Raw genomic sequence first — 57,186 nt, 5'->3', positions numbered from 1 at the left:
GATCGGGGGGTACGGATGCTCGCGGCGCGTGCGTACTTCGCCTCCGCGCAGCTCAACCGTGCGCGGGCGGCGCTCGGGCCGCTGGTGGAGGAGCGGCCGGACGACACCTACGCCCGGCTGCTGTACGGCAGGACCCTGGACCGGCTCGGCCTCACCGCCGAGGCGGGACCGCATTTGCGCCTCGCCGCCCTCGGTGACTGAGACGCGGATGTCCGGCTTCCGGTATTCAGGATCCGTCACCCGGACGGTCCGGGAGGCCAGGGAGCCGGAGACGAGGACAGGCAGAATGATCAAACAGGACCGGGTGGCACGCACACGTGCCGCCCTCATCCGGGCCGCCGCCGAGGAGTTCGGCCGCGGTGGCTACGCGGGTACGTCGGTACGCCGCATCACCCAGACGGCGGAGGTCTCCACCGGGGCCCTCACCTTCCACTTCGAGTCCAAGAGCGATCTGGCCGACGCGGTGGTGAGCGAGGCGCTGACGGTGGTGGAGGCGGCGGTCGCCGACGCGCTCGCCGGGGTCGGCACCCCGCTGGAGCGGCTCTCCGCCGTGGTGGCGGGTGTGCTGCGGGCCGCCCACCGCTCCACGGCGGTGCGCAGCGCGGCCCTGTTGGAGCAGGAGCATCCGCAGGGGGAGGTCCGCTGGTCCCGGGTCTGGCACCCGGTGGTGCTGCGGCTGGCGGAGGAGTCCCGGGCGGTGGGCGAACTGCCGCCCGGGGTCTCCCCGGAGGAGGTCTCGGCGCTGGCCGCGCTCTTCCTCCGGAGCGCGGGCGTCCGCCCGCCGCACCGGGACGGCGGCCCGGAGCCGCTGCCCCCCGGCCCGGAGGCCCCGGCCGCCGACCTCGACCGGACCCTGCGGCTGTGGGACATCGCCCGCCGGGGCCTGCTGCCCGCCCCCTGCGACGACCCCCCGCCCCGGGAACCCGCGACCGTCCCGGCCCCCCGCTGACACACCGGCCCGGCGGGCCCTTTCGGGGTACGGGTCCGGCGGCCGTCCCCGGGCCGCTGGGCTCGGCGGCACCCAGTGCCACCGGAAGGTGGTTCAGCCCCGTGGGGGTCCCCCCGGACGGAGTCCGGGGGAGTTTGAGGAGCAGGGGCCTCAAAATCAAGCCCCTCCGGCGTTTGAGGAGCAGGGGTTCGGGGGCTGGCCCCCGACCAGGGCCCGGGGCGCTCGGAAAACCTAGCCTCGTGGGGGTCCCCCCGGACGGAGTCCGGGGGAGTTTGAGGAGCGGGGTTTCGGGGCCGGCCCCGACCCGGGCCCGAGGCGCGGGGTCGTGAGCGGTGGGGCCGGATCACCCGGGGATACAGGGGCGGGGGATACGGGTGTGCTCCGGGACGGACCCGCTCACACCGGGCCGCAAGGCCCGAACCGCAGGAAATCCCGGTACCACGAGGCCGCGCCCGCCAGCCCCGCGAGGGGGTCCGGGGACGGGGCGACCCCGGTCAGCCGCCAGGTCCGCTCGCTGCGGTACCAGTGATCCTGTGCCAGCAGCGTGAACTGACGCGGGCTCACCCACCCCGGGGTCGCCTCCAGCCGCGCCAGACACCGGCCCAGCGGCCACTCCTCCTCGGGCTCCCGGACGATCCCGTACCGGGCCAGCGCCGAGATCAGCCGGCCGATGCTCACCGGCAGGGGATGCCCGGCGTGGTGGATCCCGCCCGGCAGCCCCTGCCACGCCCCCTGCGGCGCTTCCTCCCGGCCCCCCTCGTCCCCCTCGCGCGGCCCGCCCATCGCCACCGTCGCGATCAGCCGCGCCAGATCCGCCACATCCACCAGGGAGAGCACCGCCCGCCCCCCGTCCCACCGCGCCGGGACCCGCCGCAGCGCGTCCGCTATCGCCGGGACCACCCAGCGGTCCCCCGCGCCGAGGACCAGCCCCGGCCGCAGCACCGTGCCGCCCGCCTCCAGGACCGGACGCTCACCCCGCAGCCGGGAGGCGCTCGCCGCCGAGACCGGATCCGGCTCGACCTCGCCCACCTCGATGTCCCGGTGCGGTCCCGTCCCGTACACCGCGGTGGTCGACAACTGCACCAACCGCCCCACCCCGGCCCGCCGGGCCTCACTCACCACCGCCTCGGTGCCTCGTACATTGACCGCCTCGCAGACGGCCGTGTCGGGACCGATGTACGAGGCGAGCTGGAGCAGTACGTCACTGCCCGCGCACACCCCCCGCAGCGACGCCGGATCGGTGAGATCACCCCGTACCCACTCCACCGAACCGGGCTCCCCGGGGGCTGCGTGGCCCGGCCCGGCGGGGCCAAGCGGAACCGTCCGCACGATCGCCCGGACCCGCGCCCCGCGCCCGAGCAGCTCCCGCAGGACCATCCCCCCGACAAAGCCGGTCGCGCCGACCAGCGTGATGGTCACCGGGGTCTCCCGGACCCCTCATGGGGCTCCCGGGAGTCCAGGTCCCGGTCCGCGTCCGGGGCTGGGACCGGGTCCGGATCCCGGCCCTGGTCCATGTCCAGGTCCAGCCGGAGCGACTCCCGCGCCTTCCCGGAGGCCACCCCCGGCAGCAGATAGCGCCACAGCGTGGAGATCCGGTACGGGAGGTCCTCCCGGCCGGTGGTGATCTGCGAGAACAGCTGCATCCCGGAGAACGCGCTGACCAGGACCCAGGACACCTCCTGGACATCGACGGCGTCGGCGAGTTCACCACGCTCCCGGGCGGCGTTCAGCTGCTCCTGGAAGACATCCGCCCACTGCTGGTACGGGCGCTCCTCCCGCATACCGAAAGCACCCTGCTCGACGGCGAGCCGGACCCCGCCCCGCAGCACCGGATTGGTCCGCAGCTCCCGTGCCAGATAGAAGGTGATGTCGATCAGCCGCTGGAGACCGTCCGGCCCCCCGGGCAGCACCAGATCGTCCGCCTGGCTGAACATCACCTCGCGCGCCAGGTCCTCCTTCGAGGCGAAGTGGAAGTACATCGCGCCCTGTGTGACCCGCGCCCGCTTGATGATCCGGCGGACCGCGGCGGCACTGAATCCGACCTCGTCGAAGACCTCCGCCGCCGCACGCAGGATCGTCTGGCGCGTCTTCACCGCGCGCTCCTGAGGGGGCCGTTCGGTTCCACGCGCCAGTTTGTTTACCACTCGTTGACTCCTCGACAAAGAAAACGACCGTCCTTTATCTTAATGCTCGCCGGGCCTGGCGCGACAGTTCTCCCTGTTCACGACCGTGTCTGTTGGCGACGGGCTCCCGTAGGGCGCTCGCGCCGGCCGACGTCTTCCGGAGAGAAGCAGATGACACTCCTTGCCACGCAGTTCGCCGACCTCACCACAGTGATCCCTCGTCACTATGTGCACAAAGCGGCCCAGAGTGAGGTGTTGCTGACCAGCTTCGAAGCGATCACCGACGACGAGTTCGTCCTCACCGCGCAGTGGCCCAGGACCCATAGCTTCTACGACGTGGTACGGGGATCGCACGACCCCCTCCTGGTCGCGGAGACCGTCCGCCAGGTGGTGCCCTTACTCAGCCACCTCGGCTACGGCGCGCCCTTCGGCCACCGGCAGATCTGGGAACACCTCGCCTGGAACGTCGAACCGGACGCCCTGTCCGGGGCGGCCACCCCGGCCGAACTCGGGCTCTATGTCAGATGCTTCGACATCGTCCGCCGCGCCTCCCGGCTCGCCGCCCTCACCATGGACGTCGGCATCACCCGCAACGGTGTCGTCCTCGGCAGCGCCGTGACCCGCTTCGCCAACCAGGCGCCCGCCGTCTACTCCCGGCTGCGCGGCGCCTACGCCGACCTCGACCACGCCCTCTCCCGCTGCCCCGAGCCGACCGCCCCGCTCGACGCCCGGCTGGTGGGGCGCGACCGCGAGCGCGATGTGGTCCTCTCCGACGGCGGCGCCCCGGGGCGCTATCTCCTCCGGGTCGACCTCGACCATCCGGTCCTCTTCGACCACCCCGTCGACCACGCCCCCGGGATGCTGCTCCTCGAAGCCGCCCGGCAGGCCGCCCATGCCGCAGCCCAGCCGGAGTTCGCGGTCATCACCGGCATGGACACCCGCTTCCTCCGCTATGTGGAGTTCGACGCCCCCTGCCGTATCGAGGCCGAGCCCCTCGGCGATGTGCCCGGTGACCGGTCGGCCACCCGGGTCACCGCCGTCCAGCACGACCACGAGGTCTTCACGGCGACCGTGACGGCCCGGCGCGGTCCGCACGGCGGCTGACGGCGCCCGTCATACGAAGGGGCCCGGCCGGACGCGAGGTCACGCGTCCGGCCGGGCCCGCCCGGTGAGCACCCCGCCGGGTGCCGGAATCAGCCGGGGTCAGCGCCATGATCACGACATATCCGACGTCCCGTCGGAGCGTCCGGTTCAGTCGAACCAGTCCGGCTCCCCGGACTCGATCAGCTCCCGCAGGGCCTCCCGGTCCGTCAGCGCCCGCCGCAGATGGACGCCGAGCAGCCGCAGCGCCTCCGGATCATCCCCGTACGCGACGAACATCCCCGCCTCCGGGTCGAAACCCATCCGGCCCGCCAGCTCGGGCGCCCGGTGGTGGAGGACGGACCGGGCGACGCCGGCCCAGCCGTAGCCGCAGCCGTCGTACCCCAGGGCGGTGAAGATCTCCTGGGTCGCCACCATCGCGTCGTCGGTGAGCATCAGACAGTAGGAACCCGGCTGGTGGTCGTATTCGAAGAGGTGCAGCGGGGCGAGGTCCTCACGATCGCTCGTGGCGTTGTTCCTTGCGTCGTTCATGGCGCAGACAGTAGATCCCGCCACTGACAGCGGCGCCCCGCGCACGGCGGACGGCGGCGCGAAACAGTGCCTCGGCGCCCGCCGGAACGCTCCGGGGACGGGGTGACGCCGACCCGGGGCGCTCCGTCCGCCCGGCCCGGCATCCCTCGGCGCAGGAGGCGGAATCACGGCTTCATCACCTGCCGGCCCGCGTTGACGACGGCGAAGTCGCGCCGTTCGCGCCCCCACCCGCGCAGGTCGCGCCGGTGAGGGCGGTCGCGACCGCCGCAGTGCCCTTCACCGTTGGTCCCGTCCAGTGCGCCGGTTCACCCGCCCCGGAACGCGGACCGGGAACGAGCACCGAGCCGAGTGTGTACCGATGCGAATAGCGAGCCCACCCGTCGACTGTCAAGGCGAAATCCCATATGATGAGCGTCGCCTGGCAAATGACTGAATCCGTGTCTGAAACTTGATCTTTGATGGTACGGGGACAATGTTTTAGAGTCTTGGCGGAAGTGCGTGTGGCACATATTTCACATGGGAAGGGTCCTGGTGTCCGATCCACCGGTCCACTCACCCGACGTTCTGCCTCCGGGCCGTTAAGGCGCGGCAAGCACCGTGGCATCCGAAGGATGCCGGGATGCTGAAAGATTGCAGTTCACACTGTCCGCCGTACATCACAACTCATTTTTCCGACACCGGTATACCGGGCTTTTTCGCCTTCGCCGTCCATCGTTGTGGCGAGGGTTCCGGTGGGCCGGGCGTGCGCAGGATCCAAGCGTTAGTGGCATAGCAATTGGAGAGGCGAAAGATGAGTAGCACCAACCGTACGTCCGAGAGACGGACGGCCCCCATCCGCCACCGGGCGGACGCCGTGCCCGCGATCGTCGCGGCCGGTGGCACCGGCCCGGCCGAGTGGTCGCGCGATGGTCTGCGGACCGCCGGCGCACAGAGGTGTCCAGCCTCCCACTCGGAGGCGAGCGTCACCGTCCCGTCCTCGGGCTGGGGATGACTTTCTCCGCTGATGTCCTGGTATGCCGGGGGATTTCTCCCTGCTGATGCCGGATGCGGATACCCGGGCCACCCACCCGGTGCTCCGCGCCACCCGGTCCCCCCGGGCTCCCGGGCGGAAACCCGCGGCAAGGACGCCGCGCGAAACCCCCACCGCTGAGGACGACCGCCACCACCCCGCCGGGCGTGGCCCTCGCCTCCTCCCGTACCGCACCTGTCCTGCGGATGTGCCCGTACCCGGCCGACCACCCGGGAAACGGGCCGGTGACAGCCGCGCGGGAACATCCGTGACACCGTCTCCGGGCGATCCAATGATCCATTGAGGTCTGCCCGCCCGACCCTGTGACCGGCCGGTGCGCCCCCTTCCACAGGTGGTCGGCCATGCCCGCCACCGGACGGGACAAAAAATCATCGGGAAACCCGGAGCCGTCCTCGGCATGTCCGGGTGCGGGAATTCCCTGTGGACGTAAGGAGTCCCCTACCACTGAGCGTGCGCAGCCCCTGAATTGCTTTACATCGGTGGAGATCGCGGAGGAAGCTCATGGAGACGTGCAGGCGTCAACGCCCCGGGGCGATCACGGAAGTCCGGCAGCCGGTCGGCCGTGAATCGTACGGGCGCCGCCCGGCCGGCCGCAGGGGGAAGTGAATTACATGGGCCCGAAAAGCGGCGTCGATCTCACAGAACTCCTGGACCCCCAGCTCGCGAGGTTCTGGCACGAGACCCGGCTGCGGGCGACACCCGGGCCGGCCCCGGGCCCCGGCCCGGAAGCATCCCCTCCACCGCAGCCCGTCGTCCTGGAACCATGGCTGGCGGTGGCCGAAGTCCTCGCTCTCGGGTACGGCGAGCGCTCCGGTGCCGTCATCACCAAGGGCAGGACCCTGATGCGGGCGCGCACCACCCCCTCCGCCGGGGCGCTCTACCCGTTCGAATTAGCGGTCGCATTACGCGGTGCCGACCGCTATGAGCTGTACGAGTACGACGCGGAGGGCTGCTGTCTGCGTCATGCCGGACCGGTCGCGACGGAGGAGATCACCGCGCTCCTCGCCCCCGGCCCAGGGAATGAATCCGGCCCCGGCAGTGCCCCCGGCTCCGGCCCAGGCAATGCCCCTGGCCCTGCCCCTGACCTTGACCCCGGCTCGGGCCCGGTGAACGGGAACGACCCCGGCCCGGCGCAGGGCCCCGATCCGTCGGACGGCCCCGATCCGGCGGACCGCGTGGCCCCGCCGCTCGCCGTGGTCGCCGTCATCGGCCGCCCCTGGACCTCCATGCGCAAGTACGGCCGCCGAGGCTATCTCTACACCCATCTGGACGGCGCCCACGCCGCCACCGGCGTCGCCCTCGCCGCCGAGTACGCGGGGCTCGACCCCGTCACCCATCTGCGGTTCGACCGCCATGAGGCCGCCCGGCTGCTCGGTGTCGCCGACCGCTGCCGCGAGCCCCAGGTGCTCATAGCCCTCGCCGACCCGGTGCCCGGGGCCGCCCCGTCCCGGACGGCCGTTCCGCCCGGCACCGGCCCCCGGCGCTGTGACGGAGCCGCCGCCAACCCCTTCGCGGTCCCCCTGTGGCGCCACGGCGACCTCCCCCCGGACCGCGAACCCGGCGACGAGGAGACCACCGCCTGGCACTCGGTCCGTTCGATCAGCGCCTTCCGCGACCGGCGCAGCACCCCCCGGGCCTTCGGCCGCTCCCGCTCCGTCGGCGCCACCGCACCCGGTACCACCGGTATCGGCACCGGCACCCCGGCCCCGCCGCTGGAGCTGGACCGGGGCCCCGACCGGCTGCCGCCCGCCGCCTACCCGGAGCTGGTCCTCTCCCGTAACTCCGCCAAGGGCTTCCTCCCCGCCCCCGTCGGCGCCGCCGCCCTCGGCCGGGTCCTCGCCGGACTCCGCCATGAGCTGGTCCTCGACAGCGCGGACGGCCCCGTCGCCGGACTGCGGGTCCTCGCCCGTACCGTCGACGGCATCGACCCCGGCGCCTACCGCTACGACCCCGGCGGCCACACCCTCCTCCCGCTCGGCGGCCGTACTCCCACCCGAGCCGCCGATGAGGCCGTCGTCGCCGCCTGCATGGGCCAGGGCGTGGTCCGCGACGCGGCGGCCCTCTTCGTCCTGCACTCCCCGGTCGAATCGCTCCTCGGCACCCATGGCCACCAGGGCCTCGCCGAACTCCACTTCCACGCCGGCGCCGCCGCCCAGCGGCTCTGCCTGGCCGCCGCCGCGCACACCGTCGGCATCACCTGCCTCGGCGGCTTCGACGCGGGCCTCGTCGCCGAACTGGTGCTCCTGGCGGACCACGAGGAAGTGATCTACGTGCTGGCCTGCGGGGTGCCCGACGCGAACGCCGTCAAGTGGGACCGGGCGCCCATCGCCTACAGCCATGGCCGAGGCCCCGCGTCCGGCGTCTGACCACCCACCGAGCCGACCAGAGAGAGCGTGCCGACACCCCATGTTGAGCAACAGCATTCTGTCCCGGAACATGACCGACGCCCACCGTGCGCTCGCCCGCCGGGCCGCCGACTGTCTCACCCCCGACTGGCTGGAGAAGCAGCGCACCGGGCCCGGCGGCCATATCCGCAAGGAGACCTGGCGCGAACTCGCCGACCGGGGGCTGATGGGCGTCTCCCACCCCACCGAACACGGCGGCCAGGGCCTCGGCCTGCTGGGCGCCCTCGTCCTCGGCGAGGCCATCGCCCGGGTCCAGGACGGCGGACTCTCCCTCGGGATGCATGTCCAGAACGAGATCGCCGGCGACTGGCTGATCTCCGCCGGGAACGCCGAACTCCGCGACCGCTTCCTCCCCGGACTCATCGCCGGGGAACTCGTCGCCTGCCAGTGCGACACCGACCCCTCCGCCGGCGAACCCACCGTCGCCGTCACCGACGACGACAGTGTGGTGATCACCGGGCGGAAGAAGTTCGTCGTCAACGGCGCCACCGCCGACCTCTGCTTCGTCAGCGTCCAGCTCGACGGCCAGCCCGCCATCGTCCTGGTCGAGAAGTCCGCACCCGGCGTGAGCGTGACCGAGGTGTACGACAAGTTCGGCACCCGCTCCATCGACTCCGCCCAGATCGCCTTCGACGGTGTACGGGTCACCCCCGACCGGGTCATCTCCCGGCGCGGCATCAGCCAGCTCATGCGCTGGAACCGCGTCATGTCCCGGATGCGCTTCCTCATCGCCGCCGACGCCTCCTTCGTCCACCGCGCCCTCCTCGACCACATCCGCGCCCACACCACCCGGCGCGAACTCGGCGGCCGACCGCTGGCCGGCTGGCCCGTCAACTCCCATGCGCTCGCCCGCGCCCGCGCCGACCAGGAACTCATGGAGGCCGGGCTCGCCGAGGCCTATCTGCGGCTCACCGAGGGCGGCAGCACCGTCCCCGAGATCGCCGAACTCAAATGGTTCTGCGTCGAACGCGCCACCGAACTCGCCGGACTCTGCACCGACCTGGAGGGCGGCGCCGGCTATATGTGGGACAGCACATCCCTGCGCGCCCACGCCCAGGCCCGGGGCTTCCGGATGTCCGGCGGCAGCCAGACCACCATGCTCACCGTCGCCAACCACTCCATGGCCTGCCGCGCCGAACTCGACGCCCCCGCCATCGCCGCCACCCCCGGGAGGCGTCGTGGCTGACGACACCCGGCCGCTGGCCGACGTCCTGCTCGACGCCTGCGCCCGCCACGGTGAGCGCACCGCCGTCGTCGACGACGGCACCGCCCTGACCTACACCGCCCTCGCCGACCGGATCCGGGAGCGCGCCGCCGGACTCGACCGCCTCCTCGGCCCCGGCGAGGACCGGATCGCCGTCCACGCCGCCAACAGCGCCGAGTATCTGGTCACGTACTACGCGCTGCTGCGCACCGGACGGCTGCCGTTCCTGGTCGACGCCCAGTTCGGCGCCGCCGAACTCGACGGCATCCGTACCGGCTGCGGTGTCGGGACCTTCCTCACCGACCGGCCCGCCGCCTTCCCGCTGCCCGGCACCCCGCAGGAGCTGCCCGGCTCCTCCCTCACCCTCGTCCGCGCCGACGGGGGCGCCCCCGAGGACGCGCCCGCCCCCCGGCCCACCACCGCCACCTGCCGTTTCACCTCCGGTACGACCGGTGCCCCCAAGGCCCTGGAGTTCTCCCACACCGCCGTCCACAGCGCCGCCCGCAACTGGGTCACCGGCACCGGACTCACCGCCGACGACCGGGTGCTGTGCATGGCCGCCTTCACCAACGGCCTCGCCTTCAACACCTCCCTCCTCCCCGTCTTCCTCGTCGGCGCCGAACTCCACCTCTACCGGGGACTGCCGACCTCCGGCGGCATCACCCGCGCGGCCCGCCGCTCGAACGCCACCCGGCTGGTCGCCTTCCCCCTCGCCTACCGGCTGCTCGCCGAGGCACCCGAGGCCGACACCGGCGCCTTCGCCGGGCTCACCCGGGCCGTCTCCGCCGCCGCCGTCCTCGCCCCCGAGGTCCGCACCGGCTTCGAGAGCCGCTACGGCGTCCGGATCGCCGACTACTACGGCATCGCCGAGACCGGTCCTGTCACCTATGAACGCGACCCCGGGCACCCCACCGGACTCGGCACCCCGCTGCCCGGCGCCGAGCTGCGGATCGTCCCCGACGAGCACGGCGAACCCGAGGTCAGGGTCCGTACCGCCTCCATGGCCGGCGGCTATCTCAACCTCCCCGGCGGACTGGAGGAACGCCTCGACGACGAGGGCTTCTACCGCACCGGCGACCGGGGACGGATCGAGGACGGCCGGCTCCACATCACCGGACGGCTCGGCGGCCCCATCAACCTCGCCGGACGCAAGGTCGACCCCGCCGAGATCGAGAAGGTCGTCCTCACCCTGGACGGCATCACCGACAGCGTCCTCTTCGCCGACGAGGACACCCGGGGCGAGACCGTCCTCCATCTGGTCCTCGCGGGCAGCCGGGAGCCCACGCGCGGCGAGGTCGTCGGCGTCTGCCGCCGCCATCTCGCCCCGTACAAGGTCCCCGGCCGGATCACCTTCCTCGGCGCCATCCCCCGGTCGTCGGCGGGCAAGGTCCGCCTCACCGAACTCCGACAGATCGTCCAGGACACCGCGCGCGGCCGCGCCTGACCCGTACGGCCCGCAGCGCAGCCCGTACAGCCCGCAAGCCCGCAAGCCCGTACAGCTCGCAGAGCCCGTACAGCCCGTACGTCCGTACGTCCGTACAAGAGAGGCACCCTCTATGACCGAGCAGGCCGAGCAGGCCCGCGACGCCGAGCTGCGCGCGGAGATCGAGCATCTGGTGGAGATCGCCACCGGGAAGGTGGTGACCGTCACCGATCTGCGGGCCGCCGACGGCGACCTGGACCGGGCCGGGGTCAACTCCATCGGCTACATCAACCTCATGGAGGCGCTGGAGCGGAGCTACGGGGCGGTCATCGACCCCGAGGCCGACCCCCAGCACTTGCTGTCGGTCGACTCCATCACCCGGTTCATCCGATCCGCCCAGTCCTGAAGACCGCGAGGAGAGCCGTGAGCACCGCACCCGAGACCGCCCTCGCCGACGCCCCCGGGACCGCCCTCCCCGGCGCCGGCGCCACCCCCGAGGAGATCGCGGCCCATCTGGACCGGGTCTGGAACGAGCTGCCGTTCGCCGACGCCCTCGCCCACACCGAGCAGCTGTACGGGGTACTGCCCCTGCTCGCCCTCTTCCCCGAGGACCTGGACGGGCACCTCAAGGCCGTCCGCGACGGCACCCGCCGCGCCGCCCTCGGACTCTTCACCCCCAACGCCGTCTTCGACGCCACCGCGCCCACCGTACGGGCCGTGCGCGGCCCCGACGGAACCCTCACCCTCGGCGGACGCTTCCGTACCACCGCCGTCCGCGCCGATATCACCCTGGTCGCCCTCCACCACGAGGACGACGCCACCACCCGGCTCGCGCTCCTTCCGCACACCCTCGACGGGCTGCGCCACCACGGCGCGGGCCGCGCCCGGGACGGCGGCTGGACCACCGTGGACGGCGCCGTCCTCGACGCACGGGCCGTCACCGGGCCCGTGAGCCGGGGCCCCGACGGGCCGCTGGCGCCCGTGATCGACGCGTACGGCTGGGAGTTCTCCCGGCGCGCCGTCACCTGGAGCGCCGGGACCGTCGCCGAGCTGCGGCGCTCGCTCGCGGGCACCGGCGAGGGCACCGAGGCGCTCAGCACCTCCCAGTACCTCGCCCATGAGCTGAGCAAGCTGGAGATCGAGCTGTCCCTCGCCGCCGCCGCCGCCAGCTTCGGCCCGGAGTTCAAGCAGGCCCCGGCGGGCGCCGAACCGGCCGCCGCCGTCCTGGTCGCCGCCACCGATCTGCTGGCCCGTACGGTCCGGGTCGCCGAGGACATGACCACCGAACTGGGCCTGGTGAGCGGGCCCGGCGGCGACGACTGGCCCGCCGAGGTGGTCCCGTCCTGCTTCGGCGGGCGCCGGATGGCGGAGGGCGAACTCGCCCGCCGGATGGGCCTCGTCCCCGGGGCGGCCCGCGCATGACGATCCCCACCGAGCCCACCGTCCCCACCGTGCCCATCGTGGTCTGCGGACGCTCCGGACGCATGGCCCGGCTCATCGCCGGAGCCATCGCGGGCGCACCCGATCTCAGCCTGACCGGACGGCTCACCCTGCGCCCCGCGCCCGTATCCGCGCCCGCGCCCGTGCCCGGTGAGCCCGGTGCGCACTCCGGCGGAGCACCCCTGGTCGGAGGGCTCAAGGAGCTGGCGGGACCCCCGCCCGTGGTGGTCGACTTCACCGCCCGCGAGGCCACCGCCGCCCTGCTGCGCCAGGCGGTGGAGACACCCTGCCCCCTGGTCATCGGCACCAGCGGCCTCGGCGACGCCGAACGGGAGCTGATCGCCGAGGTCGGACGGCACACCCCGGTCGTCGCCGCCGCCAACTTCAGCCTCGCGCTGCTCGCCGTCGCCCGCTTCGCCGAGGATCTCTCCCGGATCACCGACGACAGCTGGGACGCGGGCGTCCTCGACATCCACTTCGCGGGCAAGCTCGACCGGCCCAGCGCCACCGCGCGCTTCCTCGCGGGCCGGTGGCAGGGCGCGCGCGGCGCGGGCGAAGGGCGCGAGCCGGACGTCGCCTCGTTCCGGATGGGCAACGGGGTCAGCGAACACCGGCTGGTCGCCGCCGGTACGGGGGAACATGTCGAGGTTCTCCACCGGGTCGCCGACCGGACCGCCTTCCTCCCCGGAGTGCTGCGGTCCGTGCGCTTCGCCGCGCGGGCCCGGCCGGGCGTCTACACCCTGGAGGACGTGGCGTGACCCGTCGCCCCGGAGCGGGAGCCGCCGCCCCGCCGCACCCCACCGCCCGGCGGCGGCGCCCCACCCCGGGCGAGCGGGCCCCGGTGACCTCAGCGACCCCGGCGTCCCCGGTGACCTCGGTGACTCCGGCCGCACGGAACCCGGCGCCACCCCCGACGGCATGAACGGCAGCGCGACCGGCGACCCCGTATCCCAAGGAAGCGAGCCCCGATGAGTCACCCAGAGGACCGTCCCGACCGCCCCTTCACCACCCTGTGGCACCTCCTCGACCACCACGCCGCCGAGCGCCCCACCGCCCCCGCCCTGCACGCGCCCGGCGCCGAACCCCTCGGCTACGCCGCCCTGCGGGACCGGGTCGCCGAGGCGGGCCGCACCCTCGCCGACCTCGGCGTCGGAGGCGGCCACCGGGTCGGCATCGTGCTCCCCAACGGGCCCTGCCTCGCGCTCGCCTTCCTCGCCGTCGCCACCCATGCCTGTGCCGCGCCCCTCAACCCCGCCTACAAGGAGCGCGAGTTCGACTTCTACCTCGGCGACATGGGCGCCGACGCCCTGCTGGTGGAGGCGGGCAGCGACTCGCCCGCCGTCGCCGTGGCCCGCGCCCGGGGCATCCGGATCGTCGAACTCGTCCCCGACACCACCGGTTCTGCGGGCGCCTTCACCCTGCGCGCCGCCGACGGCCAGCCGGCACGTCCCGCCGTACGGGCCACCCCCGCAGGTCCCGCCGATACCGCCCTCATCCTGCACACCTCCGGCACCACCTCCCGCCCCAAGCTGGTCCCGCTCACCCACACCAACCTCTGCGCGGCGGCGGGCAACACCCGGGCCGCCTTCGCCCTCGGTGAGACCGACCGCTGCCTCAATGTGATGCCGCTCTTCCACGCCCACGGGCTCACCAGCACCCTGCTGGCCACCCTGGCCGGCGGTGGCTCCCTCGTCTGCACACCCGGCTTCTCCGCGAGCGGCTTCTTCGACTGGCTCACCGGCTTCCGGCCCACCTGGTACACGGCCGTCCCCACCATGCACCAGACCCTGCTGGCCGTCGCCGACGAGCACAAGGAGGCGCTGGCCGCCGCCCCGCTGCGGTTCATCCGCTCCGCCTCCGCCCCCCTGCCAGGACCAGTCCTCACCGCCCTGGAGGAGGTGTTCGGCGCGCCGGTGATCGAGGCGTACGGGATGACCGAGGCGGGCTCCCTCGTCACCAGCAACCCGCTCCCGCCCGGGGTGCGCAAACTCCGCTCCGTCGGCGTCCCGGTCGGCGGCCCCGTCGCCGTGCTGGACAAGGCCGGACGCCGGCTCGGGCCCGGTGAGTCCGGCGAGATCGCCATCCGGGGCACCAATGTCACCGCCGGGTACGAGAACAACCCCGAGGCCAACGGGATCGCCCGCACCGACGACGGCTGGTTCCGCACCGGCGACGAGGGCCGGCTCGACGAGGACGGCTATCTGTATGTCGTCGGGCGCAGCAAGGAGATCATCAACCGGGGCGGCTCCAAGGTCTCCCCGGCCGAGGTGGACGATGTGCTCTCCGGCCATCCGGCGGTCCAGCTGGCCGTCGCCTTCGGGGTGCCGCACGCCACCCTCGGCGAGGATGTGTCCGTCGCGATCGTGCCCCGGCCCGGCGCCACCGTCACCGAGCACGAGATCCGGGCGTACGCGGCGGAACACCTCGCTGACCACAAGGTCCCCAGCCGGGTCCATCTGGTCGCCGATGTCCCCAAGAGCCCGGCGGGCAAGGTGCAGCGGCTGAAACTCGCCGAACTCCTGCCCACCGCCGCACCCACTCCCGCGCCCACCGCCGCCACGGCGGGCCCCGGCCCCCGGGGCCCCCTGGAGCGCCGGATCGCCGCCATCTGGTCGGCGGTGCTGGAACGCCCGGGGGGCGTCGGCCCCGAGGACAACTTCTTCGACCTCGGCGGCAACTCGCTGCTGCTGGCCCGGGTCTCCGAGCGGCTGCGCCAGGAGCTGGACCGGGAGCTGCCGGTGGTCGTCCTCACCATGTACCCGACCGTCGCCGCACTGGCCGGGCATCTCTCCGGCGCGGACGGGGCGGACGGCGCGGCCCCGGGCGGCCCGGCCCCCGCCGAAGCGGCCGCCGAGGCGGCCGAGCGCCGGGCCCGGGGCAAGGACCGGATGCTCGGCCGCCGCACCCGCAGGGCCACCCGTACCGCGCCGGGCCGACCCGCCAATACCTCGACGGACACCTCGACGGACGCCTCGACCGAGGAGAAGCACTGATGGACCACCCCGACGCGTACCGCACCCCGGCGCCCCTCCCGGACGAGGAGCCCGCCCCGGAGCCCGCCGGGGCCACCGGTCTGGAGATCGCCGTCATCGGGCTCGCCTGCCGCTTCCCCGGCGCCCCGGACGCCACCGCCTTCTGGCGCAACCTCTCCACCGGCACCGAGTCCATCACCGTCTTCACCCGCGAGGAACTGGTCGCCGCCGGGGTCCCCGCCGTCCACCTCGACGACCCCGACTACGTCCCCGCCCAGGGCGTGCTCGACGGCGCCGACCTCTTCGACGCCCCCTTCTTCGGCTACAGCCCCAAGGAGGCGGATCTGCTCGACCCCCAGCAGCGGGTCCTGCTCGAATGCGCCTGGACCGCCCTGGAGGACGCCGGATACGACCCGAGGAACGCCCCGGGACCGGTCGGTGTGTACGCCGGCTCCTACTACGGCAGCTATCTCGCCCAGCTCACCGCCGGTGCCGCCGACCCTCATGACACGGCCGAGGAGTTCGCCCGCAACCTCGCCAACGAGAAGGACTACCTGGCCACCAGGATCGCGTACAAACTCGACCTCGACGGCCCCGCGCTCACCGTCCAGACGGCCTGCTCCACCTCGCTCGTCGCCGTCCATCTCGCCTGTCAGGCGCTGCTCAGCGGCGACTGCGAGATGGCCCTCGCGGGCGGCGCCACCGTCCGTGCCCGGCAGGCCGGCTATGTCCACCAGCCCGGCGGGATCTTCTCCTCCGACGGCCACTGCCGCCCCTTCGACGCCCGCGCCGAGGGCACCGTTGCCTCCAACGGCGCCGGGATCGTCGTCCTCAAGCGCCTGGAGGACGCCCTCGCCGACGGCGACCCCGTACGCGCCGTCATCAAGGGCTCCGCCGTCGGCAACGACGCCGCCCGCCGGGTCGGCTTCACCGCCCCCGGCGCCGCCGGACAGGCCCGGGTCATCGCCGCCGCCTATGAGGCGGCCGAGGTCTCCCCGGCGACCGTCTCGTACGTGGAGACCCACGGCAGTGGCACCCCCGTCGGCGACCCCATCGAGATCCAGGCGCTCACCCGGGTCTTCGCCGCCGACGGCGCCACCCCCGGAAGCTGCGCCATCGGCGCGGTCAAGAGCAATATCGGCCACACCCATGTGGCCTCCGGAATCGCCGGGTTCATCAAGACCGTGCTCGCCCTCCAGCACCGGGAGATCCCGCCCAGCCTCCACTTCGACAAGCCCAACCCGGACATCGACTTCGACGCCACCCCGTTCTTCGTCAACACCCGGCCCCGGCCCTGGGAGGCGGGGGAGGGGCCGCGCCGGGCGGGCGTCAGCTCCTTCGGGATGGGCGGCACCGACGCCCATGTCGTCCTGGAGGAAGCACCCGGCGCCGAAGGCACTCCTGCCCCGGAGCCGGTTTCGCCGGGGGAGCGCCGCCAGCTGCTCCCGCTCTCCGCCCGTACCCCCGAAGCCCTGGAGACCGCCACCGACCGGCTCGCCGGCCATCTCGCGGACCACTCCGGCACCACCCCCCTCGCCGCCACCGCCCGCACCCTCCAGACCGGCCGGCGCCCCTTCCCGTACCGCCGCTTCGTCGTCGCCCGCGACCACGGCGGGGCCGCCGAGGCGCTGCGCGACCCCCGGGCCCTGCGCGGCGGCCACCACGACGGCTCCCCGCCCGCCATCGCCTTCCTCCTCCCCGGACTCGGCGAGCAGCGCCCCGGGATGGGCCGTGAGTTGTACGACACCGAGCCGGAGTTCCGTGCCGCCGTCGACCGCTGCGCGCTCGCCCTCGTACCCCATCTCGGGATCGATCTGCGCACCCTGATGTACCCGGCCGAGGCGGCCACCGGACCGGCTTCCGGTCCGGCGTCCGGCGGTGACGGCACCCCCGATCTGCGCCGGCTCCTCGGCCGGGGACCCCGTACCGAACAGCCCGCGTCCCCGCTCGACCGCACCCTCTACGCGCAGCCCGCCACCTTCGTCGTGGAGTACGCCCTCGGCGTCCTCTGGCAGTCCTGGGGCATCCGGCCCGACGCGCTCATCGGCTACAGCATCGGCGAGTACGCGGCGGCCTGCCTCGCCGGAGTGGTCTCCCTGGACGACGCCCTGCGGCTCATAGCCCACCGCGCCCGCCTCATCGAGGAGGTGCCCGGCGGTGCGATGCTCGCCGTACCCCTCCCCGAGGAGGAGATCCGTCCGCTCCTCGGCGACGGACCCGGGGGACTCTCGTTCGCCGCCGTCAACGGCGACCGGCTCTGTGTCGTCGCGGGCGAGACCGACCGGATCGCCGCCCTGGCGGAGCGCCTCGGCGCCGACGAGGTGGCCGTCCGCAGGCTCCGCACCACCCACGCCTTCCACTCGCACATGATGGAACCCGTCGTCGCCCGCTTCACCGAACTCGTCGCCGGAGTGGAACTGTCGGCCCCCCACACCCCGTATGTCTCCAATGTCACCGGCGACTGGATCACCCCCGAGCAGGCCACCAGCCCCGCCTTCTGGGGCCGCCATCTGCGCGAGACCGTGCGGTTCGGCGACGGTGTACGGCGGCTGTGGCAGACGGACGACCGGCTGCTGCTGGAGATCGGCCCCGGGCAGTCCCTCAGCAGCCTCGCCCTCCAGGCCCGCCCCCCGGCCACCGGCCCCGACGGCCGGGAGACCGCGCGGCCCGCCGCCTATGCCTCACTCCCCGGCGAGTACGACCGCCAGAGCGAGGCCGGTTTCTTCCTCACCACCGCCGGCAAGCTCTGGGCGGCGGGGGCCGAACTCGACTGGACGGCGGTACGGGGCGGCGCGACCCCGCCGAAGGAGCCCCTGCCCACCTACCCCTTCGAACGGCGCCGCCACTGGATCGACGCCGTTCCCACCACGCCCGGCACTGCGGCAGCCACTGCGGCAGCCGCGCCCTCGCTCGCCCGCAAGGACGACATCGCCGACTGGTTCACCGTGCCGCTGTGGGAGCCCATCGCCCCCCATCCGCGCACTCCCGGTGGTGGTACGGAGCCCGCCGACTGGCTGCTCTTCGCCGACACCCAGGGCACCGGGGACACCCGGAGCACGGGCGACGCTCTCGCCGAGCGGCTGACCCGCGCCGGGCACCGGGTCACCCTGGTACGGCCCGGCACCACCTGGCACCGGGGCGAGGACGGGACGTACACGATCGCGCCCGGCTCCGACGACGACCACCGGCGGCTCGTCGCCGACCTCGACGAGCGCGACCGGCGCCCCGCCCATGTCGTCCACCTGTGGACGGTGGGTCCGCGCACCGACGCCGACACCACCCTGGAGCACGGCTTCGGCTCGCTGCTCCGGCTCAACCGGGCCACCGCGAGCCGCTGGGCGGGCGAGGCGCTGGACATCGCCGTCGTCACCAGCGACGCCCATGCCGTCCTCGGCACCGAGCGGACCGCCCCCGAGAAGGCCACCGCCACCGGGCCCTGCCTGGTCCTGCCGCTGGAACAGCCCGACACCGTCTGCCGGGGCATCGACATCTCCCTCCCTTCTGTCTCCGACGCCGCACCCGCCGCCCCCGACCTGACGGTGGACCACCTTCTGGCCGAGCTGCTCCACCCCTCCGGACACGCCCTCACCGCGCTGCGCGGCCGGGGCCGCTGGACCACCGGCCACCGGCCGCTGCGCCTCGACCCGCTCCCGGGCGGCGCCGGCGGGGCCACCGGGGACGCGCTGCCCGCGCCCGACGCCGTCTGGCTGATCACGGGCGGCTTCGGCGGCATCGGCCTCGCCCTCGCCCGCCATCTCGCGGAGCGGGGCCCCGTCCGGCTGGTGCTCGTCGGCCGCAGCCCGCTGCCGCCGCGCGACACCTGGGACGACCTCCTGGCCGGGGCCGACACGGACAGCGACAGTGACAACGGATCCGACAGCGGGTCCGGGGCGGTCGACCGGATCAGGGCCGTCCGCGCCCTCGAAGCCCTCGGCGCCGAAGTCCTCCCCGTCGCCGCCGATGTCACCGACGCCGCCCGGCTGGACGAGGCCGCCGACGAGGCGGTACGCCGCTTCGGCGCGGTCCATGCCATCGTGCACGCGGCGGGCGTCCCCGCCGCCGGGCTCGCCCAGCTCAAGGACGACGAGACCGCCCGCCGGGTCCTCGCCCCCAAGGTGCGCGGCGCACTCGCCGTCGACGCCGTCGCCCGCCGCCTCGGGACCTCCGTCACCGTCCTCTGCTCCTCCACCCTCGCCCTCACCGGCGGCCCGGGACAGATCGACTATGTCGCCGCCAACGCCTTCCTCGACGCGCTCGCCCACCACAACGACCTCACCGGCGGCCCCCGGACCGTCTCCGTCAACTGGGACGGCTGGCGCGATGTCGGCATGGCCGCCCGGCTGATCGGCACCCACCGCTCCCGCACCGGACCGGTCGACCACCCCCTCCTGGAGGCCTGCCTCAGCGACGACGAGGAACGGGCCGTGTACGCGGTCTCCCTCTCCGTCGCCGGGTCCTGGCTCATCGACGAGCACCGCATGGAGGGCAGCGCCGTCGTCCCGGGCACCGGCCATCTCGAACTGGTCCGCGCCGCCCACGCCCATCAGCGCGGCGGCCCGGGGATCGAACTCCGCGACGTCACCTTCCTGTCGCCGGTCGTCATCGGCGACGACCAGCGCCGCGAGCTGCGGATCATCCTCGACAAGGAGCCCGGCGGCGGTGACACGGCGCCCATGCGCTTCACCGTGGTCAGCCGCCCCGTCCCCGAGGACGCCACGCCCCCCGGCACCGGCACCGGCACCCGTACCGGCACCGGGAGCGGGTACGAGGAGGGCTGGCACGCCCATGTCACCGGCGAGGCCGCACCCCTCACCGACCCGCCCGCCCCCGTCCGCCACGACCTCGCCGCCCTCATCGCCGACGGAGGCCTGCGCGACCTCGGCGCCATCGAACACACCGGCCCCATGGGCTTCGGCGGCCGCTCCCGCTGCCTGCGCCGGGTCCACCTCGGCGACCACGGCGCCCTCGCCGAACTGGAACTCCCCGCCGAGTTCGCGGGCGACCTGGAGCACATCGCCCTCCACCCCTCCCTCCTCGACCTGGGCGCCGGCTTCCACGGCATGAACCTCGCCCAGGAGTTCCGTATCCCCCTCTCCTACGGGCGTCTCACCCTCCTCGCCCCGCTGACCCGCCGGATCTACAGCCACCACCGCTTCCAGGAGACCGACCGCCCCGGCAAGGAGACCTTCACCGTCGACTTCACCCTGCTGGACGAGGACGGCAACGAACTCGTCCGCGTGGAGAACTTCCTGCTCAAGCGGGTCACCCGGCTCAAGGACCGGCTGGAGTCGCTGCGGGACGGCACCTCCGCCGAGGTCGCCCCCTACCGGCCCCCGGCCCCCCGCGCCACCCCCCGTACCCAAGGCGGCGACGCGGGACTCGGCGAACACCTCGCCCAGGGCATCCGCCCCCACGAGGGCGTCGACGCCCTGCTGAGGGTCCTCGCCGCCGACCCGGGGCCCCGGATCGCCATCGTCGCCAAGGACCTCGACGCCGTCATCGCCGATATCGCCCGGGGCCGCGACCGCACCGACGAGGACGACCCGGCGACCGCCGGCGCGGACGGATCCGCGACCGGGGCGGCCCACCCCCGCCCCCGGCTCACCACCGCCTACCGGGCCCCGGGCGACCCGGTCGAGGAACGCCTCGCCGGCCTCTGGTCCGCCCTCCTCGGCGTCCAGGACATCGGCGTCCACGACGACTTCTTCGAGCTGGGCGGCCACTCCCTCCTCGGGGTGCAGCTCCTCGCCCGGGTCCGCCGTGAACTCGGCGTCGACCTGCCCCTCAACGCGCTCTTCGAGGCGCTGACCGTGGACCGGCTGGCCGACGTGGTCCGCCCGCTGCTCCCCGCCCCCGTAGCCGCAGCCGTAGCCGCCGCCGCATCCGCCCCCTGAGCCGTACCGCCCCGTACCACTGCTGAGCGACCACTGCTGAGCGCGCGCACCGCCCGTACCGCCCGTACCGCCCGTACCGAGTCAGGAGCACAGATGACACAGGCCATACGCACCGTCGGCGTCGTCGGCGCCGGAGTGATGGGCACCGGCCTCGGCCAGGCCCTCGCCCAGAGCGGCCATCAGGTGATCCTTGTCGACCGCAGCCAGGAGATCCTGGAGCGCGCCGAACGCGAGATCCTCCAGGGGCTGCGGTTCGGCCGGCTCCTCGGCGCGTCCGGCCCCGCCGAGGACCGCCGGGTGGTCGCCAAGCGCATCGCGTACACCACCGAGTACGAGGGCTTCGACACCGTCGACTTCGTCATCGAGAACGTCACCGAGGACTGGGACATCAAGCGCGGTGTGTACGAGCGGATCGACGCCGCGACGCGCCCGGAAGTCGTCTTCGCCGCCAACACCTCCGTCATCCCCATCACCCGGATCGGCGCCGCGACCGGCCGCCCCGGGCGGGTCCTCGGCATGCACTTCATGAACCCCGTACCGATGAAGCCGATGGTCGAGGTCATCCAGGGCCACCACACCACCGAGGAGACCCTGGACACCGCCCGCACGCTGCTCACCCAGATGGGCAAGGAGTGCGTCGTCGTCCAGGACTCGCCGGGCTTCGTCTCCAACCGGGTCCTGATGCTCACCGTCAACGAGGCCGTCTACCTCGTCCACGAGGGCGTCGCCACCGCCGAGGAGGTCGACCGCATCTTCAAGAGCTGCTTCGGCCACAAGATGGGCCCGCTGGAGACGGCGGACCTCATCGGGCTCGACACCATCCTCCAGTCGGTCGAGGGCCTCTACACCGCCTTCAGCGACAGCAAGTACCGGCCCTGCCCGCTGCTGGTGCGGATGGTCGACGCGGGGCTCCTCGGCCGCAAGAGCGGTGAGGGCTTCTTCAGCTACACCTCCGCCCTGTCCCCCTCCTGAACCTCTGTCCGCCCGAGCACCCGGCCCTGTGAACCCTCGCCCGACCGACGCCCCGAGAGAAACGGCCACACCATGACAGCCCAGCACACCGTCGCCGACAACAAGCCGACCATCCGGGCCTTCCTCGCCCAGTTCTTCGGCGACCACCGCCTCGCCGACGACGAGGACATCTTCGCCACCGGCTTCGTCAACTCCCTCTTCGTGATGCAGCTGGTCTCCTTCGTGGAGACCACCTACGACCTCACCGTCGAGGACGACGACCTCGAAATGGCGAACTTCAACACCGTCGCCGCCATCGACACCTTCGTCACGCGCAAGCGCTCCGCCGGCGCGGGCGACTGACCCGCACGGACCCGCCCGCGCCCGCCCGACCGCCCGGAGACCACCCCGCCCCCGAACCACCCCGCCCGGAGACCACCACCATGGCCACACGCGTACAGCTCACCCCCGGACAGGCCACCGCCCGTGCCGTGTACGAGGCGTTCGCCCGCGAGCACATCGCCCCGTACGCGGACGCCTGGGACCGCGCATCGGCACTGCCCGAGGAGTTCATCACCACCGCCGGGGCCGCCGGACACCTCGGTGGCGCGGTGCCGGCGGCCCACGGCGGCACCGGACTCGGCGCCCTGGAGTTCGGGCTGCTCAACGAGGAGTTCGGGCGCGCCTGCTCCTCCGTCCGCAGCCTGCTCACCGTCCATGGCATGGCCAGCCGGGCCATCGCCCGCTGGGGCACCCCCCACCAGCGCGACACCTGGCTGCCCCGCCTCGCCACCGGCGCCGCGATCGGCGCCTTCGCCCTCACCGAACCCGGCGCGGGCAGCGATGTGCAGGCCCTCGCCACCACCGCCCGCCGCACCGACGACGGCTTCGTCCTCGACGGCGCCAAACGGTGGATCACCTTCGGGCAGCGCGCCGACGTCCTGCTGCTCTTCGCCCGACTGGACGACCGCCCGACCGCCTTCCTCGTCCCCCGCGACGCCCCCGGGCTCACCGTCACCCCCGTCCGGGGCATCCTCGGCACCCGGGCCTCCCTCATCGCCTCCCTCGATCTGCACGACTGCCGGGTCGGCGCCGACGCCCTCCTCGGCCGCCCCGGCTTCGGCCTCGCCGCCGTCGCCGCCGACGCCCTCGAACTCGGCCGCTACAGCGTCGCCTGGGGGTGTGTCGGCCTCGCCCAGGCCTGTCTGGACGCCTCCCTCGCCCATGCCGAACGGCGCGAGACCTTCGGCACTCCGCTCCGCGACCACCAGCTCGTCCAGCGGATGCTCGCCGACATGGCCACCCAGACCAGCGCCGCCCGGCTCCTCTGCCAGCAGGCGGGCTGGCTCCGCGAGGCCGGCGACCCGCAGAGCGTCCACGCCACCTGGATGGCCAAGTACCTCTCCGCCACCGGCGCCTTCCGCAGCGCGTCCGACGCCGTGCAGATCCACGGCGCCCACGGCTGCGGCGAGGAGCACCCCGTACAGCGGTATCTCCGCGACGCCAAGGTCATGGAGATCATCGAGGGCAGCACCGAGATCCAGCAGACCACCATCGCCCAATCGGCCTACCACAGCCGGGCCGCGGACCGGGTGTCCACCGCCGCGGCGCTTGAGAACACCCCGGCCGGCGCCGGGGGGAAGGTGACAGCATGACCGGCGCGACCAGCCCCACGAAGACCGTGAAATGCGTTGTCTGGGACCTCGACCACACCGTATGGGACGGCATCCTCCTGGAGGACGGCGCGGCCGAGCTGCGCCCCGGCGTCCGCGAGGCCATCGAGGAACTCGACCGGCGCGGCATCCTCCAGTCCATCGCCAGCCGCAACGACCACGACGCGGCGGCGGCCGAACTCCGCCGCCACGGGCTCTTCGACTACTTCCTGCACCCCCGGATCGGCTGGAACGCCAAGTCCTCCTCGGTACGGGCCATCGCCGAGGCGCTCAACCTCGGCCTGGACTCCTTCGCCTTCGTGGACGACGACCCCTTCGAGCGCGGCGAGGTCGCCCACGAGATCCCCGAGGTGCTCTGCGTGGACGCGGCGGAGGCCGCCGGACTGCCCGCACGGCCCGAGTTCACCCCCCGCTTCCTCACCGACGACTCCGCCCGGCGCCGCGCCATGTACCGGGCCGACCAGGTGCGCTCCGAGGCCGAGAGCGACTACACCGGGCCCAAGGAGGAGTTCCTCGCCACCCTCGGGATGACCTTCACCATCGCCCCCGCCGGCGAGGGCGACCTCCAGCGCGCCGAGGAACTCACCGTCCGGACCAACCAGCTCAACACCACCGGCTACACCTACTCGTACGAGGAACTGGACGCCTTCCGCCGCTCGCCCGACCATGAACTCCTCGTCGCCCGGCTGGAGGACAAGCACGGCCCGTACGGCACCATCGGCCTGGTGCTGCTGGAGCGGGAGCCCGACGCCTGGCGGATCAAGCTCCTCCTCATGAGCTGCCGGGTCATGTCCCGGGGCGTTGGCGGGGTCCTCATCACCCATCTGCGGCAGAGCGCCCGCGACGCCGGGGTGCGGCTGCTCGCCGAGTTCCTCCCCAACGGCCGCAACCGCATGATGTTCGTGACCTACAAGTTCTCCGGCTTCCGTGAGATCGGCCGCGAGGGCGAGCTGGTCCGGCTGGCGGCCGACCTCGCCGATGTCCCCCCGTTCCCCGGCTATCTCACCGTCGAGCTGCCCGCCCGGGACGGCACCCGGTGAGCCCGCCCGTGAACGGGGGGTGGCTGGTCCGCCCCCGGCCCCGGCCGGAGGCCAGACTCCGGCTGATATGCGTCGCCTACGCCGGGGGCGGCAGCGCGGTCTTCACCGACTGGGCCGACGCCCTCCCCGCCGATGTGGAGGTCGCCGCCGTCCGGCTCCCCGGACGGGAGTCCCGGATCCTGCAACGGCCGTACGACGATCTCGCCGATCTCGTCCCCGACCTCGGCGACGCCCTCGCGGAGTACTGCGCCGAGCCCTATGTCCTCTTCGGGCACAGCATGGGCGCGCTCATCTCCTTCGGGCTCGCCCGGCGGATGCGCGCGACCGGGGGCCCCGGCCCCGAACATCTGATCGTCTCCGGGCGGCGGGCGCCCCACCTGCCCCATGAGCGCCCGCATATCCACGATCTGCCCGACGAGGAGTTCACCGGGGCGCTGCGGGCGATGGGCGGCACCCCCGAGGAACTGCTCTCGGACCCCCGGGTGATGCGCCTGGTCAGGCCCGGACTGCGGGCGGACTTCCGGCTCAACGACACCTATCGGTACGCGCCGGAGCCCCCGCTGGACTGCCCCGTCTCGGCCTTCGGCGGGCGTACGGACGAGCACGCGGACGAGAAGGGGGTCGCCGCCTGGGGCGAGCAGACCACCGGGCCGTTCACCGCGCGGACCCTGGAGGGCGGCCACTTCTTCCTGCACTCGGCCCGGTCCACGCTGCTGGGCGCGATCGGCGGCATCCTGGACCGTACCCCCGGCCGCGCAGCGGTATGAACCGCACCCGGGACCTCCGCGCGCCCTCCGGCACCCCGGCCCTGCTCCCGGGGCCGGGGCGCGGTGGGGCGCGCGTGCCCCTCCCCGGGAGCGACGAGGCCCATGTGTGGAGCGTCGACCTCGACCTTCCCGCCGAGGGGCTGCGCGCCCTGCGCGAACTGCTCGGCCCCGACGAGCGCGAACGGGCCCGCCGCTGTGTGCTGCCGCTCCAGCGGGACCGGTTCACCGCCGCCCGGGGCGCGCTGCGCTCGGTGCTCGCCCGCTACACCGGGACCGCGCCGGAGCGGCTGCGCTTTCTGACCAGCCCCCGGGGCCGCCCCCGGCTGGCGACACCGGTGGGCCGCCTCGGGGGTGCCGAAAGGCTCAAGGATCCGGAGGGGCCGGAGGGCCTGGAGGGTCTGGAAAGTTCGGCAGGTCTGGAGAGGTCGGAGGGTCTGACGGGGGCAGAGGGTCTGGAGGATCTGGAGGGTCTGGACTTCAGCCTCTCCCACTCCGGCGCCACCGCCCTGATCGCCGTGGCCCACCGCACCCGCGTCGGCGTCGACATCGAGGAGATCGACCCGGCCCTGGACCACCGGACCATGGCCCGCCGCTTCCTGGGCCCCGCCGAGGCCGAACTCGCCGCCGCCCTCCCCGATCCGGCGGGCCGCCGTGTCTTCTTCACCGGCTGGACCCGCCGCGAAGCCTTCGCCAAGGCGGCGGACTGTCCCATTCCGCGAACACTCCGGCTGGGTGATGCCAGGCTTCTCTGGGATCTTCACATCCGGCCCGGAACCTGTGCCGCCCTGGTCACCACCCGGCCGGTGAGCGCGCTCCGCAGCTGGACGTGGGAGGGTCCCGTCGAGCGGACACCACACGCGCATCCCCACGGAAGGTAGACCCACACGATGCCTCAGGCAGCCACGCTCTGGTGGTTTCTCACCGCCTCCCTCGCCCTGCTGATCGTCCCCGGCCCGTCGGTGCTCTATGTCACCGGCCGCACCCTCGACCAGGGCTCCCGGGCCGGGCTGCTGTCGACCGTCGGCCTCGCCCTGGGCGACCTCGTCCAGGTGCTCGCCGCCGCCGTGGGCCTCTCCGCCCTCGTCGCCTCCTCCGAGACCGCCTTCAACGTGGTCAAGTACATCGGCGCCGCCTACCTCCTCTATCTGGGTATCCGCCGGCTGCGCACCCCGGTGACCCCCATCGACCCCGAGGCGGGTCCCGCCGAACCCGCCGCCGGGGGCCGCATCCTCCTCGACGGGCTGGTGGTCAACGCCCTCAACCCCAAGAGCACCCTCTTCTTCCTCGCCTTCTTCCCCGCCTTCATCCACAGCGACCGCGGCCCCGTCTGGTCGCAGACCCTCGTCCTCGGACTTGTCTTCGTCATCGTCGGCATGCTCACCAACGGCTGCTGGGGCCTGCTGAGCATGCTCGTCCGGGGCCGTGCCCAGCAGAGCAAGGGCTTCCTGCACGCCCAGCGCTATGTGGGAGGCGGCGTCTTCCTCGCCCTCGCCGGCGCCGTCCTCGCCACCGGCAGTACGAGCCAGTAGATCCGGCGCCCCGCCGCCGGCCGAATACAGGAGATGAGTCGCGCATGACCCAGCACGCTCCCGGCACCCGGCGTATCTCCCGGACCGTCCAGTCCTGGGACAGAAAGATGTCCGCCAACGAGAACCCCTTCCCGCCCCTGCCCGGTGTGCTCGACAGCGCGACCGCCGCCGCCGCGACCCTCAACCGCTACCCCGACCCCGCCTGCCGCCATCTCACCGAGGACCTCGCGGCGTTCCTCGGCGTACCGGCGGACCACATCGCCACCGGCATCGGCTCCGTCGGCGTCACCCACCAGCTGCTCCAGGCGCTGGCCGGGCCGGGGACGGAGACGCTGTTCGCCTGGCGCTCCTTCGAGGCGTATCCGCAGCTCGCGGAGATGGTGGGCAGCACCTCCGTACCCGTGCCCCTCACCTGCGGGGCCGTGCACGATCTGACGGCCATGCTGGACGCGGTCACCGACCGCACCCGGGTGATCTTCGTCTGCAACCCCAACAACCCCACCGGCACCGTGGTCCGCCGTGCCGAGCTGGAGCGCTTCATCGACCGCTGCCCGCCGGAGGCGCTGATCGTCCTGGACGAGGCGTACCACGAGTTCGTCCGTGACGAGGAGGTCCCCGACGGGCTCGACCTCTACCGCGACCGGCCCAATGTCTGCGTCCTGCGCACCTTCTCCAAGGCGTACGGCCTCGCCGGGGTACGCGTCGGCTACGCCGTCGCCCATCCGCCGGTCGCCGCCGCCCTGCGCGCCAACGCCCTGCCCTTCGGCGTCACCCGCTTCGCCCAGGACGCGGCCATCGCCTCGCTGCGCCGTACGGAGGAGATGCGCGAACGGGTCGGCGCGCTGGTGGACGAGCGCTCCCGGGTCTACACCGCCCTCCTCCACCAGGGCTGGCCGGTGCCGCCGTCCCAGGCCAACTTCTTCTGGCTGCCGACCGGTGAGCACACCGACGCCTTCGCCGAGGCGTGCGAGCGCGAGGGCATCCTCGTCCGCCCGTTCAGCGGCGAGGGCGTCCGGGTCAGTGTGTCGACCGCGCAGGCGAACGATGTCTTCCTCCAGGTGGCCCAGGAGGTGCTCAAGTCCCTGCCGCAGCTCGGCGTCTGACACCTCTGAACACTCTCCGATCTGGTGTACGGGGTGTGCCGCCGCTGCCGCGTCGATATCAGGCCGGCGGCGCACCTACCCCGGGCCCGGTGACCGCCCCCGGCCCGGTGACCGTCCCCGGTCCGGTGCCCACCCCGGGCTCGGTGCCCAGCGCGGCGGTGAGCAGTGTCAGCACATGGTCGGCCACCGGGCGCAGCTCGACCTCGATCGCGTCGTCGGAGAGCCCGGCCAGGGTGAGTTCCTGGGTGCGCCGGAAGAGCAGCCGGTCGGCGGCGGCCAGCAGCGCGGCGGCGGCCCGGGGCGCGCCGGGGGAGTGGTGCTCCTCCGCGGCCAGCGCCCGGGCCAGCCGCTCCTCCCGCAGCTCGTGCAGCTCGCGCAGGCGGGCGCCCAGGGTGGGGCTGTCGGCGACCATCCGGGCGAACTCCGGACCGGTGAAGCCCACGATCGGCTGGTGCTCGGCGAGGGCGGTACGGATCGCGCCGGTCAGCGCGGAGAGCGGGGTCTCCCCGGCGGCGCGCCCGGTGACGGCGGCGGCCAGCCCCCCGGTGAACAGCTCATGGTGGTCGAGGGCGAGATCCTCCTTGCGCGGGAAGTAGTTGGTGACCGTCTTCTTGGCGACCCGTGCGGCGATGGCGATCTCGGCGACCGTCGTCTCCTCGAACCCCTGGAGGAGGAAGAGCCGGGTGGCGTGATCGGAGATCAGCTGCCGGGTCTCCCGCTTCTTGGACTCCCGCAGTCCCGTTGCGCGCGGCTCCGTGGCATGCGGCCCCGTCTCGTACTGCTCTGCCTCGTACCGCCCCGCCTCGTACTGCTCTGCCTCGTACCGCCCCGCCTCGTACTGCTCTGCCTGGCTGTCGACATCCATGGGCCAATCTTACACCCGTAGTAAAATTGATGTGGTTGAATGAATGAACCCTGGGTATAATTACCCTCGTAGTAAGATCACGGGTCCGATCGTGATCACAGCATGTGCCCCCTGCCGAAAGGAATCCATGACCCAGCAGCACACCCCCGACGCGGGTGCGGAGTTCGACCGCCAGGTCCGCACCCTGACCGGGCTCGGGTATCCGGCGCTCGCCGGCCTCGCCCCGGAGGAGTTCGAGGGATTGCTCGCCCCGCTGCGCGAGGCCGCCGTCGCCCAGGGCGCGGGGCCGGGCGCGGTGGAGGTCGCCGAGAGCGGCCGGGTTCCCTTTCTGCTCGTGATCGCGCGCGATACCGCGCCGATCGAGCGGACCATGGAGCTGGCCACCCTTCAGGGCAAGTCCCTGCCCGGCTTTGTGGACCACTCCTTCGAGCCCGGCTCCCTGGAGCGCTTCGTGGCCACGCCGGAGGCGGCGCTCCCCGGCCACCGCGCCCATCTGCTCCTCGGTGTCGAGCGCGGCGAGGAGTTCTGCGGCGCCGTCCCGTCCGAGGCGATGGGGACCATCGCCGACCGGGGGCGCACCCTGCTCACCATCGAGGAGGGCGTGGCACTGATCACCCAGTTCCCGGAGATCCTGGTGAAGAACAAGTGCTTCTCCCTCGGCGGTTCCCGCTGCGGCGACCGCCGGGTCCCCGCGCTCTGGATCAGCCGCCGCTCACCCAAGCTCGGCTGGTGCTGGGAGGGGAATCCGCACACCTGGCTCGGTATGGCCTCGGCGGCGGGCCGCACCGCGTAGTCACCGGACGCCCGGACGCCCGGGGGCTTCGCGGCCCCCGGGCCCCCGGGCCCCTGAGCCGGTGGCGGGCGGCGGCGGTGGCGGTTCAGGGCCGGGCGGCGACGGCCTCCACCTCGAACAGCACATCGGGCGCGGCCAGGCTCGCGACCCCGATGAGTGTCTGCGCGGGCGGCTCCGTCCCCCAGATCTCCCCCACCGCCCCGGCGATGGGCCCCAGTTTGGTGATGTCATGGTTCACCACATACGTCCTGAGCTGGACGACATGGCCGAGGTCGAGCCCATGGGCGGCCAGGGCGACGCCGATGTTGTGGAACGTACGCTTCACCTGCTCGGCGAAGTCGGCCGACACGACCGCGCCGTCCGGGCCCGATCCGTACTGCCCCGCCACCAGCACCAGTTCCGCCCCCGCGGGGACGACAGCGGTGTGGCTGTAGCCGAACGGGACCGGGTCGTGCAGACCGTCCGGGTTGACCAGGGTGTGTGCCACAGGGGTCACCTCTCATGTGCGATGTGCGATGTACCGGTGCTCTTCTGTGCTGCGTGCTGAAGCCTCCCAAGGAATACGCGACACCCTGTGTCATGTATCCCGGTACTTGTCTCGGTACTGTTCCCGTATGCGCGCCGACCGATTGGTATCGCTGGTACTGCTGCTGAGACAGCACGGTCGGCTCTCCGCCACCGCGCTCGCCCGCGAGCTGGAGGTCTCCACCCGCACCGTCCTCCGCGACATCGAGGCGCTGTCCGCCGCCGGTGTCCCGGTCTACGCCGAACGCGGCCGACACGGCGGGTTCGCCCTGCTGCCCGGCTTCCGGACCGAGTTGACCGGACTCAGCCATGACGAGGCACTCGCCCTGCTGATCGCCGGATCACGGCGCGGCGCACAGACCTTCGGCCTCGGCCCGGCACTCGCCTCGGCCATGCGCAAGGTGGTCGACGCACTCCCCGAGAGCTATCGGACCACCGCCGCCGGAGCGGCCCAGCGGCTGCTCATCGACCCGGAGAGCGACCTCCTCTCGCGCCGGCCGACCGCCGATGAGGTGCCGGACACCGTCGTGGCCGAGGTCCGGCGCGCGGTGTTCGCCGGGCGCAAGCTGCGCATCCACTACGCGGCCGTGGAACGGACCCCGCGGTGGCGCACGGTCGACCCGATCGGCCTGGTCACCGTGCGCGACCAGAGCTATCTGCTGGCCACGAGGTCCGGTGCGGACCGTACCTACCGTCTCTCCCGCATCCTCGCCGCCGAGGAACTCGCCGAACCCGCCCAGCGATCCGAGCGGGTCGATCTGGGCCGCGCCTGGCAGGAGCGCGGCAGACGGTTCCGGACCGGCGGCGACCAGGTCACCGTGGTGGTCCGGATGGACCCGGCCCGCCGGGAGGAGCTGGTGGGCACCGCGCTGGCCGTCCTCGCCGAGGAGGCCGACACGGACGGCCGGCTCCGTCTTGAGGTCACCTTCCAGGACGCCCGCCACGCGGCCTGGGCCCTGTGGAACCTCGCCACGGACGCGGAGGCCCTGTCCCCGCGATGGCTGCGCGACTCCCTCCACGACCGCGCCGCCGCGCTCGCCACGCGCTATGGAGCCCCGGCCTGACGACGGTCGCCTTCCCCGTACCGTCGCTCATGGCTCCCTCCGGCGGTGCCGGGTCGGGGCCGGACGGGGGGTCAGGCGGTCGCGGCCCCGGCCGTGGTGGCGGTGAGCAGCCATCCGGTGCCGTGCAACCGCAGCCCGTCGGCGCTCTCGTACGGCCGCAGCCGCGTGGTCAGCCGTTCCAGGGCCGTCTCCCGTGTGCCGGGGCCGGCCTGGGAGAGGAGATGGCGGCCGGGCCCCGAGTCCAGCAGGAAGCGGGCCGCGTCCGCCGCGTCCCGGCCCCAGATCCCGGGTGCCCTCAGATGCCTCGCCCGTACGTCCAGGAACCCGGCCGAGGTGAGCAGCGAGGTCGCCGTCCCCGCGTCGGCCAGCGAGAACATCCCCGGCCCGCCGGGAGCGCCGAACCCCTGGAGCGGCAGCAGATCGCCGAGTGAACCGAAGGCGGTCAGCCACTCGTTCCCCTCCGGCTCGGCGGCACAGAGCAGCGCGACCCGCCCGCCGGGCCGCAGCGCCCCCGCGATGTTGGTGAACGCGGCGACGGGGTCCTCGAAGAACATCACGCCGAAGCGGCTGATGGCGATGTCGAAGGAGCCGGGCGGGAAGGGGTGCACCTGGGCGTCGCCCTGGACGAAGGAGACATTCCCGCCCTCCTCCCCGGTGCTCAGGGCGCGGGCCCGCTCCAGTACCGGGCCGGAGAGATCCAGCCCCAGTGCGTGCCCCCGGCCCGCCGCACGGGCGGCGAGTCGGGTGGTGCCCCCGCCGCCGCAGCCGATGTCGAGGACGCGCTCGCCGTCCACGATGGCGGCGGCGTCCAGCAACGGCCGGTCGAAGCCACTGTTCACCGCCGACCAGCGGTCCTGCTGGGCGGCCCAGTGGGCCCCTTCGTAGCCGTTCCACGCCTCGGCCTGGGAGGCATTGGGGATCCCGGTCGGTGTGTGCTGGTTCTCGGACATGAAAGACCTCCGGCAGAGACGGGGAGAGCCCTAGAATGGGCGAGTGCCCAAACAGTATGGGCGCTTGCCCATACTTGCAATCCCCAGCCCCCGGAGGACCGATGTCACCGCGTGGAGTCGCCATCCCCGACCTGCGAGAACGCCTTTTCGACGCGGCCGAGCGGATCGTCGCCCGCGAGGGCTCCGCCGCCCTCACCAGCCGGGCCGTCACCACCGAGGCGGGCTGCGCCAAGGGCGTGCTGCACACCCACTTCGCGGGTCTGGACGAGTTTGTCGCCGAACTCGTCCTCGACCGCTTCTCCCGCGGTGCCGCCGTCGCCGCCGACCTCCCCGCCCGCGCGGGCACCGGCACGGTCGCGGAGAACCTCGGCGCCGTGGCCGCCGCCGTCCTCGCCCTCGACCCCGGCGTCGTCGGCCTTTCCCTCACCCGCCCCGGCGCCGCCCGCCATGTCCGCGACGCCTGGCAGTCCGGCGCCCCCGGCTTCGGCGTGATCCAGGGCTCCATCGAGGGCTATCTCCGCGCCGAACAGGAGCGGGGCCGTGTTCCGGAGTCCCTGGACCCCGACACCGTCGCCCTCGCCCTCGTCGGCACCCTCCACCATCTGCTGATGACCGGCGGGCTCGACCCCCAGTCCCCCCGCCCCCGGGCCGACCGCCTCATCCGCACCCTGCTGGCCGCACCCTGAGCGCGGCGTACCCGGCGTACCCGGCGTACCCGACGTACCGGCGGCTCGACGTGCTGGCGCACCCGGCGTACCTACCGCAACCGGCGTACCCACCGCGCCCGGTGGGAATCGGGCCCGGCGGGAATCGGGTCCCGGCCGCCGACGAAAGATTTCCCCATTCCCCGTACAACCCTCACACCCCACGGATGGTCTTCTTTTCGCCAACCGCACGGACGACCCGCGAGCAATTCCGGGTGAACAGGGCGGAACGCACCCCATTGACTGAGGAGGCCGGGCTCGGCCTCCGCATGCCGCAGGAGAAGTCCGCATGCAGAAGAAGTTCCGTACGGCCCTGGCCACCGCCGCCGCAGTCGCGCTGACCGGCGGCATGGTGACGATCTCCGCGAGCCCCGCCTCGGCGGCAGGCTCCGGTCTGCACGCCGACTTCAACGGCGACGGCTACGTCGACATCGCCGTCTCCGCGTCCGGCGCCACCGTCGCCGGGAAGAGGGGAGCCGGGCAGATCGTCGTCCACTACGGCTCCGCCCAGGGCATCAACGCCACCAAGCGCGCTCTGATCAGCCAGAACTCCCCCGGGGTCCCCGGAAGTGCCGAGACCGACGACTGGTTCGGCGGCGCCAGCGGCTTCGGCGACTTCAACCAGGACGGCTACGCCGACCTCGCCGTGAGCGCCTATGGCGAGGACGTCGGCAGCGACAAGGACGGCGGATCCGCCGTCATCCTGTGGGGCTCCGCCAAGGGCCTCAACGGGGGTACGGACATCAAGGACCCCGCGCCCGGCAAGCACGACAACTTCGGCAAGTCCATCGAGACGGCCGACTTTGACGGCGATGGCAAGATCGACATCGCCCTCGGCTCCGACGGCGCCACCGTCGACCGCTTCCGCGGCGGCTTCACCAAGGCGGGCGGGAACGGCGGCCACGACGGCATCAGCCTGCCGGTGTACACCGGCAAGTTCAACGGCGCCCGCTACCTCACCTCCGGCGATGTGAACGGCGACGGCATCGCCGACCTGATCGTCAACGCCTTCAGCACCGCCACCGACTTCAACGCCAACTACTGGGTGCGCGGCACCCGCAGCGGCAATCTGAGCGGTGCCGGTGCCGGGGTGCTGCCCGCGGGCACCATCACCGCCGTCGGCAAGCTCAACGGCGACAAGTACGACGACATCGTCATCGGCCTGGAGTGGGACCGCAGCAAGCACTCCGACGCCGCCGGGCAGCCCGCCGCCAAGGGCGGCAAGGTCCTCGTGGTCAACGGCAGCGCGAGCGGCCCCGTCCGAGGTGTCTCCGACTCCTTCACCCAGGACACCCCCGGAGTCCCGGGCTCCTCCGAGAAGGACGACTACTTCGGCGGCGAGCTGAGCCTCGGCGACATCAACGGCGACGGCCACCTCGACCTGGCGATCGGCGCGTACGGCGAGAAGGTCGGCAAGACCGCGTACGCGGGCTCCGTCACCGTCCTGTACGGCACCGCGAACGGCCTCTCCACCGCCGGTGCGCAGTCCTTCAGCCAGGACACCGCCGGTGTGCCCGGCACGCCCGAGACGAAGGACTACTTCGGCACCGATGTCAGCCTCTCCGACCTGGACCGCGACGGAAAGGGCGATCTGACCATCGGCGGCCACGGCGAGGACGACTTCAACGGCGCGGTCACCCTGCTCCGTTCCGACGGCAAGAAGATCACCACCACCGGCGCGCGCACGATCTCCCCGACCGCGGTCGGCATCTCCACCGACGGTTACCCGACCTACGGCACGAACTTCACCGACTGATCCGCCTGACCCGTACCCCGCCGGGCCGGCCACCGGGTCCACTGTGATCGGGTGGCCGGATCCGGTCGCTCCGCCGGGCCGGCACCCCGAAAATCACGGGCGCCGGCCCGGCCCCGCCGCGTACGGTCCCCGGCATGACCGATCAGGACGGCTACTTCGGCGAGGCCACCGCCGCCACCTACGACGAGTCCGAAGCGGACATGTTCCGGCCGGAGGCGGTGGACCCGGCCGTCGATGTGCTGTCCGGGCTGGCCGGCGACGGACGGGCCCTCGAATTCGGCATCGGCACCGGCCGGATCGCGCTGCCACTGGCCCGCCGGGGGACCCCGGTCCATGGCATCGACCTCTCCCGGGCCATGGCCGCACGGCTCCGCGCCAAGCCCGGCGGCGACACCATCGGCGTGACGATCGGCGACTTCGCGACCACCCGGGTGGAGGGCACCTTCCAGGTCGCCTATCTCGTCTTCAACACCATCAACAACCTGACGACCCAGGACGCCCAGGTGGCCTGCTTCCGCAACGCCGCCGCGCACCTGGCCCCCGGCGGCTCCTTCGTCATCGAGGTGGGCGTCCCCGACCTGCGCCGGCTCCCGCCCGGCCAGACCGCCGTACCGTTCCGGATCACCCCGACCCAGTGGGCCTTCGACACCTATGACGTCGCCACCCAGGCGATGAGCTCGAACTACGTCACCATCACCGACGGGCGCGCCGAGCACCGGTCCATCCCGTTCCGCTATGTCTGGCCTGCGGAGCTGGACCTGATGGCCCGTCTCGCCGGGCTGCGGCCGAGCCACCGGTGGGAGGGATGGAACCGGGAGCCGTTCACCAGCGAGAGCGGCCGGCATGTCTCGGTCTGGGAGAAGCCCACCGCCTGAGAACGCCCCCGGACCGCTCCCCCCGGCCCCCCGGACCGACGGTGGGGCCATCGCGGGACCCCGTACCCCCTTCGAGGGCTCTCCCGGCGAACCGGGGACAACGGCGTCACCCATCTGATGGAGTGACAGCGCGACGGCACCCGTGCCGCGCGTTCCCCACCGGATCCGATCTCCCGGAGGAAAGGGGCCAGGATGGTGCCGGAGGCGATGACCGCGCTGGTCGCGGCGGGAGGCCGGTGATCCTGTCGGCGCGATGGAGCAGGTCATGGCCGACTTCGAGCGCGTCCTCGGCCCGGACCACCCCGACACCCTCGCCGTACGCGGCCACCTCGCCCGATGGCGGGGGCAGCCGGGAGAGACACCCGCTGACCCGTCGACCGACTGACCCGGGCCCCGGGCCCCGCACCCGCATGCGTACCCGTACCGGCCCCCGTACCCGTACCGGCGTCATCGGTGATCGCGCAGAAACGCGGGGATCCCTTCGCGGGTCGGATAGTTCGGCAGGGGCGCTGGCCTGTCCTGGAGGAACGCGGTGATGACGGCGGCGGCGCGGTCGTTCGCGTCGTCCAGACCGTTCCACATGTGGTGTCCGACCCCGGGCAGGTACTGCGTACGCCGGATCGCGGGGTTGTGGGCCAGCACGGCGGTCGCCCACTGACGTACCTGGGAGGAGCACTCGGCGATCATCAGCATCGCCGGGACCCGGGAGCGCCTGAGCTGCGGGGCGATGGAGGGTGAGTCCTTGATCGTCTGCTGAATGCGGAGGCTGGCGGCGGCGCTGAACGAGAAGCCCTGGGCGATGTCCTCGGTCGGGATGCGGTGCGCGTCGCGTGCGCAGTACGCGGACGCGGTGTCGCCGCCGAGGTCTGCGGGGGTGAGGGCGTTGATGCCCTCGGCCTGTCCGATCAGCCCGGTTTCGGGGGTGAGGAGGCCGAGTCGCATGAAGCCGAAGGCCACGGCGTAGCGGGGAACATGGGTCGAGCGCGGCCCGGACGGGGCGGGCGCGAGGCCGCGCGCGGATTTCCGCCCCCGGTGTCCGGCTGTGCGGGCGGTGGGCCCGTCCATGGGGCCGGGGTCGGCGATGATCGCCCGGTTCAGGCGCGCGGCGACGCCCGGGTCGGCCAGGGCCCGGGTGAGCACCACCCCGCCCGCCGAGAAGCCGAGGACGTCGACCTTGCCCCGGTCCAGGCGGTCCACGAAGGCGGCGAGGTCGCGGACGGACCGGGAGATCGTGTACTGCCCCATGGGGAGCAGATCGCTCCGTCCGCCACCGGCCTGCTCATAGGCGTGGACGTCATAGCCCTGGCGCGCCAGGAGTCGGAGGAAGCGGTGTTCCAGCACCGAGATGCCACGGACCGGTCCGCCGCTGAGGTACACGAACGGGACGGGATGCCGGGTGCCGGTGTCCGCAGGCGGGTAGTGGTACACCGCCACCCGGCTGCCGGTGGCGAGCTTCCAGTGCTGTGCGGTGACGAACGGCAGATCGGCCGGGTACGCGCGGGCCGTCGGCACGGTCGGGACGCAGACCGAGACCGTCACCGCCGCCGCGACCACCACCGGCAGGAACGGTACGAGCCGCGCCGGCCAGGTGCGCCGCCGCCCCCGCCACAGGGCGAGGGCCGTCCCCGCTCCCAGGGTCGTCAGCCATGCGGCGAGCCCCGAACCCGCCCCGTCCGTGAGGGCGATCAGCGCGAGAAAGAGGACGACGAGTGTCGTGACGACGGCGAGGGCCAGCAGTAAGCGTCCGGCGAGGCGGACGGGACGCGGGGCGGGCGCGGGCTCGGGCGCGGGAGGCACCGGCGGGGCGGACAGGGCGGACGGGGCGGACGTAGACGGGTCGGACATGGGCAAGGCGGACCTCCGGTGGTTCCTGGGCACTGTTTCCGAACACTGTTCCTGAACGCTGTTTCAAAACGACGTTATCAGAGCGGGTAGGCTGCGGTTCGTGGGTAGGCCGAGAACGAACGACGAGACCGTCAAGGAACGGCTGGTGGTGTGCGCGACCGAGCTGCTCGCCACCCGGCCACGGGAATCGGTCACGGTCCGCGCCGTGGCCGCCGCCGCCGAGGCGTCGACCACGGCGGTGTACTCCCTCTTCGGCGGCAAGGACGGGCTGATCGGCGCGGTGCGCGACCGAGCCGTCGCCGGCCTGTTCCAGGAGCTGTCGGCGGTACGCGCCTCCGCCGACCCCCTCGCCGACCTCCACGCGCTGGCCGTCGCCTACCGCCGCTGGGGGCGCGGGAACAGCCATCTGTACACCGTGCTCTTCGGCGGTGTGCGGTCCTTCGACCCGTCGGGCCCGGTCGGCGCCGGTGACCCGATCCGCCCGCTCCTCACAGCGATCGACCGTGCCCTGGCGGCGTCCGTCCTCACCGGTGACACGAGGTCGATCGCCCTGTCGATCTGGGGGACCCTGCACGGGCTCGTGACCCTCGAACTGGCCGGAGCCCTCGACTCCGCCACGGCCGAGGCCGCGTTCCCCCCGGCGGTCCGGGCCACCGTGCGCGGGTGGACGACCCCGGCCGTCTTCCGCGACCTCCGCCGGGCCGACCCCGCCCCCTGACACCAACAGGGCCGCCGTCCCGGCCCTGTTGGTGTCAGAGCCGCCCCGCACCGCCCCGCGCATGCGCCACGATGGCGACATGGCCGATGAAACGATCACCGCACGTACCGTCGCCGACCGGCACCTCGACCACGTCGCCGCCCACGACCCGCTGAAGGCCGCCAGGCTCGGCCTCCACCCGGGCGACGACCGGCAGCCGGACCTCTCCCCGGAAGGCTTCGAGGCACTCGCCGACATCGCCCGGCACACCCTCACCGCGCTCGACGCCGCCGAGGCCCATGGCACCCCCGAGGACCCCGCCGACCGGAACTGCGCCAGCCTCCTCCGCGACCGTCTCACCGCCGAACTGGCCCTCCACGACACCGGCGAGAACTTCCGCCGGCTCCGTAACATCGGCGCACATGTCCACCACGTACGGGACATCTTCACCCTCATGCCGACCGCCACCGACGACGACTGGGCGGCGGTGGCCGGACGGCTGCGCAACCTCCCCGCCGCACTCGACGGCTACCGCGCCACCCTCACCGAGGGCATCTCCCGGGGCCTCCTCGCCGCGCCCCGCCAGGCGGTCGCCGTCACCGGACAGCTCACCGCCTGGACCGGCGAGGACACCGGCGGCGCGGGATGGTTCGCCGACTTCACCGCCCCCGGCCCCGAGCGGCTCCGAGGCGAACTGGACACCGCCGCCCGCCAGGCCACCACCGCCGTCGCCGGATTCCGCGACTGGCTCCGTGACACCTACACCCCGGCCACCGTCGGCACCCCGGACGCGGTCGGCCGGGAGCGCTACCGGATCGCCGTCCGCCACAGCACGGGCGCCGACCCCGACCTGGCCGAGGCGTACGGCTGGGCCTGGAGCGAGTTCCACCGTACGGCCGCCGAGATGCGGACCGAGGCCGAACGGGTACGGCCCGGCGCGGGTGTCCAGGGAGCCATGCACCACCTGGCGCGCAACGGCCACACGATCGAGGGCGAGGAGGCGATCCGCGACTGGCTCCAGCAGCTCATGGACCGGGCGATCATCGCCCTCGACGGCACCCACTTCGACATCTCCGGACCACTGCGCCGCGTGGAGTCCCGGATCGCGCCGCCCGGCACCGCCGCCGCACCGTACTACGACGGCCCCGACCTGGACTTCAGCCGCCCCGGGCGCACCTATCTGCCCACCCTCGGCCGGACCGCCTTCCCGACCTGGCAGCTGGTCTCCACCTGGTACCACGAGGGCGTCCCCGGCCACCATCTCCAACTCGCCCAGTGGGTCGCCCTCGCCGACCGGCTCAGCCGCTACCAGACCACCCTCGGCACGGTCGGCGCCAACATCGAGGGCTGGGCCCTGTACGCCGAACGCCTCATGGACGACCTGGGTTTCCTCACCGACCCCGCCCACCGCCTCGGCTTCCTCGATGTGGGGATGCTGCGCACCGTCCGGGTGATCATCGACACCGGTATGCATCTGGGCCTGGCCATCCCCGCCGACGCGGGCTTCCACCCCGGTGAGCGCTGGACCCCCGAGCTGGCCACGGAGTTCCTGGCCACCTATACCGGCGCCCCGCCCGCACTGCGCGACAGCGAGATCGTCCGCTATCTCGGCTGGCCCGGCCAGGCCATCGGCTACAAGCTCGGCGAACGCGTCTGGCTCCAGGGCCGGGAAGCCGCCCGCCGCCGCCGGGGCGCCGCGTTCGACCTCAGGACCTGGCACATGAAGGCCCTCGCCCAGGGCTCGCTCGGCCTGGACGACCTGGCCGAGCAGCTTGCCACCCTCTGAGCACGGACCCGCCCGCTACCGCCCCCGTCCGCCCCCGTTGTCCTCGTTGTTCTCACTGTTCCCGTTCTCCTCGAACAGCTCGCGGGTACGGCGCAGCAGCTCCTCTCGTACCCGGTCCGGTGACAGGACCCGTAGCGCGGTGCCCAGGCCGAGAAGGTAGGTGGTCAGCTGGTCGACGTCATTGCCGCCGATCTCGACGACGGTGGCATCGGGACCGTCCGGGTGATGGGTGCCGATCGTCGGCGGGACGAGCCGGAGCGCCCGGTCCATGGGGTGCGGCAGCCGGACCTTCACATAGAGCGGATACACGACGCCCGCGATGGACCGGGAGACGAGAAGCGCCGGGTCGGGTGGGTCCACGAATTCGCAGGTCTGTCCGGTCGGCTGTACGCGGACCACCCGGTCGGCCCGGAACGTCCGCCAGTCGTCCCGGGCCACGTCCCGGGCGACGAAGTACCAGCGACGGCCGGTGTGTACGAGGCGGTACGGGTCGATGTCCCGCACCGTCTCCTTCCCCGCGTGGTCGCGGTACGAGAGACGGGCGCGCTCGCCACGGCGGCAGACGGCGGCCAGTTCCAGCAGCACGCCGGGCGGGATCTGGCGTTCCTCGGGCCTGGGCGTGTGGACGAAGGTCGCATCCATCTCGCCCAGCCGGTCCGCGATCCGGGGCGGTAGGACCTGCCGCAGTTTCAACAGCGCCGACAGCGCGGCCTGGTCGCTGCCCAGGACGCCGCTGAGCGCGGCCTCCCGCAGGGCGACGGCCACGGCGAGTGCCTCCTCGTCGTCGAGGATCAGCGGTGGTACCCGGGTGCCACCGCCGAGGCGGTAGCCGCCCCAGGGCCCGGGGTCGGAGTCGACGCCGTAGCCGAGTTCCCGCAGCCGGGCGATGTCCCGCCGGACCGTGCGGTCGGTGACCTCCATCCGTTCGGCCAGCTCACGGCAGGTCCAGGTCGGGCGAGTGGACAGCAGCGAGACCAGTCGCAGCAGCCGGGCGGAGGTGCTGATCACACCCCGAAGTGTCCCCGACGACCAGGACCGTCCGGTGACCAGGACCGTCCGGTGACCAGGACCGTCCAGTGACCAGGACTCCGCGACGACCAGGACCGCGCCCGACGACCAGGACTCCGCGACGACCAGGACCGGAACTGTCCTGGTCCCGTCATAGCGTCCTCCCATGAGTACCGAATCCACATCCGGACCCGAGATCCGCTTGCTCTCCGTCGATTTCGACTGCCCGGACCCCGCCGAGCTGGCCCGCTTCTACGGTGACGCGCTCGGCCTGCCCGTCGTCCTTTCCAGTGCGGACTTCGTCCTGCTCGGCCGGGAGGGCTCAGCCGGGCTGGGCTTTATCCGGGTGGCCGACTACCGGCGTCCGACCTGGCCGGATCCGTCCCAGGGCAAGCAGGCCCATATCGAGTTGGGCGTCGACGATCTGGACGCCGCCCAGGCACGGATGCTGGCCCTGGGCGCCGTGGAACCCTCCTTCCAGCCCCACCCCGATCAGCGGAGGGTCCTGTTGGACCCCGCCGGCCACCCCTTCTGCATCTCCACGCAGTACTGACCGCCCCCGGCCGGCCGATGACCGCCCGGCCCGGCTAGGTCGTGTCTTCAAAGTCCCGTCTGCCGGCCGTGCCCTGGCACGCACACTCGCGATGTTGTCGTCGGTCGCCGATGCTCCGCATGGACTCCCTCCTCCGCCTTGCGATTGCACGCACCAGACCCCGCCCGGCCCGCCCTCCGGGCGAACGACGCTACTTTGAAGACACTCCCTAGGAACGTGTGATCGCCTGCTCCAGCAGGCTCCGAAGGGTGCGCTGCTGCTCGGGGCTGAGACCGGCCAGCGGTGAGTCCTGGACGAGGAGTTCGAGGAGCCGTTCGCGGGCGGCGCTGCCCGTCGCGGTGAGGACGAGGTGCTTGGCGCGGCGGTCGGTGGGGTGCGCGTGGCGCTCGACCAGGCCCTGTTTCTCCAGCTTGTCGATGACGAAGGTGGCGTTGGAGGGTTCGCAGCTCATGCGCTCGGCGAGCTGTCGCATGGTCATCGGCCCGGCCATCTCCCGCAGCGCGGTCGCCTGGGCCGTGGTGAGGCCCAGCGTGACGGCGCGTTGGCGTACATGGTCGGCGATCTGCTGGGCCAGCCCGTTCACCAGGCAGCACAGGTCTCGCTCGGCGCTGGCGTGCGGCTCCGAGGGCTCTGTCATGCACCCACCCTAACAAGTTCATCAAGCAAGAATATTTCTAGCTTGCATGGTTCTAACTTGATGCTTATGGTCGTCACCGTGGCCTTCAGGGGGGCACGGTGACGACCCGTCGGAACACAGGGGGATGGGCATGACGTATTCCGCGATGGACCGGGGCGAGCGGCTGCGGCGACCGGCCGGCATCCGTTCACTGCGGCTGGGCGACACGAGGGTGTCCTCGGTGCCGGACGGAGCGGTGCGGCTGCGACCGCGCGATCTCATCCCCGATGTGCCCGCCGAGGTGTGGGCCGACCGTCCCGAGTATCTGGACGAGTCCGGCTGCCTGGTGGCGGGTATCGGCGGCCTGCTGGTGGAGCACGGCGACCGCGCACTGCTGATCGACGCGGGGTTCGGACCGCGCTCCTGGCCGCCCGCGCCGGACGGCCCGCTCGGCGGGATCCACGGGGGAGCGCTCCTGGAGAGCCTGGCCCGACTCGGCAGCGGGCCCGAGCGGATCGGGGCCGTGGCCTTCACCCATCTGCACCCCGATCACACCGGCTGGGCCTGGCATCCCGTACCCGGCGCCGACCGGCCCGCGTTCGCCCATGCCGACTACCTGGTCCCCGAACCGGAATGGGCCCGGCGTGACCTTCTCGGGGCGGAAGAGGTCGCGGGCCTGACACCATATGTCCGTACCGTGGCCGACGGGCAGGAGATCTTCCCGGGCGTACGGATACGGATCACGGCGGGTCACTCGCCCGGACACGCCGAGTACATCATCACCTCGGGCGGGCAGCGGCTGATCGCCTTCGGCGACGCCCTGCACTCCCCGATCCAGGTCGCCCACCCCGCATGGTCCACCGTCTTCGACCACGATCCCGTCCGCGCCGCCGACCACCGCCATCGGCTCCTCGCGGAGCTGACGGAACCCGACACGATCGGCTTCGGCGTCCACTTCGCCGACGTGGTGTTCGGCCGGGTCCGGCGGGAGGGCGACGACCTCGCCTGGGTTCCCCTGGACGGCTGACGCGGCTGGGTGGTTCCGCAGGAACCCCGCCCCCAGGTCAGCCGGGAGACGGAGGGCGGGTGCGACCTCGGGAGGAGAACCCCCGGGCGGGCGGCGGCACCTGCGAACGACCCCGGTTCAGCAGTCGAGTTGATGATCACTGACCCATGGCGCGCCTAGGGTCGTTCACATGATCACGACCCGACGCGGCGCGGTGGCCGCACTGCTGGCCCTGTCCATGACCCTGCCCCTCGTCCAGGCCGCCACGGCGACGGCCGCCGCCCCGTCCGACGCTCCCTCCGCCGGGAAGCCCGTGTCCGGGAAGGCCGTGTCCGCCGCCGCCCCGTCCGCCGCCTTCCCGTCCGCCGCCCCGGCCAGGAAGGCCCCGTCCGTCGTCCTTCCCCGGCCGACCGGTCCCCACGCGGTGGGTGTGTCGACCCTCCAGCTGACCGACCGGACCCGTACGGACCCCTGGCTGCCGCAGTCGGGCGCGCGGCGGTTGCTGGTCTCCGTCCACCACCCCGCCCGCCCGGACACGGGTGGCCGGGTGGAGCGGTATCTGCGACCGGCCGAGGCACGGGAGCTGGTGCGGCAGTTCGGCGACGGCACCCTGCCGCCGGGCAGTGCGGAACTGCTCGCCGGTACGGAGAGCTGGGCCCGCCAGGGCGCCCGGCCGACCAAGGGGAGGTTCCCCCTGGTGGTCCTCTCGCCGGGCTTCGGCACCCCGAGGAAGTCCCAGACCCTGCTCGCCGAGGACCTGGCATCGCGAGGGTACGTGGTCGCCTCCGTGGACCACGCGTACGAGTCGAGAGCCACCGCCTTCCCCGGCCGGGGCGTCCTGCCCTGTGTCGCCTGCGAGAAGGCGGACAGCGGGGAGATCACCCTGGAGTCCGTGGCCGAAGGGCGCGCCCGGGACATCTCCTTCGTCCTCGACCGGCTCACCGGCCCGCGTCCCGTCTGGAAGCACTCGGCGATGATCGATGCCTCGCGGATCGGTATGGCGGGCCACTCCATCGGGGGCGCCTCGGCCGCGAGCACGATGGCCCGGGACACCCGGGTGGACGCCGGGGTGAACATGGACGGCTCGTTCTTCGACCCGGTCCCCCGGAAGGGGCTCGACGGCCGGCCGTTCCTGATGCTGGGTGCCGAGGACGGCGCGCCGGGCAGCGGCGACGCCACCTGGGAGAAGGCATGGAAGCGGCTGGACGGCTGGAAGCGCTGGCTCACCGTGACCGGCACCCAGCACGACACCTTCAGCGACCTGCCCGTACTCGCCGACCGGATCCCCGGGTGGCCCACCGTGCCCGGAAGCCTCCCGGGTGACCGGGCGGCGCAGATCACCCGTACCTATGTCGCGGCCTTCCTCGACCGGCATCTCAAGGCCGCCCACCGGCCCGTCCTGAACGGCCCCACCCGGGCGAACCCGGAGGTCCTCTTCCACGCGCCCCGCTGACACCCGCCCGTTCCCGGGCACGGGTCCCCCTCACGGGCACGGGTCCCGCACGGGCACGGGCCCCCCTCACGGGCACAGGCTCCCCTCCCGGACGCGGCCCCGCTCTGTGGCCGGAAGCCGCCTCGACAAGCGCGGGCCGCCCGACGACGCTTACTGATCGGCGGTCGGGGGGCCCGCCCGGGGCCCTGTCGGCACGGGTCCCCTGTTCGGACCGCACTTCCCGGCTCAGTGACGCACCTACCCGTACCAGTGAGAGACCCATGGCACGGGCCGCCCCTTTGCCCGCCCCGCCACGGGTCCGCGAACCGGAAGGCAGGGCACCCGCATTGCGCAGTTCACACCGCATACCCCTCGGCCACCGCATACCCCTCGGTCACCTCGGCCACCTCGGCCACCGCATCGGCCGACTGGCCGCGCTCGCCGCAGCCGCCGCCCTGCTGATCGTCACCCCGGGCCCGGCCACCGCCGCCCCGCCGCCCGAGCCCGCCGCCGCCCGGGACAGCGGCACCCTCGCCGTCCCGGAGTGGGGCTCCTCCATCGCGGTCGCCCGGAACGCCGACGGCCGTCTCCAGATCTTCGGCACCAACAACTCCGACCAGGTCCACAGCCGCTGGCAGCACTCCGCGAACAGCGGGCTCTCGCCCTGGATGCGGTACGACGGGTCGCTGCGCGCCCTCGCCGCAGAGCGGAACGCCGACGGCCGGATCGAACTCTTCGGCGTCAACCGCCATGGCGATGTGTACCACCGCTGGCAGACGACTCCCAGTACGGGTGACTGGTCCCCCTGGACCCGTATGTCCGGTTCGCTGAACTCCATCGCGGCGGCGCGGAACGCCGATGGCCGCCTCCAGATCTTCGGCACCGACAGCTCCGGCGATGTCTACAGCCGCTGGCAGACCTCGGCCGGTGGTCTCTGGAGCGACTGGATGCGGTACGACGGCAATCTGCGGCAGGTGGCGGCCGAGACGAACGCCGACGGTCGGATCGAACTCTTCGGCATCAACCGCGACGGCGACATCCACCACCGCCGGCAGACGACCCCCAGCACCGGCGACTGGTCGGCGTGGACCCGTATGCCCGGCTCCCTGAACTCCATCGCCGCCGCCCGGAACGCCGACGGCCGTCTCCAGCTCTTCGGCTCGAACAGCTCCGGGGATGTGCACAGCCGCTGGCAGACCTCGGCCGGTGGTGTCTGGAGCGACTGGATGCGGTACGACGGCAGCCTGACCCAGGTCGCCGCCGAGAGCAGCGTCGACGGCCGGATCGAACTCTTCGGCGTCAACCGTCACGGCGACATCCACCACCGCTGGCAGACCACCGCCAGTACCGGCGACTGGTCCCCCTGGGTCCGTCTGGACGGCTCCCTGCGCCCCTGACCTGTTCGAACGGACCGGCGATGGGGCTCCGGTGAAGATCGGGGCTTGGCAAGCCGGTGGAGCCAGCATTAGAGTCGTGCTTCATTATGAAGCACGTACATAACTCTCCGTCAAAAATCGACCGTGACCCCGACGGTACCCTCTTCGACCCCCGGGTGAGATCCGCCATGACCCGGTTCACCGGAGGGGACGACACCCTCGCCCTTGAAGCCTCGGGAGCGGTCCGTACCGCCTTCCACACCATCGAACGCCTGCGCTCCCGGGGGGCCGAGGGGCGCGGGCTGAGCGCCGGGGCGCTCGACATCCTGATCCGGCTGAGCGCCGGATCCGACGACGGCATCAGCATCGGCGAGCTGGCCCAGGCGGCCGGAGTCAGCTCACGCAATGTCACCGGACTGGTCGACACCCTCGAACGCGACGGCCTGGTCGAACGGGCCCCCGACCACCGGGACCGCCGCTCGGTCCTGGCACGGATCACCCCGGCCGGGACGGCCTGGCTGGAGTCCTTCCGCCGCCCCAGCCAGGTCGCCATGGCCGCCGTCTTCCAGGGGTTCACCCCCGCCGAACTGACCCAGCTGCGCCATCTGTGCCTGCGCCTGGCCGAGAACCAGCAGCGCATCGACGCGTACCTGAACCAGCCCGACGGTACGACCGCCCACCCGTGATGTGTGATCCGGCCGCGCCCACCGGCGGGGCCGGGCACCTCCCTGGCCGTTCGTCAGGGGCAGTGGCTCCCGGGGACGCAGAACTCCTTCCCCTCCGGATCGGCCAGACAGACCCAGTTCTCCTCACCGCACTGGCCGACCCGGCCCGCTGGCGGCTCGTCGCCCTGCTGGCCGAGCGGCCCGCCCGGTCGGTGTCCTCGCCCGGCTCGCCGGGGCACGCCAGCCACAGACCACCAAGCACCTCCAGACCCTCGAACGCGCCGGAGTCGTCACCTCCCAGCGCAGCGGCCACGCCGCGTCTACGCGCTCCGGCCCGCCCCCTGCGGGAGCCGGCCGCCACGTTCGGCCGGTTCGCCGACACCGTGGAGCGGACCGGCGGCCCCACACGACGTACGACCGTTATGGGCTCAGCCTCCACACGGAGTGGCTCGCCGCAGAGAAGCCGGGGTGGGCCGACGACCGCTCGTTCCCCTTCCTCCGGCCGCTGCCGCCCCGACCCGCTTCGGCGCCACCTGACCGAGCCCTCGCTGGTCACCCGCTGGTGGGCCCCCGACGACCTCCGTGTCTCCGGGCTCGCCTTCGAAGCGCGTCCGGGTGGGCGGATCGCCCTGGAGTACCGCGACGCCGAGGACACCGACGAATCCGACCCGCCGCCGGCCGTGCGGAGGGCTCCGTCGTCGCCCTGCGCGCCGGAGAGCATCTCGCCTACCGGCTCTCCCCGCTGCTGTCGGACGGTCGCCCCGCCGTCACCGCCCATGTCGACGTGGAGCTCCGGCCCACCGGAGCCGGCACCGAGTTGGACGTCCGCTGGCGGATCGCCGACAGCACGGTCGACGCGGCGGACTTCATCGCGGGCATCGAGATCGGCTTCGGCCAGAGCCTCGACAAGCTCACATCGATCCTCACCGACGACACCTCTGGTGCCGAGCCCTTCGACACCGACACCAGGAGCACGGAATGATCAACCCCGACCGGCCGCCGGGTCACCGCGAACCTGTGCCTCACCCTCGAAGGCCGCTACAACGGCCCCGGCGACTTCAGTATGTTCGCACCGTACGTAACCACCGAGACCGCATGGAACCACCTCACCCGCATCTGGGAGGGCGCGACGGCCGCCCTGCTCGGCCGGATCAACGCCGAGGGATTCCTGGCGTACTGGCCCCCGGTTGCCGAGGACGAGAAACGCCGACCCGCGTGACCGTGGCTACGCGAAGTGGCAGACCGACACGGACAAGATGGTCCTCTCGACCGGGCGACCGAAGCCCCCTGGCCACGTGCCGGTGTCAGGAACGCTCCCGCCGTGGAGGTCGTCACCGAACTCAGGGCCAGCGGCGAGGGCGACATCCTCGTCAACAGCAGTGCGAGCCTCATCAGGCCACTTCTCGCGGCGGACCTGATCGACCGGCTCCATCTCCTGATCCTCCCCGAGATAGCGGGAGGCGGTCAGCGTCTCTTCGACGACGGCCTGCCCCCGTCGAGATGGCGGCTCAGCCACCGGGAGACCGGCGAGCTGGGCGAGATCGCGACGGTCTACGACCGGGCCCGCTGAGTCATGCGCTGTTCCCTTGGCAGGTGTGCCTGCCGGGTCCAGACCCGGCAGGCAGTCCGTGCGACGCCACTACGGACGCATGGTCGTCACCAGGTGTAGCTGCCGTAGCCCGGGCGCTGAGTCGAACCGTTGGCGCCGTTCTGCACCCACACCTTCAGCGACAGGCGCTGGCCGGAGTAGGGAGGGGGGTAGATGTGGCCTTCCCCGCATCTCGAGCCCGCGGAGCCTGACGCGTCCTGGATTCGCAGGAGCAGACCGCCGGAGCTGGTGTCCCGCACCTCTGCGACGGCACGCATACCGTCGGCACTGAGATCGCAGACCTTCCACCGGCTTCCGGCGAACCGCTCGAAGGTGAGTACGCCTGAATCGTTGCTCGTGTAGACGATGGCGTCGTACATCGCCCGGTCGGGGCTTGCGGTAGCTGCTTGCGAGGGCGTGGTGCCTGCCCCCAGCATTACTACGGAGGCGAATGCTGCACTGATTAACGTTCTACCGAGACGCATTGAGTCTCCTTGGTGTCGTCTGACATGCAACGGTGCTCGATGGGAATGTGCGACTTTCAAGGATGCCTGCACCCCTGCGGATCAATACACCTAGGCGCCCCACCCGCCGCTGCATTCCATGGCTACATACCGCCTCACCCCGTTATAGATCACAGGGGCCCAAGTGTCGTACTGCGGTCCGCCGGTGTTGCATCGGTACACAGCTCCCCTTTCTTCGTGCTCGCAGGCCACCGGTGTGAGCCGAGTTCCTGTGTACCTGGCGATCAGCGGCCCCGTCGGGCTCTTGGTGGCGCGGATGTTGAGGTAGCCCACACTCGCCTTGACGTACACGTAACAGTCCACGGCCGGGCGCTCCGGGCTCGCGGCCTCCGCCGCCAGGGCCGGTGCGGAGACCATGCCCGAGACAAGAGCCGCCCCGGCTCCTGCGCTGGCTAAGAATCTTTTCAATCGCATGGAGATCCTTTCGATCGTGTGTCGGGTTGCCAAGGTGAGAAGAGCGCAGAAGAGGCCCCACCGGGTTGTGGATCGAGTGCCGCCGCGACGCATTTCTACAAATTCGCCGAATCCTCGTGCCGTTACGAGATCATCGCTCACCTCGCTATATGGGACACGGTACAAGTCTGGGGCGGAGGTTCAATTATCACGTCGGAATCGGCGTATCTGCGGGGCTGTTTGGATCACGGGGGGAGAATATTCTGAACTTCTCACCCCGATGAGAAAAGATCGAGGAGGATCTCGTTGCGACTTCGGATCACCCGACGGGTTGTGCCGTGAACAGTCGGGAACCATCCTGACGCCGTGAAGCCGCTGAGCGGGTCGCCTTCGCCACCGGCGCCCAGCGGGTGCCCGGTTCCTCCACCACGCGAGACGACCTAGGGTCGGTGGAATGGCACACGACACTGTGGATCAGGCGGCGATGACGCCGGGTCGTGCGGATTCGTACATGGCGGGTCGATCAGGAATTCTCCTGGCGCGCCGTGGCCCAAGCCGCGTCCGAGCTGTGGGGCTCCGAGTGCGGCAGCAACCAGCTCTACGGTGAGGACCTCTGCGTGGCTGCGGCGAAGGTGCTGGGTGAAGACCCCTATCGGGAGCCGTGGAACTGACGCCGGTGCCGTTCCGGTCCACTGAGGGGACCGGAACGGCACCGGTGGGTGCGGCGGTGTGGGTCCGGCCGGCGGCCGGGGCGATCAGAAGAAGCGGCGGACGAAGACGTCCGACGTGCCGTTGGTGTCGCCGGGGACGATGTTGTCGGCGGCGGACTGGAAGACCACATCGCGCCCGCCGGCGCTGACCGAGTCGACCTCGGCGGTGGCGGGCTGGTCGGAGACGGTCTCGTCGGTGCCCGTCCGCAGGTCGCGCAGGACGAGCGAGGGTCCGCCCGTGGCGTTCGGGGCGTACAGCAGATAGCGGCCGGTGGGGTCGATGGCCACGCCCTGTACGTTCGGGACCAGTTGGGCGGTGCCCGAGCCGATGTCGTGGACATAGGTGTCGGAGCCCGAGAGGTAGACGACCTTGCTGCCGTTGTCGCTGAGCTGGACGAGCGAGGCGCTCTTGGACGGGCCCTCAAGCGGTCCCGCGGTGGTGCCGGTGGCCCGGCTCCACAGGTAGACGCCCTCCGTCTGGTACGAGAGGTCCTGGTAGGCGACATGGCGGCCGTCGCCGCTGATGGACGGCCGGGCCGGAGCCGAGCTGTCGAGGACGGCGATGGTCTCGTAACCACCGTTACGGTCCGCGACGACGACGTCCCGGTACCACTGCGGGGAGCGCAGGGCGCCGTACGCGAGGTAGCGGCCGTCCGCACTCAGCGACGGCTGGCTGCACCGGCCGCAGGAGACGCGAAGCAGGCCCAGGTCCAGCGAATGCTGTTGGATCCGCTCAACGGTCATCCCCCGCCGTGGAGCATTGGCGGCGACCTGCCTCCCGTCGCCGCTGATCGCCGGGGTCCACCCCTCGACCATGGGCTCCGTCCTGGTCTGCGCCGCCCGCCGGTCGCGGACGTACACCGCGTGGCCGCTCTGTGACGGGCCGATCGCCAGGGACTTGAAGACGATGCTGCGGCCATCGGGTGTGATCGACGCGGCACCGTGGCCTTCGTCGGACGCGACGCTGATCCTCTCGACCCCGACGCCGAGACCGCCCATGGCGACCGTCGGCCCCGGTGCGGCCGAGCTGGCTGCGGTGGGCGCCGGTGCGGCCGCGGTGGCGGCTGTGGCCGCGGTGGGCCCCACGGCGGTGACCGCGCAGACCACGACCCCCGCGCTCAGGGCGGCCCGTAAACGACCGGTGGTGCTCCGGTTGGTGATTCCCCTCATGTTCCCCCCAGACAGAACACGACTTCTCCTCCGGATCTCCACCGGAGGAGCAGCAAGCATGGAACCGTGGTGGCGCCGTGGAGTCAATGCACCACCCGACGCATGGCGAGATCCTGTCACTTCCAGGGGTCCAATTCCGGGGTCCGATACCGGAGTCCAATGCCGGGGTCCGCTACCGGGCCCGAGGAGGAACGGACCGGGAAACCGGTATTGTCGACCGGCTGTTCAGCGGTGTACCGGCCGGCCGGCGAGGGCCTCGGTCACGGTCAGGCTGTCTTCGTAGACGGCGTAGCGGGTGATCAGGCCCCGCTCGACGGTGAGGTGCAGCGCGCAGCGGGCCGTGTACGGCTGACCTGTGGTTCGCACTGTCTGCCGGATATCGCCGAGCACGATCACTTCCGTACCGTCGACAAGGACGCGGGATACCGTTCCGGCGGACTTCTCGGGGAGATGGAAGGCGGCTATTTCCCGGAAATGGTCGGCGACATCGGCGCGGGTCGAGCGGGGACGGATCCAGGGCACCGCCGGGTGGCCGTGGTCCGGCCAGTTCAGCTGCCAGTCGACGTGTTCCGCGAACAGTTCGGCGATCCGGTCCGGGTCGCCCTCGCCCAGCCGGCGAAGGAATTCCTCCGCCACGACCCGAGAGCCCACCTTCGTCCCGGTCAGAACGATGCGACCGGCCCAGACCGCGACGTACCTCTCGGCAAACCGGTCGATATCAATGTCGATGTCCATGGGCAGGACGCTATTCCCACTCCACTGACACCCTGTGTCAGTGGACTGCGGCAGACTCCACCGCATGCGCGCGAGCCGACTGGTATCCATCCTGCTGCTCCTCCAGAACCGGGAACGGATGACAGCACAGGAGCTGGCCGACACGCTGGAGGTGTCCGTGCGCACCGTCTACCGTGACATGGAGTCCCTCAGCGCGGCAGGCGTGCCGCTGTACGGCGACCCCGGTCACGACGGTGGATATCGGCTGCTCGGCGGTTTCCGCACCCGGCTGACCGGGCTGACCACGGACGAGGCCGATTCGCTCTTCCTGACCGGGCTGCCGACGGCCGCCGCCGACCTCGGCAGGGGCGCGGTCGTGACCGCCGTACAGCTGAAACTCATGGCCGCGCTGCCCGCCGAGTTGCGCGACCGGGCCGGCAGGATCGCCGAGCGGTTCCATCTCGACGCCCCGGCGTGGTACCGGGAAGGCGACCGGGCGCCGCACCTGAGCGCGGTCGCGGAGGCGGTGTGGAACGACCGAGCCGTGCGGGTGCGCTATGTGCGCTGGGCCGAACCCCGCGAGATCACCCGGGTCGTGGAACCCTATGGGCTGGTGCTCAAGGCCGGCCATTGGTATCTCGTGGCCGGCGGCGCCGAAGGGCTGCGCACCTATCGCATCTCGCGGATCGTGGACCTTCATTTCCTTGCTGAACGGTTCGAACGGCCCGAGGGATTCGACCTGGCCGGGCATTGGCGGAACTATCTGCGATTCTTCGACACGCGCCGCCACCAGGGCGAGGCGACCCTCCGTCTGTCTCCGAGCGCCTTCCACCGGTTGCCCCAGGTGTGGGAGTCGGCCATGGTCGACGCCGCCCAGCAGACCGCCACCCCGCCGGATACCGATGGCTGGATCCAGGTCGCGGTCCCGATCGAGTCCATCGAGCAGGCGCTCCCCGAAATTCTCAAACTCGGCGCCGACGCCGAGGTCCTTTCCCCGGCCGGACTTCGCGAACACATGACCCGGACCCTTGATGCCCTGACCCGCGTCTACCGGCGACCGGCCCGACCTTGACGAAGTGGGTGAGCCGCGTCATCGCACGCGATAAATCCCGCGACGTCGGCGATCATCCCCGGGATACTGGTCGCCCATGGATGAAGTGAAAGTCGTCGTCGCCCATTCCGAGCGCGCGACCCTGCGCGTCGGTGATGTTTTCCTGAAGGTGGACGCCGATCAGGCGCGCGTCGACGCCGAGGTCGAGGCGATGTCCCTCGCGCCGGTCCCGACCCCGGAAGTCCTGTGGCGCAAGCCGCCCGTACTCGCGATCGCCGCACTCCCGGGGACGACGCTCGGCCGCCTCGGCGGTCCGTCGACCGGGTCACCCACGGCGTGGGCCGCGGCGGGCGCCGCCATCCGGAAGCTCCACGAAGCACCCCTGCCACCCCGCCCCGGCCGGGCCGGCCGGAGCAGCGCCGCGCTCGCGGCGGAACTCGACACCGAGTGCGAACTGCTCGTGGCGAACGGCCTCCTCCCCGCCGACCTGGTCACCCGCAACCGCCAGGTCGCCGAGGCCGCGCTCCGGCCGTGGACTCCGGCGTTCACCCACGGCGACCTACAGATCGCACATGTCTTCCTCGACGGCGACGAGGTCACCGGCATCATCGACTGGTCCGAGGCGGGCCGGGGCGATGCCCTGTACGACCTCGCCACCTTCACCCTCGGACACGAGGAGCACCTCGGCGATGTCATCGCCGGCTATGGCACCGACGTCGACCTCGATGTGATCCACGCATGGTGGTCGCTGCGCAGCCTGCTGGCGGTTCGCTGGCTGATCGAGCACGGCTTCGACCCGTCCGCGCCGGGCTGTGAGGTCGACGTGCTGAGGTCCCGGATGTGAGGCTACGACCGCAGCACCTCACGCCGGTGTCCCTCCCTGACCGGACCTGACCGGACCTGACCGGCGAGCGCCCCGGCCTCGGCCGAGCACGGTGGAGCGACGACAGGGACGACAGCATGAGGAACATCAGGGCGATCACGCTGGCCGAGGCGGACGAGCGATATGGGCTGCGCTCACCCTTCGGCCTGGACGGCGCGTGCGCCGACGCCGAGGTGCTTCTCGTCGAGGGCCCGGCCGAGGTACGTCATCTCCTGCTCGGCTTCCGCACCCTCGACACCTGGACAGGCCTGCCGAAGCGGAGTCCGGACGCCTTCCTGGGCGTCCTGGTGGACGGGGACCTGAGCGTCACCGACCGGGTGGTCAACCAGGAGCGGGACTTCGGGCCGTTCCAGGAGGAGGACAGCAAGGCCCGGCCCCATGACTGCCGTGCGGGATCAGGACACGGTCAGGGCCCAGCCGGTGCCGCTGCCGCACGGCAGGAGGACCGGGGTGTGCCGCTCGGGCGCCGGCCGACCGGCACTCTCCCAGCAGGTCAGCCAGGTCCGAAGCGTGACCAGGGACGGGGAGTCAGAGGCGTCGGCGATGATCGTGCCGTCGTCCTGGACGACCGCAGCCGACGAGGGTGTGGTGTGCCCCAGGGCCAGAGCGTCCGGAGTGAGGCTCGCCATGGTCAGACGCGGGTCGCCGGTGGAAGCGGCGAAGGTGCGCCACGAGGCCCAGTCGATCGGCTCTCCGTCGTACGGCTCGCGATGGGCCGCCCCCCGCAGGAGCTGGAGCGCGGTACGGGCACCGGTGTTCTGCCAGTCGTCCCGGTCACGCCAGGCCAGGGAGATCCAGGCGGTCTCCGGGTGGCGATGCTCCCAGTCCACCCAGCGCAGAGGGACGTCGGAGTCGGTTTCGGTCCCGCTCATGCTGGTCTCGACGTAGCCGCCGTGGCGGATCTCCTCGATGTGAGGCCGACCGTCGGTGACGCGGATCGTGGCAACGACGGTCAGCTTGGGGACCGGTGCGATGGGCAGGGGTGTGACGATCAGTCCTCCGTCTGCGATCTGCTCCACCCACGTGCGTGGGAGCAGAGGCGGGGTGCACCAGGCGACCACCCGGTCGTAGGGTGCTCCGGCGGAGTGCCCGAGGGTGCCGTCGCCCGGGTGGCAGCGGACATGGTCGAGGCCGTGTTGCTGGTGGATGAGGTTGGCCCAGCGGGCGAGGTAAGGATCGATGTCGACACTGGTGACCGAGCCGGAAGGGCCGGTGAGGCGGGCGAGCAGAGCGCTGGAGTAGCCCGACCCGGTGCCGATCTCCAGGACACGACCGCCCACGGGCACATGGAGGCTGGTGAGTTCGCGGTGGATGACGGCAGGGTTGGAGCGCTGAGCTGTCTCCCCCCGGGCTTCGTGGTGAGTGTAGGAGCGCTCGGGGACGGCGCTGGCAGCTTGGGCGACGGCGGGTGCCGGTGGGGCGATCAGGTTCACGCGTTCACTCCTGCGGGTGAAGATCCGATGAGTTGCTCAACTGCTCCGGCCGAGCGGAGGACACGGTCAGATCCGCAGAGCGGTGTGGTGGTACCAGCCGGCCTCGGTGTATTCGCCGACGGGGCCATGGCCGGGGACTTCGGCCCAGGCGTGGTACTCGGTCGGCGGCGGGACGAAGCGGGCGCCGAGGTGCCAGGTCAGCTCGTAACCGAGCAGGGCGGCGGCCAGCATGGCTCCGAGGGAGGTTTCGAGGCAGGCGATTCTGACGGGCCAGGTGCGACCGCTGTGCCGCACGGCTTCCACCAGAGTCTGTCCCTGGCCCGGAAGGAGAGGTCGGCGGCCGAGGCGCCGCGCGAGCCGGGCGGCGCGGACGGTGTGCCGGAACGGCAGGCGCAGCAACAGCACGGCGGCGGCCAGGCCGAGGCGGGCGGCGGCGCGTTCGATCGGGGTGCCTGTTCGGGTGGTGGAGTACGCCTCGATGGTGGTCACCACCACCACCTCCGCCGGGTGCGGCGGTTGGCGGAGAGGCACGACCCACCGGTGTCGGCGAGACCGGCGGTGGCGAGCGCGATGGTGACGGCGGTGATGTCGGTGTCGGCCTGTCCGGGGGTGATCGGGTACCGGGCGGCGTACTGCCCGACGGCCTGCTCATGGGTGGATGATGCGCACAGGACCAGAAGGGCCGCCGCGGCGGTCGGTGTGAGGTGGGTCCACCGGCCGGAGCGCTCGTCCAGGATGGCGCCCCCGTTGTCGGTGAGGACCGGATGGGCGTGTTCACGCAGTCGCACGGTTGGCTGCTCCTTTCCCTGCCCACCAGGTGTCGGTGGACGTGGACAGCTGGCGGAGCCATACCTCGGCGGAGACGGCGAGATGGAGGGCCCCTTGGGCAGCCGGCTGCCCGGCCACGGCCCGGTCCAGTTGCTCGCGGACCGGGGCAGGGGTGATCAGCCCCAGATCGGCCAATCGGGATCCGGGGCCGAGCAGCGTCCGCAGGGCAGCCGCGTTCCGGCGGAACCCGGCGTACGACATCCCGTTGAACCCGCCCTTCGTGACGCGCTCCAGAACAAAGCTGGGCACCGGCCCGGCGGGGAAGGCCGCGCTCAGCAGAGGCTTGTACCGGTCGGGGGCCCCGCGCCGGTGGGCGGGGACCGCCAGGGCGGCGCGGATGACCTCGTTGTCGAGATAGGGCGCTGCCAGCTCGAAGGACGGGCCGTGGTCCGCCTCCACCAGGCTGCGCCAGCCGGTCAGGTCCGCTCCGATCCGGGCCAGGTCCTGCCGGTCCCACCAGGTGGCGATCCGGTCGGGGCCGTCGGACAGATGGGCGGCACGCTCGTCCAGGGCGTCTGCGAGTCGGCGCCGGAGTTCGGGAGCCATCCAGTCCGCGCCGGCCAGCAGCGGGGTCCAGGACAGGTACCGCTCCGCTTGCGGAATCCACGGCCGCGGGGCGCCCCGCAGTAGGGCAGCGGCCCGGTGCCATGAGTCGGCGAGCCCGCCCCGGGCCGCGGGCAGGGTCCGGTGCAGCACGGTGAGTGGAGCGCGGGTGGAGAGCCGGGCATGGGCGACGGTGTGCCGCCAGGCATGGCGGCGGGGGCCGGTGCGCCACAGATCGGCCAGGTAGCAGGAGGACGCGGAGAGGACGCAGTCCCCGGCTTCCCCGATGAAGTGCACGCCCGGCCCTTGTGGAGCGACGGGCGCGAGGGTGGCGCGCTTGATGGCGGCGGTGACGGTATAGGCCGTGGGTGTGTCGGTGGGCGGGTGGGACAGTCCCTCGTACATCACGGTGTGCTCGCTGCCGGTGGCCAGGCGATGGGAGATCCGGGGGACGGCTGCGACGGTCCGACGGGCGTGGGCGAGGTCGTCGTCGCCGATCCGGTCGTCGGTGAAGGTGACGGCGGTCACGGGCCGGTGCTGGGCTGCCAGACAGGCGAGGGTGGTGGAGTCGAGTCCGGCGAGGTCGCTGCTGACGGCACGATGTTCGCCCAGGCGGGCGGAGACCGCCAGCAGCAGGGTCCGGGCCAGGTGGTGAGCGCCTGTCTCGATGTCCACCTGCGGGTACTCGACGGGCTCGT

At 72.4% G+C, this 57,186-nt stretch carries 53 protein-coding genes (2 of these 53 only partly in view); 37 read left to right on the top strand and 16 right to left on the bottom strand.

Features of this window, described 5'->3' with window-relative positions; genetic code table 11:
• Positions 1-201 carry the 3' end of a DsbA family protein gene (locus ABT354_RS24520; RefSeq protein WP_351497361.1) on the top strand. 753 nt of this gene lie to the left of the window's left edge, so the window shows 201 of its 954 coding nt (coding positions 754-954); its start codon lies beyond the left edge, outside the window; it ends in the stop codon at positions 199-201.
• Between the two features lie 103 nt (positions 202-304).
• Entirely contained in the window at positions 305-949 is a 645-nt protein-coding gene (locus ABT354_RS24515; protein WP_351497359.1) for a TetR family transcriptional regulator, read from the top strand.
• Positions 950-1,345: 396 nt separating this feature from the next.
• Here the strand turns inward: ABT354_RS24515 and ABT354_RS24510 are convergent, their stop codons facing one another.
• Positions 1,346-2,368 (bottom strand): NAD-dependent epimerase/dehydratase family protein, encoded by a 1,023-nt coding sequence (locus tag ABT354_RS24510; RefSeq protein ID WP_351497357.1) that lies wholly within the window; start codon positions 2,366-2,368, stop codon positions 1,346-1,348.
• The gene (locus tag ABT354_RS24505; RefSeq protein ID WP_351497355.1) at positions 2,365-3,042 is read right to left on the bottom strand and encodes a ScbR family autoregulator-binding transcription factor; all 678 of its coding nucleotides are present in this window, start codon (positions 3,040-3,042) and stop codon (positions 2,365-2,367) included. Before ABT354_RS24505 ends, ABT354_RS24510 begins: the two co-directional genes overlap by 4 nt.
• Positions 3,043-3,243: 201 nt before the next feature.
• Between ABT354_RS24505 and ABT354_RS24500 the strand changes: the two genes are divergently transcribed.
• Positions 3,244-4,176, top strand: a complete 933-nt coding sequence (locus tag ABT354_RS24500) for a ScbA/BarX family gamma-butyrolactone biosynthesis protein (protein WP_351497353.1) — start codon at positions 3,244-3,246, stop codon at positions 4,174-4,176.
• A 147-nt stretch (positions 4,177-4,323) separates the two neighbouring features.
• On the opposite strand, the gene ABT354_RS24495 is transcribed toward ABT354_RS24500, so the two are convergent.
• Positions 4,324-4,704 (bottom strand): immunity 51 family protein, encoded by a 381-nt coding sequence (locus ABT354_RS24495; protein WP_351497351.1) that lies wholly within the window; start codon positions 4,702-4,704, stop codon positions 4,324-4,326.
• 1,641 nt (positions 4,705-6,345) lie between these two features.
• Here ABT354_RS24495 and ABT354_RS24490 point away from each other — a divergent pair.
• From ABT354_RS24490 to ABT354_RS24415, 16 genes are all read left to right on the top strand, one after another.
• Positions 6,346-8,100 carry a nitroreductase family protein gene (locus ABT354_RS24490; protein ID WP_351497349.1) on the top strand — a complete coding sequence of 585 codons (1,755 nt, stop codon included), beginning with the start codon at positions 6,346-6,348 and terminating at the stop codon, positions 8,098-8,100.
• Between the two features lie 70 nt (positions 8,101-8,170).
• Complete coding sequence (locus ABT354_RS24485) at positions 8,171-9,325, top strand: acyl-CoA dehydrogenase family protein (RefSeq protein WP_351497347.1); 1,155 nt, start codon at positions 8,171-8,173, stop codon at positions 9,323-9,325.
• Positions 9,318-10,787 (top strand): class I adenylate-forming enzyme family protein, encoded by a 1,470-nt coding sequence (locus ABT354_RS24480; protein WP_351497345.1) that lies wholly within the window; start codon positions 9,318-9,320, stop codon positions 10,785-10,787. The genes ABT354_RS24485 and ABT354_RS24480 overlap by 8 nt, the downstream gene beginning before the upstream one ends.
• A 112-nt stretch (positions 10,788-10,899) precedes the next feature.
• Complete coding sequence (locus ABT354_RS24475; protein WP_351497343.1) at positions 10,900-11,172, top strand: hypothetical protein; 273 nt, start codon at positions 10,900-10,902, stop codon at positions 11,170-11,172.
• A 17-nt stretch (positions 11,173-11,189) separates the two neighbouring features.
• On the top strand, positions 11,190-12,188 hold the full coding sequence (locus ABT354_RS24470) for a hypothetical protein (protein WP_351497341.1): 999 nt from the start codon (positions 11,190-11,192) through the stop codon (positions 12,186-12,188).
• Positions 12,185-12,964, top strand: a complete 780-nt coding sequence (locus ABT354_RS24465) for a 4-hydroxy-tetrahydrodipicolinate reductase (protein WP_351497339.1) — start codon at positions 12,185-12,187, stop codon at positions 12,962-12,964. Before ABT354_RS24470 ends, ABT354_RS24465 begins: the two co-directional genes overlap by 4 nt.
• A gap of 210 nt (positions 12,965-13,174) precedes the next feature.
• Positions 13,175-15,199, top strand: a complete 2,025-nt coding sequence (locus tag ABT354_RS24460; RefSeq protein WP_351497337.1) for an AMP-binding protein — start codon at positions 13,175-13,177, stop codon at positions 15,197-15,199.
• Entirely contained in the window at positions 15,199-21,072 is a 5,874-nt protein-coding gene (locus tag ABT354_RS24455; protein WP_351497335.1) for a type I polyketide synthase, read from the top strand. The genes ABT354_RS24460 and ABT354_RS24455 overlap by 1 nt, the downstream gene beginning before the upstream one ends.
• Positions 21,073-21,165: 93 nt before the next feature.
• Complete coding sequence (locus tag ABT354_RS24450) at positions 21,166-22,044, top strand: 3-hydroxyacyl-CoA dehydrogenase family protein (protein WP_351497333.1); 879 nt, start codon at positions 21,166-21,168, stop codon at positions 22,042-22,044.
• Positions 22,045-22,116: 72 nt separating this feature from the next.
• The gene (locus ABT354_RS24445) at positions 22,117-22,386 is read left to right on the top strand and encodes an acyl carrier protein (protein WP_351497331.1); all 270 of its coding nucleotides are present in this window, start codon (positions 22,117-22,119) and stop codon (positions 22,384-22,386) included.
• Between the two features lie 80 nt (positions 22,387-22,466).
• Complete coding sequence (locus tag ABT354_RS24440; protein WP_351497329.1) at positions 22,467-23,678, top strand: acyl-CoA dehydrogenase family protein; 1,212 nt, start codon at positions 22,467-22,469, stop codon at positions 23,676-23,678.
• Positions 23,675-24,736 carry an HAD-IIIC family phosphatase gene (locus ABT354_RS24435; protein ID WP_351497327.1) on the top strand — a complete coding sequence of 354 codons (1,062 nt, stop codon included), beginning with the start codon at positions 23,675-23,677 and terminating at the stop codon, positions 24,734-24,736. The genes ABT354_RS24440 and ABT354_RS24435 overlap by 4 nt, the downstream gene beginning before the upstream one ends.
• Before the next feature lie 8 nt (positions 24,737-24,744).
• On the top strand, positions 24,745-25,503 hold the full coding sequence (locus ABT354_RS24430) for a thioesterase II family protein (protein ID WP_351497325.1): 759 nt from the start codon (positions 24,745-24,747) through the stop codon (positions 25,501-25,503).
• Positions 25,504-25,577: 74 nt separating this feature from the next.
• Positions 25,578-26,381, top strand: coding sequence for a 4'-phosphopantetheinyl transferase family protein (locus tag ABT354_RS24425; protein WP_351497323.1), 804 nt, complete (start codon positions 25,578-25,580; stop codon positions 26,379-26,381).
• 9 nt (positions 26,382-26,390) lie between these two features.
• The gene (locus ABT354_RS24420; RefSeq protein ID WP_351497321.1) at positions 26,391-27,032 is read left to right on the top strand and encodes a LysE family translocator; all 642 of its coding nucleotides are present in this window, start codon (positions 26,391-26,393) and stop codon (positions 27,030-27,032) included.
• A 44-nt stretch (positions 27,033-27,076) separates the two neighbouring features.
• Positions 27,077-28,135 carry a histidinol-phosphate transaminase gene (locus ABT354_RS24415; protein WP_351497319.1) on the top strand — a complete coding sequence of 353 codons (1,059 nt, stop codon included), beginning with the start codon at positions 27,077-27,079 and terminating at the stop codon, positions 28,133-28,135.
• A 58-nt stretch (positions 28,136-28,193) separates the two neighbouring features.
• On the opposite strand, the gene ABT354_RS24410 is transcribed toward ABT354_RS24415, so the two are convergent.
• Positions 28,194-29,000 (bottom strand): TetR/AcrR family transcriptional regulator, encoded by an 807-nt coding sequence (locus tag ABT354_RS24410; protein WP_351497317.1) that lies wholly within the window; start codon positions 28,998-29,000, stop codon positions 28,194-28,196.
• Positions 29,001-29,127: 127 nt separating this feature from the next.
• Here ABT354_RS24410 and ABT354_RS24405 point away from each other — a divergent pair, with 127 nt between their 5' ends.
• Complete coding sequence (locus tag ABT354_RS24405; protein WP_351497315.1) at positions 29,128-29,793, top strand: DUF5701 family protein; 666 nt, start codon at positions 29,128-29,130, stop codon at positions 29,791-29,793.
• Between the two features lie 85 nt (positions 29,794-29,878).
• Here ABT354_RS24405 and ABT354_RS24400 read toward each other — a convergent pair whose 3' ends face one another.
• Entirely contained in the window at positions 29,879-30,280 is a 402-nt protein-coding gene (locus tag ABT354_RS24400; protein WP_351497313.1) for a RidA family protein, read from the bottom strand.
• A gap of 127 nt (positions 30,281-30,407) precedes the next feature.
• Here ABT354_RS24400 and ABT354_RS24395 point away from each other — a divergent pair, with 127 nt between their 5' ends.
• Complete coding sequence (locus ABT354_RS24395) at positions 30,408-31,382, top strand: helix-turn-helix transcriptional regulator (RefSeq protein WP_351497311.1); 975 nt, start codon at positions 30,408-30,410, stop codon at positions 31,380-31,382.
• 71 nt (positions 31,383-31,453) lie between these two features.
• Here the strand turns inward: ABT354_RS24395 and ABT354_RS24390 are convergent, their stop codons facing one another.
• Entirely contained in the window at positions 31,454-32,332 is an 879-nt protein-coding gene (locus ABT354_RS24390) for a class I SAM-dependent methyltransferase (RefSeq protein WP_351497309.1), read from the bottom strand.
• 101 nt (positions 32,333-32,433) lie between these two features.
• Here ABT354_RS24390 and ABT354_RS24385 point away from each other — a divergent pair, with 101 nt between their 5' ends.
• The 3 genes from ABT354_RS24385 (at position 32,434) to ABT354_RS24375 (ending at position 35,667) form a co-directional block, all read left to right on the top strand.
• Positions 32,434-33,018 (top strand): TetR/AcrR family transcriptional regulator, encoded by a 585-nt coding sequence (locus ABT354_RS24385; protein ID WP_351497307.1) that lies wholly within the window; start codon positions 32,434-32,436, stop codon positions 33,016-33,018.
• 307 nt (positions 33,019-33,325) lie between these two features.
• Entirely contained in the window at positions 33,326-34,792 is a 1,467-nt protein-coding gene (locus tag ABT354_RS24380; protein WP_351497305.1) for an FG-GAP-like repeat-containing protein, read from the top strand.
• A gap of 134 nt (positions 34,793-34,926) precedes the next feature.
• A complete protein-coding gene (locus tag ABT354_RS24375; protein WP_351497303.1) occupies positions 34,927-35,667 on the top strand; it encodes a class I SAM-dependent DNA methyltransferase in 741 nt (246 codons plus the stop codon).
• A 447-nt stretch (positions 35,668-36,114) separates the two neighbouring features.
• Here the strand turns inward: ABT354_RS24375 and ABT354_RS24370 are convergent, their stop codons facing one another.
• The gene (locus ABT354_RS24370) at positions 36,115-37,512 is read right to left on the bottom strand and encodes an alpha/beta fold hydrolase (RefSeq protein WP_351497301.1); all 1,398 of its coding nucleotides are present in this window, start codon (positions 37,510-37,512) and stop codon (positions 36,115-36,117) included.
• Positions 37,513-37,612: 100 nt separating this feature from the next.
• Between ABT354_RS24370 and ABT354_RS24365 the strand changes: the two genes are divergently transcribed.
• Positions 37,613-38,230, top strand: a complete 618-nt coding sequence (locus ABT354_RS24365) for a TetR/AcrR family transcriptional regulator (RefSeq protein ID WP_351497299.1) — start codon at positions 37,613-37,615, stop codon at positions 38,228-38,230.
• 79 nt (positions 38,231-38,309) lie between these two features.
• Entirely contained in the window at positions 38,310-39,995 is a 1,686-nt protein-coding gene (locus tag ABT354_RS24360) for a DUF885 domain-containing protein (protein WP_351497297.1), read from the top strand.
• A gap of 15 nt (positions 39,996-40,010) precedes the next feature.
• Here the strand turns inward: ABT354_RS24360 and ABT354_RS24355 are convergent, their stop codons facing one another.
• Positions 40,011-41,003 (bottom strand): helix-turn-helix transcriptional regulator, encoded by a 993-nt coding sequence (locus ABT354_RS24355; RefSeq protein ID WP_351497395.1) that lies wholly within the window; start codon positions 41,001-41,003, stop codon positions 40,011-40,013.
• A gap of 166 nt (positions 41,004-41,169) precedes the next feature.
• On the opposite strand from ABT354_RS24355, the gene ABT354_RS24350 reads away from it, so the two are divergent.
• Entirely contained in the window at positions 41,170-41,556 is a 387-nt protein-coding gene (locus ABT354_RS24350; protein WP_351497295.1) for a VOC family protein, read from the top strand.
• A 208-nt stretch (positions 41,557-41,764) separates the two neighbouring features.
• On the opposite strand, the gene ABT354_RS24345 is transcribed toward ABT354_RS24350, so the two are convergent.
• Positions 41,765-42,193 carry a MarR family winged helix-turn-helix transcriptional regulator gene (locus ABT354_RS24345; protein ID WP_351497293.1) on the bottom strand — a complete coding sequence of 143 codons (429 nt, stop codon included), beginning with the start codon at positions 42,191-42,193 and terminating at the stop codon, positions 41,765-41,767.
• A 130-nt stretch (positions 42,194-42,323) separates the two neighbouring features.
• Between ABT354_RS24345 and ABT354_RS24340 the strand changes: the two genes are divergently transcribed.
• The 7 genes from ABT354_RS24340 (at position 42,324) to ABT354_RS24310 (ending at position 48,221) form a co-directional block, all read left to right on the top strand.
• Positions 42,324-43,199 (top strand): MBL fold metallo-hydrolase, encoded by an 876-nt coding sequence (locus ABT354_RS24340; protein WP_351497291.1) that lies wholly within the window; start codon positions 42,324-42,326, stop codon positions 43,197-43,199.
• A gap of 169 nt (positions 43,200-43,368) precedes the next feature.
• Positions 43,369-44,631: an alpha/beta hydrolase family protein gene (locus ABT354_RS24335; RefSeq protein ID WP_351497289.1), complete on the top strand. Its 1,263-nt coding sequence runs from the start codon at positions 43,369-43,371 to the stop codon at positions 44,629-44,631.
• A 326-nt stretch (positions 44,632-44,957) separates the two neighbouring features.
• Positions 44,958-46,007, top strand: a complete 1,050-nt coding sequence (locus ABT354_RS24330; RefSeq protein ID WP_351497287.1) for a PLL family lectin — start codon at positions 44,958-44,960, stop codon at positions 46,005-46,007.
• A 167-nt stretch (positions 46,008-46,174) separates the two neighbouring features.
• Positions 46,175-46,672, top strand: a complete 498-nt coding sequence (locus ABT354_RS24325; RefSeq protein ID WP_351497285.1) for a MarR family winged helix-turn-helix transcriptional regulator — start codon at positions 46,175-46,177, stop codon at positions 46,670-46,672.
• 763 nt (positions 46,673-47,435) lie between these two features.
• Entirely contained in the window at positions 47,436-47,633 is a 198-nt protein-coding gene (locus ABT354_RS24320) for an SRPBCC family protein (protein ID WP_351497283.1), read from the top strand.
• Positions 47,634-47,714: 81 nt separating this feature from the next.
• Positions 47,715-47,870, top strand: a complete 156-nt coding sequence (locus ABT354_RS24315; protein WP_351497281.1) for a hypothetical protein — start codon at positions 47,715-47,717, stop codon at positions 47,868-47,870.
• 102 nt (positions 47,871-47,972) lie between these two features.
• Positions 47,973-48,221, top strand: a complete 249-nt coding sequence (locus ABT354_RS24310; RefSeq protein ID WP_351497279.1) for a dihydrofolate reductase family protein — start codon at positions 47,973-47,975, stop codon at positions 48,219-48,221.
• A gap of 86 nt (positions 48,222-48,307) precedes the next feature.
• On the opposite strand, the gene ABT354_RS24305 is transcribed toward ABT354_RS24310, so the two are convergent.
• Entirely contained in the window at positions 48,308-48,619 is a 312-nt protein-coding gene (locus ABT354_RS24305) for a hypothetical protein (RefSeq protein WP_351497277.1), read from the bottom strand.
• A 1,034-nt stretch (positions 48,620-49,653) separates the two neighbouring features.
• On the opposite strand from ABT354_RS24305, the gene ABT354_RS24300 reads away from it, so the two are divergent.
• The gene (locus ABT354_RS24300) at positions 49,654-49,827 is read left to right on the top strand and encodes a hypothetical protein (RefSeq protein WP_351497274.1); all 174 of its coding nucleotides are present in this window, start codon (positions 49,654-49,656) and stop codon (positions 49,825-49,827) included.
• Between the two features lie 84 nt (positions 49,828-49,911).
• On the opposite strand, the gene ABT354_RS24295 is transcribed toward ABT354_RS24300, so the two are convergent.
• Complete coding sequence (locus ABT354_RS24295) at positions 49,912-51,036, bottom strand: TolB family protein (protein ID WP_351497272.1); 1,125 nt, start codon at positions 51,034-51,036, stop codon at positions 49,912-49,914.
• A 225-nt stretch (positions 51,037-51,261) separates the two neighbouring features.
• Positions 51,262-51,771 carry a nuclear transport factor 2 family protein gene (locus ABT354_RS24290; protein WP_351497270.1) on the bottom strand — a complete coding sequence of 170 codons (510 nt, stop codon included), beginning with the start codon at positions 51,769-51,771 and terminating at the stop codon, positions 51,262-51,264.
• A 64-nt stretch (positions 51,772-51,835) separates the two neighbouring features.
• Here ABT354_RS24290 and ABT354_RS24285 point away from each other — a divergent pair, with 64 nt between their 5' ends.
• On the top strand, positions 51,836-52,822 hold the full coding sequence (locus ABT354_RS24285; protein WP_351497268.1) for a helix-turn-helix transcriptional regulator: 987 nt from the start codon (positions 51,836-51,838) through the stop codon (positions 52,820-52,822).
• 76 nt (positions 52,823-52,898) lie between these two features.
• Positions 52,899-53,645, top strand: a complete 747-nt coding sequence (locus tag ABT354_RS24280; RefSeq protein ID WP_351497266.1) for a phosphotransferase family protein — start codon at positions 52,899-52,901, stop codon at positions 53,643-53,645.
• Between the two features lie 434 nt (positions 53,646-54,079).
• Here ABT354_RS24280 and ABT354_RS24275 read toward each other — a convergent pair whose 3' ends face one another.
• The 4 genes from ABT354_RS24275 to ABT354_RS24260 form a co-directional block, all read right to left on the bottom strand.
• Positions 54,080-55,117 carry a protein-L-isoaspartate O-methyltransferase family protein gene (locus ABT354_RS24275; protein ID WP_351497264.1) on the bottom strand — a complete coding sequence of 346 codons (1,038 nt, stop codon included), beginning with the start codon at positions 55,115-55,117 and terminating at the stop codon, positions 54,080-54,082.
• Positions 55,118-55,183: 66 nt separating this feature from the next.
• A complete protein-coding gene (locus ABT354_RS24270; protein WP_351497262.1) occupies positions 55,184-55,606 on the bottom strand; it encodes a lasso peptide biosynthesis B2 protein in 423 nt (140 codons plus the stop codon).
• Positions 55,603-55,905, bottom strand: a complete 303-nt coding sequence (locus ABT354_RS24265) for a PqqD family peptide modification chaperone (protein ID WP_351497260.1) — start codon at positions 55,903-55,905, stop codon at positions 55,603-55,605. Before ABT354_RS24265 ends, ABT354_RS24270 begins: the two co-directional genes overlap by 4 nt.
• Positions 55,892-57,186 carry the 3' portion of an albusnodin/ikarugamycin family macrolactam cyclase gene (locus ABT354_RS24260; protein ID WP_351497258.1) on the bottom strand. It continues 535 nt past the right edge of the window, so the window shows 1,295 of its 1,830 coding nt (coding positions 536-1,830); the start codon falls outside the window, past its right edge — the gene reads right to left on this strand; its stop codon occupies positions 55,892-55,894. The genes ABT354_RS24265 and ABT354_RS24260 overlap by 14 nt, the downstream gene beginning before the upstream one ends.

Origin of the sequence: Streptomyces sp. NPDC000594 (genome assembly GCF_040299965.1) — a bacterium.
Classification (GTDB): domain Bacteria; phylum Actinomycetota; class Actinomycetes; order Streptomycetales; family Streptomycetaceae; genus Streptomyces.
This window is presented reverse-complemented; position numbering and strand designations above follow the sequence as displayed.

Excerpts from the sequence above, each read along its gene's own strand:
- ABT354_RS24500 (WP_351497353.1), top strand. The coding sequence starts at position 3,244 with ATGACACTCCTTGCCACGCAGTTCGCCGACCTCACCACAGTGATCCCT.
- ABT354_RS24495 (WP_351497351.1), bottom strand. The coding sequence starts at position 4,704 with ATGAACGACGCAAGGAACAACGCCACGAGCGATCGTGAGGACCTCGCC.
- ABT354_RS24490 (WP_351497349.1), top strand. The coding sequence starts at position 6,346 with ATGGGCCCGAAAAGCGGCGTCGATCTCACAGAACTCCTGGACCCCCAG.
- ABT354_RS24485 (WP_351497347.1), top strand. The coding sequence starts at position 8,171 with ATGACCGACGCCCACCGTGCGCTCGCCCGCCGGGCCGCCGACTGTCTC.
- ABT354_RS24475 (WP_351497343.1), top strand. The coding sequence starts at position 10,900 with ATGACCGAGCAGGCCGAGCAGGCCCGCGACGCCGAGCTGCGCGCGGAG.
- ABT354_RS24465 (WP_351497339.1), top strand. The coding sequence starts at position 12,185 with ATGACGATCCCCACCGAGCCCACCGTCCCCACCGTGCCCATCGTGGTC.
- ABT354_RS24460 (WP_351497337.1), top strand. The coding sequence starts at position 13,175 with ATGAGTCACCCAGAGGACCGTCCCGACCGCCCCTTCACCACCCTGTGG.
- ABT354_RS24455 (WP_351497335.1), top strand. The coding sequence starts at position 15,199 with ATGGACCACCCCGACGCGTACCGCACCCCGGCGCCCCTCCCGGACGAG.
- ABT354_RS24450 (WP_351497333.1), top strand. The coding sequence starts at position 21,166 with ATGACACAGGCCATACGCACCGTCGGCGTCGTCGGCGCCGGAGTGATG.
- ABT354_RS24445 (WP_351497331.1), top strand. The coding sequence starts at position 22,117 with ATGACAGCCCAGCACACCGTCGCCGACAACAAGCCGACCATCCGGGCC.
- ABT354_RS24440 (WP_351497329.1), top strand. The coding sequence starts at position 22,467 with ATGGCCACACGCGTACAGCTCACCCCCGGACAGGCCACCGCCCGTGCC.
- ABT354_RS24435 (WP_351497327.1), top strand. The coding sequence starts at position 23,675 with ATGACCGGCGCGACCAGCCCCACGAAGACCGTGAAATGCGTTGTCTGG.
- ABT354_RS24420 (WP_351497321.1), top strand. The coding sequence starts at position 26,391 with ATGCCTCAGGCAGCCACGCTCTGGTGGTTTCTCACCGCCTCCCTCGCC.
- ABT354_RS24415 (WP_351497319.1), top strand. The coding sequence starts at position 27,077 with ATGACCCAGCACGCTCCCGGCACCCGGCGTATCTCCCGGACCGTCCAG.
- ABT354_RS24410 (WP_351497317.1), bottom strand. The coding sequence starts at position 29,000 with ATGGATGTCGACAGCCAGGCAGAGCAGTACGAGGCGGGGCGGTACGAG.
- ABT354_RS24405 (WP_351497315.1), top strand. The coding sequence starts at position 29,128 with ATGACCCAGCAGCACACCCCCGACGCGGGTGCGGAGTTCGACCGCCAG.
- ABT354_RS24395 (WP_351497311.1), top strand. The coding sequence starts at position 30,408 with ATGCGCGCCGACCGATTGGTATCGCTGGTACTGCTGCTGAGACAGCAC.
- ABT354_RS24390 (WP_351497309.1), bottom strand. The coding sequence starts at position 32,332 with ATGTCCGAGAACCAGCACACACCGACCGGGATCCCCAATGCCTCCCAG.
- ABT354_RS24385 (WP_351497307.1), top strand. The coding sequence starts at position 32,434 with ATGTCACCGCGTGGAGTCGCCATCCCCGACCTGCGAGAACGCCTTTTC.
- ABT354_RS24380 (WP_351497305.1), top strand. The coding sequence starts at position 33,326 with ATGCAGAAGAAGTTCCGTACGGCCCTGGCCACCGCCGCCGCAGTCGCG.
- ABT354_RS24375 (WP_351497303.1), top strand. The coding sequence starts at position 34,927 with ATGACCGATCAGGACGGCTACTTCGGCGAGGCCACCGCCGCCACCTAC.
- ABT354_RS24370 (WP_351497301.1), bottom strand. The coding sequence starts at position 37,512 with ATGTCCGACCCGTCTACGTCCGCCCCGTCCGCCCTGTCCGCCCCGCCG.
- ABT354_RS24360 (WP_351497297.1), top strand. The coding sequence starts at position 38,310 with ATGGCCGATGAAACGATCACCGCACGTACCGTCGCCGACCGGCACCTC.
- ABT354_RS24350 (WP_351497295.1), top strand. The coding sequence starts at position 41,170 with ATGAGTACCGAATCCACATCCGGACCCGAGATCCGCTTGCTCTCCGTC.
- ABT354_RS24345 (WP_351497293.1), bottom strand. The coding sequence starts at position 42,193 with ATGACAGAGCCCTCGGAGCCGCACGCCAGCGCCGAGCGAGACCTGTGC.
- ABT354_RS24340 (WP_351497291.1), top strand. The coding sequence starts at position 42,324 with ATGACGTATTCCGCGATGGACCGGGGCGAGCGGCTGCGGCGACCGGCC.
- ABT354_RS24335 (WP_351497289.1), top strand. The coding sequence starts at position 43,369 with ATGATCACGACCCGACGCGGCGCGGTGGCCGCACTGCTGGCCCTGTCC.
- ABT354_RS24325 (WP_351497285.1), top strand. The coding sequence starts at position 46,175 with ATGACCCGGTTCACCGGAGGGGACGACACCCTCGCCCTTGAAGCCTCG.
- ABT354_RS24315 (WP_351497281.1), top strand. The coding sequence starts at position 47,715 with ATGTTCGCACCGTACGTAACCACCGAGACCGCATGGAACCACCTCACC.
- ABT354_RS24305 (WP_351497277.1), bottom strand. The coding sequence starts at position 48,619 with ATGTACGACGCCATCGTCTACACGAGCAACGATTCAGGCGTACTCACC.
- ABT354_RS24295 (WP_351497272.1), bottom strand. The coding sequence starts at position 51,036 with ATGAGGGGAATCACCAACCGGAGCACCACCGGTCGTTTACGGGCCGCC.
- ABT354_RS24290 (WP_351497270.1), bottom strand. The coding sequence starts at position 51,771 with ATGGACATCGACATTGATATCGACCGGTTTGCCGAGAGGTACGTCGCG.
- ABT354_RS24285 (WP_351497268.1), top strand. The coding sequence starts at position 51,836 with ATGCGCGCGAGCCGACTGGTATCCATCCTGCTGCTCCTCCAGAACCGG.
- ABT354_RS24280 (WP_351497266.1), top strand. The coding sequence starts at position 52,899 with ATGGATGAAGTGAAAGTCGTCGTCGCCCATTCCGAGCGCGCGACCCTG.